The organism is Bradyrhizobium sp. CCBAU 51745 (assembly GCF_028128715.1).
Lineage (GTDB): Bacteria > Pseudomonadota > Alphaproteobacteria > Rhizobiales > Xanthobacteraceae > Bradyrhizobium > Bradyrhizobium manausense.
On record NZ_LBJP01000008.1, the window covers coordinates 220374 to 275655 of the forward strand.

A 55282-nucleotide genomic window follows, 5' to 3' on the forward strand; every position below is an offset into this window, starting at 1 on the left:
ATGCGGTCGAAATATTTGCGGTTGCCGAGGCCCGTCAGCGGATCGGTGAGGCTTTCGGCGCGGATTGCCTCCAGGCTCTGCTGGAGATTGCTGATCTCATTCTTCGAGAGCGTCAACCGGTCTTCCAGCGCCTTGTTGGTATCGCGCATCTCGCTGGTCGAGTGCAGCAGCTTTTCGACGATGGTCTTGATCTCCTCGCGGCTCTTGGCCGAGGATAGCTGCGCCGTCGCGTCCGACAGGCTGGCGTCATAGGAGCCAGTCATGCCGAGCGCATCGCCCAACACCTTTACCACGTCGTCGATCTCACCGATGACGCGCGCGCCGACCTTGTCGATACGATCGGTCGTTTTGATGTGGGAGAGGTAGGTGTCGTAGATCTGCTCGAGATCGGCTTCGGACAGCTTGCCGTTGCGGGCCAGCGTCTCGTTGATGATCTTGTTGAGCGGCGCGTTATAGCCGGTCGCGTAGACGTACCAGATCTCGTAATTGCGGGGAATTGCGGCTTGCTTCAGCGATCGGATCTGACCGAGCGCAACCTCGGCGAACGCCATCGTGCGTTCGTGTTCGTCGAGCATTTTGACCACGGAACATACCCCACAGCGGTCGGTGCGCCCATCGACCACGGCAATGCTTAAATTATGTTCGTAGGCTAACGGACGATGATGAACGGTCGGTAAACGTTCGACCGCTCAACTCACGCGTGTATCGCGGGGTCAGGCTCCGGCGGGAGAGCGGACCGGACGCAACAGAAACGCTGGGAGATGCGAGTGATCGCCTGGCTCGGTGTCGGCTTCCCGCTGCCGCCGCGGCTCGGGGCGGCCGATCGACGGTACGTGGGAATTGTTGGCCTGTTGGCGCGAACCATGGCGCCCCTCGGACGACGGCCTTGCTTCGCGCTGCGGTCGTGCCTCGCGTGCCGGCCGCTCGCCGGCGGGCCGTGCTTCCGCCTGATGTCTGGCCTCGCCGCGCGGCTCGTGGCTGCGCTCACGATCGCGACCGCCGCGCTGCGGCTTGCCGCGTCCGCCGCGGGAACGCTCGCGTCCACGCTCCTCGCGCGGGCGATCACTTTCGTCGCTGTTAGCGTGCACCTCGTAGTCGCCTTCGGCGCGCGGAATGCTCTGGCCGATCAGCTTCTCGATCGCGACCATCGACTTCTGGTCGAGCGGCGTGACGATCGAGATCGCGGTGCCAGTGCGGCCGGCGCGTCCGGTACGGCCGATGCGGTGAACGTAGTCGTCGGCGTGGTGGGGAACGTCGAAATTGAAGACGTGGCTGACCTCGGGAATGTCGAGGCCGCGGGCGGCGACGTCGGAGGCGACGAGGAGGGGAAGCTCGCCCTTGCGGAACTGGTCGAGCGCGGCCATGCGGGCCGGCTGGTCCATGTCGCCATGCAGGGCGCCGACGCTGAAGCCGTGCTTCTGAAGCGATTTGTGGACGATCGCGACCTCGCGCTTGCGATTGCAGAAGATGATCGCGTTCTTGAGATCCTTGGCCTCGCGCAAGAGGCGACGGAGCAGCTCGCGCTTCTCATGCGCCTCGCGCCCGGCCGGGACCTGGGACTGCGTGACGGTGACGGCGGTGGTCGCGGGCTTGGAGACTTCGACCTTCTGCGGATTGTGCAGGAAGGCCTCGGTGATGCGCCGGATTTCCGGCGGCATGGTCGCGGTGAAGAACAGGGTCTGCCGCGTGAAGGGGACCAGCTTGCAGATGCGCTCGATATCGGGAATGAAGCCCATGTCCAGCATGCGGTCGGCTTCGTCGATCACGAGCAGCTCGACGCCGGTGAGCAACAGGCCGCCGCGCTCGGTATGGTCGAGCAGCCGGCCCGGTGTGGCGATCAGGACGTCGACGCCGCGCGTCAGCTTGGCATCCTGGTCGCCGAACGAGACGCCGCCGATCAGCAGGGCGACGTTGAGTTTCTGGCCGGCACCGTAGCGGTCGAAGTTTTCCTTCACCTGCGCCGCGAGCTCGCGGGTCGGCTCCAGGATCAGCGTGCGCGGCATGCGGGCACGGGCTCTGCCCTTTTCGAGGATGGTGAGCATCGGCAGCACGAAAGCTGCGGTCTTGCCGGTGCCGGTCTGGGCGATTCCCAGCACGTCCTTGCGTGCGAGGACGTGGGGAATCGCCTGTTCCTGAATGGGGGTGGGGGTGGTGTAACCGGTGGCCGCCACTGCGGCGAGGACTTTTTCGGACAGTCCGAGATTGGAAAAGGACATTGAGCCTCTGGTCGAAACCGCCGTTCGGAATCGAGGGTAAAAAGGCTGTCGCGTTCCACCCCGAAACGGCGCGCTCTCAAAGAAGCTGGGGGTGCTGACTCACGCGAACAAAGCGCCAGGCTCAGGAATCGCTCTTCGATCTGAGCCGCGTCGCCTCGGAACATAGGGCGGAATCGACCAAAGTCAATGGAGCAGACGCGGGAAGGTCCTAAAAACCCTAAGGTTTTTGCCCAAATAGCGGGCGCGGCTCGGCTTTTCGGCTGCGGCAGCCGACGGGGTGGTTAACGGCCTCCTGTGGCGCGGGCGCGGAAATCACCGGGCGCCATGCCATAGGCGGCGTTGAAGACGCGGTAATAGGTTGCCAGGCTCTCGAAACCGCAGGCGGCGGCGATGTCGGCGATCAGCCGGTCCGGCGCTTCGCGCATCAGCTGGCGGCTTCTTTTCAGCCGTTCCTCCGTCACGGTCTGCCAGAAGCTGCGCTCTGCAACCTCGAACAGCATATGCAGATGGCGCACCGAGACGCCGAGCAGGTCGGCCACCCGTGAAGGCGCCAGATCCGGGTCCTGCAAATGGCGCGCGATCAGGCGCCGCGCCAGCGACAGGCGGGCGGTCCGGAGCGCCGCCTGTCCGCGCCGGCTGCCCGGCCTGACGATGCCGCGCTCGATCAGTGCCAGATGCCCGAGCGCCTGCACCAGCGGTGCGGCGTCGGCCGAGCCCTCAATCGCGGCCGCCTCGCCGAGATCAGCGAAACAGGCATCGAGCAGGAGCGCCAGCGTGGCATCGTTGAACGTCTTGGGCGCAAGCTCGCGCATGCGCCTGTCCTGTGTCGCAAGGCCGCTGACGGGGATCTTCAGGATGCGCAGATGAAAGCCTGAAACGCCCAGCGGCCGGGTGCGGTAGGGCAGGTCGGTGTGGCTGGTGGCAAAGCTGCCATTGGCAATGGCGAAATCGCTCGAGCGCATGCCGCCGAACCAGCCGCCGCCGCCAAGCTGCTGGTAGACGCAGATGCTGTCGCTCGGCGCGTTGTTGATGTCGGACGGGCTCCGTTCGACCGCATAGGACGAGGCCTTCAGCTCGACGAGGCCGCCGGGGCCGACCTGGCTCAGCGAGAATTCCCCGTAAAACCCCGTGCGCTGCTCGCGCTCGAGCTCAGCGGTGACTCCGAACAGACCTTTTGCGCGCACCTCGCGCCAATAGTCGAAGCGGTCCTGAGGTTCGACTTCGTCGGTACACCAGCGATACACGGCAGCCCTCACTCGCGCGCAATTGCCAAGAAGAAGCAGATTCCAGCAGAATCTGCCATAGGCCAGAGGATGGGACCGCGCCGATGGACTGGTTGAACCGCGGCCGTGGCTGGACCGACTATCAGAGCAAAGGCGCAAGGGGCCCGACCAGAGCCATGCTGCAAGGGGGAATGTTAACATGACGCGTCGGCTTCTGAGAATTCTGGTGGCCCTTGGTGTGGCGGCGAGCCTCACAGGGGTGGCAAGCGTTGCACATGCCGAAAAGCGCGTCGCGCTCGTGATCGGCAACAACGACTACAAGAACGTGCCGAAGCTCGTGAAGGCCGTCAACGACGCCCGCACCATGGGCGACACGCTGAAGCAGCTCGGCTTCCAGGTGATGGTCGCCGAGAACCAGAACCGTCAGCAATTCACCGAGACGCTGCTCGCCTTCGACCGGGCGATCGAGCCGGGCGACACCGCGTTCTTCTTCTATGCCGGCCACGGATTCGAGATCGCGGGCCAGAACTATCTGTTGCCGACCGACGTGCCGGCGGCGACCGAGGGCCAGGAAGAGCTGGTGCGCGACGCCTCCATTCTCGCCGACCGTGTCGTCGAGCGTCTCCAGAACAAGAAGGCGCGTACCTCGATCCTGGTGTTCGACGCCTGCCGCAACAATCCGTTCGAGCGCGCAGGCACGCGCGCGGTGGCCGGCGGCGGGGGGCTCGCGCCGATGACGCAGCTGCCTGAAGGCGTGTTCTCGGTGTTCTCGGCCGGCCCGCGCCAGACCGCGCTCGATCGTCTCTCCAACGACGATGCCAATCCCAACTCGGTGTTCACGCGCACCTTCGCCAAGGAGCTGCTCCAGCCCGGCGAGAACCTCGTGCAGGTCGCGCAGCACACGCGCCGTCTGGTCAGCGAGATGGCCGACACCGTCAGGCACAAGCAGGTGCCTGTCTATTTCGACCAGATGGTCGACGACGTCTTCCTCAGCGGCGCGGCGAAGGATGCGGCGGCCGCGGCGCGGCCCGCCGATCCGCCACCGCAAAAACTCGCCGCGCTGCCGCCGGTGTCGGTGCCGCGCGTGCCGAAGGAAGAAAGCACCAATGCGCCGATCGCGAGCTTCTCCCGGCACAATGGCGGCTGGAGCGTGACGTTCTCCTTCGCCGATCCCACCATTGGAATTTCATGGCGCATGGCCGGCAACGGGGATTTCCGCGAGACCGGCTTCATCGATACGCTCGACCCTCGTACCCGCAAGCGGATGCCGAACCCCTCGATCGAGCTGCCGACGGATGCGCAGGCCGGCACCATCGAGGTCCGCTACGTCGATGCTTCCGGCGAGATGCAGGGGCCGTTCCCGATCAAGTTCGATCCCGAGGCGGCGCTGATCCGCGACCAGCGCAAGATCCTCGACATGACCGCGACGAGCTGGCTGTCGTTCCGGCAGTTCAATGGGCTCCTGGTTTATTATTCCCACCTGGTGTCGTACCGCTGCGCGATCCGCGAGGCGCGCATCGGCATCGACACGGCGGTGCCGGACAGGGTGCTGAAGCTGCCGCCTTGCGATCTCCGCGATCCCTCGGCCATCACCGCCGGCATGCTGCTCTATGAGAAACTGCCGCCCGCGACGCAGTTCATGTCGGTCGAATTGACCTACCGTGACGGCAGCGTGTCGGAGGTCAAGAGTTTCCGCACGGCGAACCGCAGCAACAATTAAGCGGTTCGGTTTGATCGGTGAGGCGGCTTTGACTTCTGCCGATCCTCCGTCGCACGGTGCGTTGAAGTTTCGGGAGCGAGAGGAAATACGCGAAGCGTATCCAGGCGCTCGTAGGGCAGGAGCCGGAGGTCGGCGACGCCGTGGTCGGGCGTATCCACGATCAGGATTTCCTCCGCCAAACCTTGGTAGAAGGCGCGGAAATGGGTCTTGGAACGAAGCACGATGATGTCGAAGTCTTCAGGGCGCAACCCGAACACGCCGAATGCATCACCATCGACCGCGAACGCAAAGGCGCTAACGACGCTCACCGATACGCCATCGACGTCGAGCAAGGCCGTCATTCCGAGGTCGACGGGCATGCCATGCATGTAGCACCCCGACACGCGGTATGACTTGGGGCCAGCCCACAGCACGCGTGCGATCACGTCCAAGGTCGGTCCCGCCTTCTCCGAGCTGTGGCCGCCAAGCTGAAGCTTCACCATCGCGCCAACACCGGCATCGAACGCCCTCTGCGCCGCGGCCGCATCCCAGAGGAATGGCACGGCAGCCCTTGCGACGCGGCGCTTCAGCAGCTCCGCCAGCAGGTACGTGGAATCGTTCATTCGGTCCGCGTGCTCGACCAGCACGTATGGACGTCCCTTTGCCTCGCGCCGTGTGAGGCCTGCACACGCCCGGGAGACCGCTGACTCTGCGGTGTAGACGTCGAAGGGCCTGTAAAGCGCGTGCCGTTCGCGCCAGACCCGCTCCGAAAGATGGTCCGCGATCCTCTGAGCGCGCGCGGGGTCGCTGTCCGTGACGCACAGCGCAGAGAAGCCCGCATTGTGCGCGTCCGCGTAGGAAAAGCCCGCCATCAGCGAAATGTCGGTGTAATGCTGGCTGTCGTGTTCGATCCGTTGTCCTTCCTCGATAATGTCCGCCAGGGGGCGCAGCGCGGTCGCACTGAAGATCGACGGAACGAGCACGCCCGGCTTAGCGATTGCCCATGCCGGTGAAATCTCTCCCCGCAGCGTGCGCAGCATGCAGAGGGCGGCCCGGCGTCCCGTGTCACCCGTGTCCGTGTGCGGCGATTTCCGATAGGCGAACGCCGCGGTCGCGTTCTTCAACGTGTCCGCGTCGATGTTGCCATGGTAGTCCAGGGCGACGATCAAGGGTTTGTCTTTCCCCAAGACGCCACGCACCGTGTCGATGATGAATCGCTCAGGGTCTGGATAGGATGCCGTCCAGCACGCGCCGTGGAGGAAGAGCAGCACGCCATCCAAGTCCGGGAGTGCGCGGACACTGACTGCCATCTCGTCCGCATAGCGTCTGACCGCCTCGTCGGTCGCAGGCCCGACGGCGCCGAGAGCCGTGTGGACGAGGGGGACCAGCTCCACGCTGTCCTGTTCGCAGACGTCGATGAAGCCGCCCATCACCGTGTTCGTGCCTCGGAGCTCTTCGACGATGCGATCCCCGCGCAAGGCCACCTGCTCGAAATCGTCCCAGGTCGAGGCGACCGGCAGAAAACTCACGGACTCAATATGAAATCCGGCGACAGCGATCCGAAACGGCTTGCGCGGGCGAGGGTCGGGAAGACCGGGAATTGGAGCCTTGTAGAGCACTACGACACCTCCTAGGCCGAGACGACAGGCCGGGCCATCAGGCGCCGCGGAATCGCAAAGATCAGTCCGGCCGCGGCGAATAGCCCGATCGCCAGCAGCGACACGCCGGCCGTATTGCTGCCAGTCAGCTGACCGAGAAGGCCCAGGATCGTCGGACCGGCAAATCCGGCAATGGCCGCCCCGATATTCACCAGTCCGGCACCGCTGGCCGCAGCGGTCCCGGCAAGCACGCGCGATGGCAGGCTCCAGAACATGGCGAGCGTGCACTGGATGCCGGAGATGCCGACGGTCAGGCACAAGAGGGAGAGCGCCGGCACGTCTCGCATTGTCACACTTGCGACCAGGGCGACTCCGCCAGCGATCAGGGGCAGCGCGGTATGCCAGAGCCTCTCGCCGGTCTTGACCGAGTGGAACGAATTGACCAGCATGGCGCAGGCGGCGATGAAATAGGGTAGGGCGGTTACGACGCCGATCTGGAAGTTCGTCAGCCCGCCGATTGACTTGATCATGCTCGGCATCCAGAACACGAGGCCGTAATTGCCGAGGTTGTAGAGAAACGTTGTCGCGAACAGAATCCAGAGCGTCGGCTCACGCAATGCAGGTAACAAGCTCGTTTGTTTGTCCCGGGATTCCTGGGTGAGCTCCCGCAGCACCAAAGCCTTCTCGCCGGGTGTCAACCATTCGACACCGTCCGGTCGTTCGACAATCGCTTTGGTCGCGAACAGCCCGAGCAATATCGCCGGCAGCCCTTCGAGCAGGAACATCCATTGCCAACCCTTCAGGCCGTAGCCGCCGTGGGTCGCATCCATGATCCAACCCGACATCGGGCCGCCGACGATCACCCCGAGCGGCAGGGCGAGGAACAGCAGGGACATCACCTTGCTTAGCCTGTAGGAGGGAAACCAGAGGCTGAAGCAGGCGATCACGGCCGGGAAGAAGGCGGCCTCCGTGACACCGAGCAGGAATCGAAGCGCGTAGAAGCTGGCCTCGTCTCGGGTCAGCAGCGTCGCCACGGAGACGAGCCCCCATGCGATCATCGATCCCGCGATGCACTTCCTGGGGCCGTGGAGCTGAACCAGATAGCCCGCGGGCACCTGGAGCAGGAGATATCCGATGAAGAACAAGCCTGCACCGAGGCCATAGGCGGCCTCGCTCAGACTGAGGTCGTGGACCATGCCGAGCTTGGCAAATCCGACGTTCACCCGGTCCAGATAGCCAAAGAAATAACAGACCAGAATGAACGGAACGATACGAAGCACGATCTTCCGATATGTGGCATCGGCCTCGGTCACATCGGATGATGCGGCCGCCACAATCGGCATTGACGAGGCAAGTTGCTGCTGGGTGGGCATCGGTGCTACCTGTTCCCTTTGGTTCGGCTATCCCGGGGATCGTAGGAACCGTCATCATTGAGGTCCAATGCGGGTTCGCTTGCGACTGATGAGAGCGCCGCATGAAAGTCGAGAACGCTGAACTCGAGGCCTTCGTGATCGCGGCAGAGCTGCTGAATTTCCAGCGCGCCGCCGAGAAGCTTCATCTCACCCAGCCCGGTCTGTCGCGCCGGATCCAGAAGCTGGAGCAGACGCTGGGTGTCGAACTGTTCAGCCGCACCACGAGGTCGGTGGTCCTCACCGGGGCCGGACGCCACTTCCTTCCAATGGCTCGCCAGCAGATCAACAACCTGAACGGAATGCTGGATTCGATCCGCGAGGTCGCTGAGAAGCGCTTTGGCAAGATACGGGTGGCCAGCATCCCTACCGTGGTCTGCCAGGCCTTTCCGTCCTTGCTGAAGACGTTCAGCGGGCGTCATCCAAACGTCGGTGTGCAGGTCTTCGACGGCAATCAGGACTTTGTCGTTCGCCACGTATTGTCGGGCTTGGCCGAATTCGGGATCGGCGTTGACCCGGGAGAAGATCCGGATCTCACGTTCACGCCGTTGCTGGCTGATCGCTTCGTTCTGGCCATGCACAAGGATGACACGCTCGCCGCTCGCCAGGAGATCACGCTGCAAGAGCTTCAGGCTACGGCAAAGGTTCGGCTCGTCATCGGCGGGCGCGACAGCGGCAACCGGCTCCTGCTGGAGGTATTGCTCGGAAATGCCGCCCTGAAGCTGCGATGGTTTTACGAAGTCGAACACGTCTCCTGCATCCTCGGATTGCTGGAAGCGGGTGTCGGCTGCGCGATCCTGCCGGCGACGGCGCTGCCGACAAGCTCCGGCTCCCACATCCGGGCCATTCCGATCGCTGCGCCCGAGATCAAGCGGACCGTGGGCGTCGTTCGGCACCGGTCCTTGAGCATTTCACCGATGGCCAGCGAGTTCCTCGATCTGGTGACCCGTCATCTTGGTTCCGGCACGGTGAGCCAATGAACGCGGGTAGCGATGTAAATTGGTGCTGTTATCCTGTTTACGGATCCACTTGCCAGTGAGGTCAGGATCATGGCGGCAGCGACCTCGGATCAATCCGCATCACGTTCCATAAAAGTCCGTTGCTGCATCGTTGGCGGCGGACCTGCGGGCATGATGCTCGGCTATCTGCTGGGACGCGCCGGCATCGACGTCGTGGTGCTGGAGAAACATGCTGATTTCTTCCGCGACTTTCGCGGCGACACCGTGCATCCCTCGACACTTCAGGTGATGGATGAACTCGGCCTCATCGACGGCTTCCTCAAGCTGCCGCATCAGCGCCTGCAGAAGATGGACGGCCTGTTCGGTGGCACCAAGGTGCGGATCGCCGATCTCAGCCGGCTGAACACGAAATACCCTTTCATCGCCTTCATGCCGCAATGGGACTTTCTCAATTTCCTGCGCGAGGCCGGCAAGCGTTTCTCCTCGCTCGAAGTGCTGATGAGCACGGAGGCTGTCGACCTGATCCGGCGGGGCGAGACCATCGCCGGCGTCCGCGCAACGACGCCCGACGGTGACGTCGACATCGAGGCCGATCTCACCATCGCCTGCGACGGCCGGCACTCGACGGTGCGCGAGCGCGCAGGCCTTGCCGTCGAGGAGATCGGGGCGCCGATGGACGTGCTCTGGTTCCGCGCGGGCCGCAGGCCGGACGAAGCCGAGAACCTGTTTGCGCGCATCGAGCCCGGCAAGATGATGGTCACCTTCGACCGCGGCGATTATTGGCAATGCGCCTATGTCATCGCCAAGGGACAGTATGATGCGGTGAAGGCGAGGGGACTGGGGGCGCTGCTCGACGATGTCGTGCGCATGGCGCCGGTCCTCAGGCACGGCATCGCCGACGTCAAGAGCTTCGATGACGTGAAGCTGCTGACGGTCGCGATCAACCGTCTGAGCCACTGGACGCGACCCGGGCTGCTTTGCATCGGTGACGCCGCGCATGCGATGTCGCCAGTCGGCGGCGTCGGCGTCAATCTGGCCGTGCAGGATGCGGTCGCGACCGCAAACCTGCTCGCCGAGAAGCTGATGCGGGGCTGTCCGTCCGAGGCTGAGCTCGATGCCGTCAGGCGTCGCCGCGAATTCCCGGTGAAGATGACCCAGGCGATGCAGGTGGTCGTGCAGAACAACATCGTCAGCAGCGCGCTGCAAGGCACAGGTCGGTCGTTCAAGGTGCCGCTGATCCTGCGCCTGATCTCCGCCTGGCCGTGGCTCCAGGGCATTCCCGCGCGTTTCATCGCCATCGGTGTGCGGCTCGAGCACGTGCATTCGCCGGCATCCTGACGCAGCGATTTGATAGGGATAACGCCGCGTTAAATTGCGGCGTCCGCGTTGCGCGCCAGCAACAGCGGTCCGGGATTCAAAGACCGCCAAATGCCAATCCGGCACCTTAACTTTGTTGATTCAAATTTGAGTAAGAACTTGCGTGTGAGCGTGCGCCCATCAAAGGACACGGGATGTACCATGCGTAACAAATTGATTGCCGCCTTCGCCTGCACGACCGCTCTGGTTTCGACCGGCGCTGCTTCCGCCGCCGATCTCGCCGCGCGTCCTTACACCAAGGCGCCTGCTTACATCGAGCCGTTGTTCAACTGGACCGGCTTCTATGTCGGTGGCCACATCGGTGGCGCCTGGACCAACGAGCAGTTCATCAACAACGGGACCGGCGCGCCGTTCGGCGACCTCGTTCCGGGCCAGGGCTATCGCCAGCGCGGCGCCGGCATCATGGGCGGTGCCCAGATCGGCTACAACTGGCAGGCCAATAACTACGTGTTCGGCATGGAGGGCACGATCTCCGGCCTCGACAACAAGGGCACCGTCGTGAACACCGCGTTCGGTGCGGGCGATGACGTCTTCACCTGGCGTACGAACGTTCTCGCGACCGTCGTCGGCCGCGCCGGCTTCGCCGTTCAGAACAACCTGTTCTACGTCAAGGGCGGCTATGCCGGCGTGAACAACCGTCTCAACGTCAGCGACACCGTCGGCGTGGCTCAGGGCTCGGGCGGCCAGACTCACTGGGCCAACGGCTGGACTGTCGGCGCCGGCTGGGAATACGGCATCACCCGCAACTGGATCGTCGGCCTCGAGTACAATTACGCGGCCTTCGGCAGCCAGACCTATCAGCTCGGCGGCCTGTCCGGAAACTACACCTTCGACGCCAAGCCGCGCGACATCCAGTGGGCGGTCGTCCGCGCCAGCTACAAGTTCGACGCACCTGTGATCGCGCGCTACTGAAACCGAAAAAGAAAACGATCAGTGCCAGACTTCAAAGCCCCGGGCGTCGCCCGGGGCTTCTTTCTTTTGCGAACCAAAGCGCAAATCCCCGGGACCCGGGATCGGCTGACGCGTGCGATCTTTTTTCCCGAAGCGAAGAAGAGACGTCGCGCCCTACCTCGTGGGATTGACGCCAACAGGACTATGATCCTTTTGCGTGTATAGGTCGCTATGTCTGACCTTTGCGTGCGGAAAATGTCACTGTTTCGCGGATAAGTGCATGCAAGCGAGCGGGAACTGCAGATTGTGCCTCGCTGCCCGAGATGCGCTTTGTATAAATCGACTCAACGGAGCGTTCGCTCTTGCAGTTCTTCCAGGGGGGCATGGATGAAAAAGACATTTGCTTTGACAGCAGGAATGTCAATTCTGCTTGCGATTTCGGGCGCGGCGTCCGCCGCCGACATGGCGGTCAAAGCACCGCCGATGGTTCCGCCGCCGGTGTTCAACTGGACCGGTTTCTACATCGGGGGCTTCGTCGGCGGTGCGGTCGCAGACCGCGACGCATCCGCGAGCGAGCCGGCCAATGCCGCCGGTTTCTTCTACAACGGGACGGGGCTCAACACCCCCTATAGCCTCGGCGCGAGCTTCATCGGCGGCGGCACGATCGGCTACAACTGGCAGAGGCCCGGCACCAACTTCGTGCTCGGTATCGAAGGCGAGGCCGGCTATCTTCACCTGAATGGGTCAAGGCAGGACGTCAACGCCGCTGCGTTTGGCCTCGCGCTTCCCGATAGTGTGAATACCACCCGCATCGGCGATGCCTATGGGGTGATCGCAGGGCGCGCCGGGTGGGCCGTCAACCAGGCATTGCTCTATGTCAAAGGTGGCGTCGCTTTCGTCGCCAACTCCTACAGCTTCAATGATTCCTGTGTCGGCGCTGGCCCGCCCGGCTGCGGCGGTGGCGCGCTCATCACCCGCCACAGTGACACGCAGGTGACCTACGCGGTCGGAGCTGGTGTCGAGTATGCCTTCAACACCAATTGGTCCATCAAGGGCGAGTATCTCTATCTCGGTACGCAAAAGACATATACCCAGTCCGGCGTCCTCACCGCCGGAGGCGGCGTTGGGACCGTGTACACCAACAGCAACTCCGACCCAGGCGTTCACACGGGCAAGATCGGCGTCAATTATCGTTTCGGCGGCCCGGTGGTCGCAAGGTACTAGTCTCTCCGGAGTTGCGCTGCCTACGAAGCCCCGGCTGATGCCGGGGCTTTTGTCGTGAGAACGTTCGTTACGACATCACCGAGAAGCCGCCATCGACCGGGATCGCCGTGCCGGTGACGAAATTCGAGGCTGATGAGGCGAGGAACACGGCGATGCCCGCGAAGTCGTCGATGTCGCCCCAGCGTCCCGCGGGGGTGCGCGCGAGCACGCGCTCGTGCAGCCCTGAGACCTGCTGTCGCGCGCCGCGCGTGAGATCGGTGTCGATCCAGCCCGGCAGGATCGCGTTGACCTGGATGTTGTCGGGCGCCCAGGCGTTGGCGCAGGCGCGCGTGTACTGCACGATGCCGCCCTTGCTTGCCGCATAGGCGGTCGCGAAGCTCGCGCCGAAGATCGACATCATCGAGCCGATGTTGATGATCTTGCCGTTGCCCGATGCCTTCAGGGCCGGATAGGCCAGCTTCGAGCAGACGAAAGCGCTGGTGAGGTTGGTGTCGATCACCTTGTTCCACTCGTCGAGCTCGAGCTCGTGCGGCGGCTTGCGGATGCTCATGCCGGCATTGTTGATCAGGATGTCGATGCGGCCGAGATCTCTGACGACGCGGTCGATCATCGCCGCGACCGCGGCCTTGTCGGTCACGTCGGTGGTGACTGATATCGCCTTCACGCCGCGCGCCTTGAGATCGGCGACGGCCGCGGTCGATTTGGCTTCGTTGCGTCCGACCACGGCGATGTCGGCGCCGGCGTCGGCGAGCCCATGCGCAAGGCCGAGCCCGATGCCACCATTACCTCCTGTGACGATCGCGACCTTGCCGCGGAGATCGAACCGGTTGGATGTCATGCTTTTGCTTCCTGGTTTCTTTTATTGGTTGCTCTGCCAGATCAGGACCAGCCCGAAGCCGGCCATGGCCGCGCCGTAGCCAGCCCATTGCAGCTGGTTGATCATGAAGCTCGATCGCGGCCAGGCGAGGGTGCCCGTACCCTGTCCGATCCAGAGCAGCCCGACAGCGAGGGCAAACAGGCCTGCGACTAGCAGAATTCTGCGCATGGATTCCTCCCTGTCGGTCTGATTCTGTCGCGACCCCCGGCAGGAACGATCGCCGCCGGTCACGAAAACTTCCCGCAAGACTAGCCGTAGCTTCAGTTCGGATACAATGGCCGCGGACGCGAGACCGCGGGGAGGATGTCCGTGCGCAAGCTGATCTCGAGGCGCAGGGTGATTTCGGGCACGGCTGCTGCGGCCGTCCTTGTCGCTGCTTATGCCGGTATTCCGCGCCAAGCGGATCTGCGGGCTTTCGATCCGGCCGAAATGGCCCGGCTCGAGACCGCGATGTGGCGCGACTATTACGACAAGCGCTATGCCGCGCTGTTCTACCATCTCTACGCCTCGACGCGGACGCAGTTCGGCTTTTCTCTGCTTAGGAGCCTGCATATCGCGTTCAGTGCCGCCGAGGCGGCCAAGATGTTCCAGCCGACGCACTCACGACAGGAAGCCAATGCGGCGCTGCCGGCTCTCGTGGCCTACTATCGCGATTACGCGGCGGCCGCGCCCGTGGCGTTTGACGTGGGGCAGGCAGCCCGGCTCGAGCTCGATTGGTGGCAGGCGCGGCGGGAGGCGGTCGGTCCCCGTGACTACGGCCTGACCATCGCACGCGTGGCCGCGCTGACCTATGGCAAGAGCGTCGACGACGCAGGGATCAGGCACTTTGGGGTCACGCGGGCAGACGCCATGGCGTTCCGCGATGCAAAGGGCGAAGCTATCACCGAAGCCGATTGGGTCGCGATCGAAACCAAGCTCGTGGACGCCTACCAATCGTTGAAGGCGAGCGTTGCGCACTAGCAAGGCCCACAACGAAAAAGCCCCGGCGATGCCGGGGCTTTGACGCTCGATCGTGAGATCGGATCAGTACTTGGCGACGACCGGACCGGTCCAGTTGAAGCGGTAGACCAGCGAGGTCGAGATGGTCTGGTTCCAGCTGTTGGCGCGGATGCTGTTCACGCCGGTCGGCAGGTTGGTTGCGTCGACGATTTCGTCCCGGGTCTTCGCGTCGTAGAAGGCCGAGCGGTATTCGGTCTTCATGAACCAGCCGGGCGAGGAGATGCCGAAGATGTTCAGGCTGTTCTCGACGCCGCCGCCGACGAACCAGCCGTTGCGGTTGTAGCCGTTGAGGTGGAGGCCGGTCGGGCCGCCAGCCAGGTTGGTGAAGCTGGTGCTGCCGAAGTGGGCGCCCGAGTAACCGCCGTTGACGTAGGACAGAACGTTCGGCGCGACCAGCCAGCCGAGGCGAACGCCGGCGGCCCAGGAGTCTTCCAGCTTCTGGCGGCCGGTGAGGCCGAGGATCGGATCCTGCACCGTGCCGCGGATGCTGCCGAACTGACCGTCAGCGAACACGCCGGCGACCCAGGTGCTGTTGAACTGCCAGTCGTAGCCGAGACCGACGGTGCCGAACCAGCCCGAGCCACCCTGACGCTGGGTGATGGTGAGGGGGGTGCCGGTCGTCGTCGAGACGATGCTCTGGTCGGAGTTCGAGAGACCGCCGCCGGCGCCGCCGAAGACGTAGAAGCCGGTCCAGTTGGCAACCGGAGCAGCCATCGGGGCCTTCACGTAGGGACGGGCAGCCAGGTCGGCAGCGGAAGCCGAACCGGTCATCGCCGCAACCGCCGTCAGAGCGAGTGCAATCTTCTTCATGATTAAATCCCCAACCTTGGCAGGCGCGAGCGCACTGAAGTCCGTGTGATCTGATGCCCGGACTATAGACGGTTCTCGCCGAAATGCTGTTGCAGGGCAGGCACAGTCGCCGGAAAACGCCCGTCGACCAGGTTGCATGACGTCGTCATAGGAATCTAGAAAATATGAGCGATTTCATATGATTGCATGTGTTTTGAGATTCGTGGCCCGGGGTAGGTTTTCGTTAGGAGTTCGCCTTTGTCTGAAATGCAGGCAATCCTGCCTCAACCGTGGCGCTGCCTGGCCCCTATGAGTCGCTGGCTGAGTCGCACTCTCGGGAGACGGATCGCCGTGGTTGAATGACCGGGAAAGGCCGGTGCAGCGCCCCCAAAATGAAAAAGCCCCGGCCTGAGGCCGGGGCTTTTGAGAGGGAATCGTAGGGTCAGACGTCGAGCAGCTCGTCGCTGGCGAACTCGGCCTTGTCGGAGATGAAGGCAAAGCGCGCTTCGGCCTTGGTGCCCATGAGGCGCTCGACCGAATCCGCCGTGGTGTCGCGGTCATCAGGCAGCAGGACCACCTTGAGCAGCGTCCGCTTGCTCGGATCCATGGTGGTTTCCTTCAGCTGCGCCGGCATCATCTCGCCGAGGCCTTTGAAGCGGTTCACCTCGACCTTGGCGTTGGCGTTGAAGGCGGTCTTGATCAGCTCGTCCTTGTGCTTGTCGTCGCGCGCGTAAACCGACTTGTTGCCGTGGGTCAGCTTGTAGAGCGGCGGCACCGCGAGGAAGAGGTGGCCTTCGTCGATCAGCTTCGGCATCTGCCGGTAGAAGAAGGTGATCAGCAGCGAGGCGATATGCGCGCCGTCGACGTCGGCGTCGGTCATGATGATGATGCGCTGATAGCGCAGATCCTCTTCCCGATAGTGCAGAAGCTGTCCGCAGCCGATTGCCTGCACGAGATCGGAGAGCTGGGCGTTCGCGGTGAGCTTGTCCTTGCCGGCGGAGGCCACGTTGAGGATTTTTCCGCGCAAGGGCAGTACGGCTTGGGTCTTGCGGTCGCGCGCCTGCTTGGCGCTGCCACCGGCCGAGTCACCCTCGACGATGAAGAGCTCGGAGCCTTCGGTGCCGGCATCGGTGCAGTCGGCGAGCTTGCCGGGCAGGCGCAGCTTCTTGCCCGCCGTCTTGCGCGCCGTCTCCTTTTCCTGACGGCGACGCAGCCGCTCCTCGGCGCGGTCGATGACGAAGTCGAGCAGCCGGTTGGCCATGTTCGGATTGCCCGACAGCCAATGGTCGAACGGATCCTTCATCGCCTGTTCGACGATGCGCTGCGCTTCGGCAGTGGCGAGACGATCCTTGGTCTGGCCCTGGAATTCAGGCTCGCGCACGAACACCGAGAGCATCACAGCGGCGCCCACCATCACGTCTTCCGAGGTGATGGACGAGGCACGCTTGCCCTGGCCGACGCGCTCGGCGTGATCCTTCAGGCCACGCAGCAGCGCGCTGCGCAGGCCCGATTCATGCGTGCCGCCATCGGGCGTCGGCACGGTGTTGGTGTAGGACGACAGGAAGCCGTCGGCATCAGCGGTCCAGGCCACGGCCCATTCGCAGGCGCCGTGCGCGCCGTTGCGGCCTGACTTGCCGGAGAAGATATCGGGATGCACCAGCGTGTCGGCGTGGATCGCCGCGGCCAGATAATCCTTGAGGCCGCCGGGGAAATGGAAGGTTGCTTCCGCCGGCACGTCCTCGACGCCCTTGAGCAGCTCGGGCGCGCAATTCCAGCGGATCTCGACGCCGCCGAACAGATAGGCCTTCGAGCGCGTCATCTTGAACAGGCGCTGCGGCTTGAACGCGGCCTTAGGCCCGAAGATGTCCGTGTCCGGCTTGAAGCGAACGCGCGTGCCGCGGCGGTTGTTGATCTTGCCGAGATCCTCGAGCTTGCCCTTGGGGTGGCCGCGCTCGAAGCTCATGCGGTAGAGCTTCTGGCTGCGCGCGACCTCCACCTCGAGACGCGAGGAGAGGGCGTTCACCACGGAGATGCCGACGCCGTGCAGGCCGCCGGAGGTCTCGTAGACCTTGCTGTCGAACTTGCCGCCCGAATGCAGCGTGCACATGATGACTTCCAGTGCCGACTTCTTCGGGAACTTCGGGTGCGGATCGACCGGGATGCCGCGGCCGTTGTCGGTGACGGTGAGGAACCCGTCAGCGGAGAGTTCCACGCCAATGAAGGTTGCGTGCCCCGCCAGCGCCTCGTCCATGGAGTTGTCGATGACTTCGGCGAACAAATGATGCAGCGCCTTTTCGTCGGTGCCGCCGATATACATGCCAGGCCGGCGCCGCACCGGTTCCAGGCCCTCGAGCACCTCGATGTCAGCGGCCGTGTAATCGGCCTCGCCGCCACTGGCGCGCGGCGCGGCCTTCGCGGCGTTTGCGCGCCCCTTTGGCTCATTGCCCTCGAACAAATCGTCTTTGGTTTTCGTTTTCAACTGTTTGGACATATATCTTGATGTGTTTTGAGGGCCGCGGAGGCGGCGAATCGGTTGGCCTGACTATGCCACTTCTGGCTCCCAAAGGTCACCGTTGGGCAGGCCCGGCGCTGTGGGTGGGAGTTAATGCCGGCAATTTTACGCCGCAAGCTGGCCAAGTCCCGGCAATTTGACGCCTCGGTCGGTTCCAGCCTGGTCTTTGTGACTTGATGTCACACAAGTCCTTGGCTTACCAGTCTTTCCTATCTGGCAGGACCTCAAGGCGGGGCGGGAAGGCTATTTTTTGAATGGAGCAGTTTGCGCATGCACTGGCCGATTTCGTGCGCCTCCATCAGGCCTGGGCTGCTCCGATCGTGTTCCTGCTGGCGTTCGGGGAATCGCTGGCTTTCATCTCACTCCTGATCCCGGCCTGGGGGGCGCTGGTCGCCATCGGCGCGCTGATCGGGGTGAGTGGCATCAGCTTCTATCCGATCTGGATTGCCGGTGCGATCGGCGCCGCCCTCGGCGACTGGGTCTCCTACTGGTTCGGCTATCGCTACAAGGAGCACGTCGCGCAGATATGGCCGCTCTCGCGCTATCCGGAAATCCTGCCGAGGGGCGAGGCCTTCGTACGCAGCTGGGGCGTGCCCAGCATCTTCATCGGCCGCTTCTTCGGTCCCTTGCGCGCCTCCGTGCCGCTCGCGGCCGGCATTTTCGAAATGCCGTATTGGAGCTTCCAGGCGGCCAATTTCGTCTCGGCACTGGTCTGGGCCGCGGCGCTTCTGCTGTTCGGCGACGTGATCGCCAGGATCATGGAATGGATCTGGCGGCTGATTTAATTCCCGTCATTCCGGGGCGCTCGCAAAGCGAGCGAACCCGGAATCTCGAAATTGTGTCGCGAGATTCCGGGTTCGATGCTTTCGCATCGCCCCGGAATGACAACCATCACCTTGACGGGAACTGCATCTGGCCTTATAGCCGCGCGCCATGATCAACGCCGCGACCATCCTGTTCGCCCGTCGCCGCCGCCGCACTCTTGCGGTTTGGGCGGTCGATCGCGTTTGAGATCATCGTCTTTGCCGCTGGACCCGATCCGCGGCATTCTCTCTCCTGTCAGCGCGATCTGATCCGGCGGCCCCCGAGGAGGCCCAGCAGGAGACTACGATGTACACGCCACCCCATTTCAAGCCGGATCGCGCCGCGAGCCTGAAATTCGCAGGCGAACGCGGTTTCGGCATCATGTGTGCTTTCGACGGCAGGAAGCCGATCGCTTCCCCGCTGCCGTTCTATTTGACCTATGCCGTCGACGGCACGCCGCAGGTCGCCTTTCACGTCGCCCGTCACAATCCGATGGTAATGCTGGCAGACGGCACGGCGTCCTGGCTGCTCGCGGTGACCGGTCCTGATGCCTATGTCTCCGCGGACTGGTACGTGTCCCCGGATCAGGTGCCGACCTGGCTCTATCAGTCCGTGCATCTGAGCGGGCCGGTACGGGTGTTGTCCGACGACGAACTGTCGGTGCAGGTCGACACTCTCAGCGAGAAGTTCGAGAAGCGGCTCCTGCCGAAGAAGCCGTGGACGTCGGGTAAGATGACGGCGGGCCGGCTCGCGGCACTGAAGAAAGGGATCGTGGGTCTGGTCATGACGGTTGAGGATGTCGAAGGCAGCTTCAAGCTCAACCAGCACAAATCGGACGCCGATTACACGGCGATTGCCAATGCGCTCGGCGCGCAAGCCGATGCCGACGCGAGAGAGATCGCGCAACTGATGCAGGACGTAAGGCCTGAGGCCTTCGCGAACGAAACCAACACGCTCGAAAGGACGGCACCATGAGCCTCACCGAGACGACGAAAGCCCCGACCTCGGGCGCAGCGAGGAAGCCTGCCACCGTCTTCGTCGATGGCGGCTCCGGCACCACCGGGCTCGGCATCAACGAGCGGCTGAAGCTCCAGAACGATGTCGTGGTGAAGACGCTTCCCGACGACAAGCGCAAGGATCCTGCGGCCAAGAAGGCGCTGATCGCGGAGGTGGATCTCGTCATCCTCTGCCTGCCCGACGATGCCGCCAGGGAGACGGTGGCGCTGATCGATAGCATGGGTCCCTCGGGGCCGAAGGTGCTGGACGCCTCGACCGCCTACCGGGTCGCGCCCGATTGGGCCTACGGTTTTCCGGAGCTGGCGCCGGACCAGGCCGGCAAGATCAAGGCCGCGAAGAAAGTCTCCAATCCCGGCTGCTATCCGACCGGCGGCATCGCGCTGCTGCGGCCGATCGTCGATGCCGGCCTGTTGCCGGCCGACTATCCGATCTGCGTCAACGCGGTGAGCGGCTATTCCGGCGGCGGCAAGTCGATGATCGCGAGTTTCGAAGACGGCAGCGCGCCGTCCTTCGAGCTCTACGGCCTCGGCTTCGAACACAAGCATCTGCCGGAGCTGCAGCTCTATTCGAACCTGACGCGTCGGCCGATCTTCATCCCCTCGGTCGGCAATTACCGGCAGGGCATGCTGGTCTCGATCCCGCTGCAGCTCGACACGCTACCGGGCAAGCCCAGCGGCGCGGACCTTCAGTCCGCGCTGGCGAAGCGCTATGCCGGTTCGAAATACGTCAAGGCGATGCCGCTCCAGAACGAGGCGAGCAAGGGCGGCCGGCTCGAGCCCGAGGCTCTCAACGAGACCAACATGCTCGAGCTCTATGTCTTCGCCAGCGACAAGTATCACCAGGCGGTGCTGGTCGCGCGGCTGGACAATCTCGGCAAGGGCGCTTCGGGCGCAGCCGTGCAGAACATGCGGCTGATGCTGGGCCTGCCAGAGGAATAAGGCGACAGCCTATCCGTCGTCACTGCGAGCCACCGGGTCCGCGCGCAGCGCGGCCCGATGACAGGCTCCGCGAAGCAATCCAGGACCTCTCACCGCGAAGACGGTCTGGATTGCTTCGTCGCATCAGCGCAAAATTGCTTCGCGATTTTGTCGCGCGCTCCTCGCAATGACGGTGGAGAGAGCCTCAAAACACCTTGAAGATCGCCAGCGCCAGCACGGCCTGTGCCAGGAAGCCGACGGTGAAGGCGAGGGTGCGAAACACCGGAATGCCCAGCGCATAGACGATCAGATGCGCAACGCGCGCCCAGAAATAGACGACGCAGGCGAGCACCGTCCATTTCGTGGAATAGTCGATCGCATTGAGGATCAGCACCAGCGGCGCGAACAGCACGAGGTTCTCGACCGCATTGTCATGCGCGAACATCAAACGGTTCGCCCATTCGGCTTGCGGCTTGTCGCCGCGCGTGGGGTTGGCCATGGCGCCGCTGAGGCCGCGAACCTGGCAGCGGTTGATGGTGTAGGGGATCCAGAGGATCCCGGTCAGGATCACCGTACAGGTCAGCCAGAACAATTCGCGCGTCATAACCCGGTCCCCTCTCAACTCGATGTCGTGAGCTTATACGAAAACGCGCAGCCTTGCGCTATGCGCGCACCCTGACATAGCTGCCGGGCGCGTCCTCGATGGGCGGGAAGGCCTCGCTCCCGACGCTGCGCGCCGGCACTTCCTCCGGATCGAGCCCGCCCAGCCATTCGCGCCAGTCCGGCCACCACGAGCCCTTGTGCTCCACCGCGCCCTTCATCCACTCCGCGACGTTGGCGGCCTTGATGTTGTCGTTGGTCCAGTACTGGTACTTGCCCGAGGCCGGCGGATTGACGACGCCGGCGATGTGGCCGGAGCCTGACAGGACATACTTCACCGGCCCGCCGAAGAATTGCGAGCCGTACAGCACCGATTCCGCCGGCGCGATGTGGTCCTCGCGCGTGGCGAGGTTGTAGACCGGCACCCTGACCTTGGAGAGATCGAGCAGCGTGTTGTCGAGCACCATGGTGCCGGTCGACAAGCGGTTCTCCAGGTAGCAGTTGCGCAGATAGTAGGAATGGTTGGCCTGGGTCATCCGCGTCGCGTCGGAATTCCAGTGCAGCAGGTCGAACGCGCTCGGCTGCTGGCCCTTGAGGTAATTGCTAACGACGTAGGACCAGATCAGGTCGTTGGAGCGCAGCATGTTGAAGGCCATCGCCATCTTGGAGCCCTCGAGCACGCCAGAGGCCTTCATGTCCTGCTCGAGCGAGGCGATCTGGTCTTCGTCGACGAAGACGAGGAGATCGCCGGCATGGGTGAAGTCGACCTGCGCGGCAAAGAACGTCGCCGAGGTCACGCGCTGACGCCGCTTCTCGGCGAGCCAGGCCAGCGTGGTCGCGAGCATGGTGCCGCCGACGCAATAGCCGGCGGTGTGCACCTTCATCTCGCCGGTGATCTTCTCGATCACGTCCATCGCCGTGAGCGGGCCTAGCTTCATGTAGTCTTCCCAGCTCTTGGAACCGAGCTTCTTGTCGGGATTGACCCATGAGATCACGAACACGGTGATGCCCTGGTCGACGCACCACTTGATGTAGGATTTCTCCGGCTTGAGATCGAGGATGTAGAATTTGTTGATCCAGGGCGGCACGATCAGGAGCGGGGTGCGCAGCACCTTCTCCGTGGTCGGAGAATACTGGATCAGCTGCATCATCTCGTTCTGGTAGATCACCTTGCCAGGCGTCGTCGCCATGTTGACGCCGACGACGAGGTTGTCCGGGTTGGACTGGCGGATCTTCAACATGCCCTTGCCGGCGGCGATGTCCTCCGCCAGCATGGTCAGGCCGCGCGCCAGGTTCTCGCCGCTGCTGGCAACGGTCTCGCGCAGCACCTCCGGATTGGTCAGCACGAAGTTCGACGGCGAGATCGCGTTGGTGACCTGCTGGACGTAGAACTCGGCCTTGCGGCGCGTCGCCGGATCAAGCTCGGCGTCGCGGACCAGCTCCTGCGCCCATTTGCTGGAGAGCAGATAGAGCTGCATCACGAAATCGAAAAACTGGTTCGACTTCCATTCCGGATCGGCAAAGCGCTTGTCGCGCGGCGAGGGCGCGATCGCGGGCTGCGCCTCCTGGCCGGCCATTCGCCGTGCCGCTGAGCCCCAGAGATCGAGATAATCCTTGGCGAGCTTGGTCTGCAGGTCGGACGAGCGCGACTGGTCCGATAGCCAATATTCGGCGACCGTGGTGAAGGTCTTGACGACCTCGGTGAGCTCGGCCGGCGGGCGGTCCTGCACCTCGCCGCTTTCGCGCGGCTTCAGATACGCGGCGAGCGCCTTGCCGCCGCTCTCCATCGCCCGCGCGACATTCATCGCGAAGGCTTCCGCATCGAACTTCGTTTCGGACTTTGACCCTGACGTCGAGCCAGGCTTGGGCATGTCGGTCGTGACGGTACTCATGAGGACAACAGTAACGATTCATTCCGTATTCGTCACCGCGAAGCTCGCCGGTTTCGCGCGAAACAGGCGCGAAGATGTGCTGCACTGCGACAATGCTTCTTGCTTTTGTCACAATCGCGGTGCACGTCTCGTGCCGTGGGCCTTGGAAGATTTCTCGCTCGTGCCATTTGTGGGCAGCAATGGTTTGAGCTTGGGCGGGTTGTTGGCTAAGTTGCCGGCAGCCTTGCGTTGGGACGAGTAGGGGAATTCCCAAGTGTTGGCGTTGTGGGACCTGCAAAAGTCGCGGCTCGTGTGCTGTGCGCTGCTGACCGCAGCTTTCATGCTGGGCGGCTGTTCGAGCCAGCTCGCGGATATGTCTGCCGCCGACACGCCCGCTCACCCCAAGGAGCCTGCCGGCTATTTGCCGGTGCACGATTTGCCGCCTGACCGCGATCAGGCCATCATCCCGCCGGACCAACGCGCCAAGATCGAGGCCGAGCTTGCGGCCGCGCGCGACCGTCAGGCCGTCGCGGCCAAGGATGCCAAATAAGGCCGCGTAATCGCTGGCGCCACCGCCACTCCGTGCTAAAAAGACTTCAATTCAGCCGAGAGTCAGGGCGAAGGAGTTCAGTCCTTGCCACCGAAAATTACTCCAAGTATCTGATTTTGAGTGATTTTCGCGTGCCGGGCGATGTCTCCTGGAAGGAGTGTCATTGCTCCTCGATTCTGCCCTGACCGGTTGCCCGGAGCCCAGAGACCCATGGAAGAATTTTACCGCATCCGCCGCCTTCCGCCTTACGTGTTCGAGCAGGTCAACCGGGCCAAGGCGGCCGCGCGGAACGCTGGCGCCGACATCATCGATCTCGGCATGGGCAATCCGGACCTGCCGGCCCCGCCGCATGTGCTGGAGAAGCTCAAGGAGACGCTGGGCAAGCCGCGCACCGACCGCTATTCGGCCTCGCGTGGCATTCCCGGCCTGCGCCGCGCCCAGGCTGCCTATTACGACCGCCGCTTCGGCGTGAAGCTCAACCCCGACACCCAGGTGGTGGCGACGCTGGGCTCCAAGGAGGGCTTTGCCAACGTGGCGCAGGCCATCACCGCGCCGGGCGACGTGATCCTCTGTCCGAACCCGAGCTATCCGATTCATGCCTTCGGCTTTTTGATGGCGGGCGGCGTGATCCGTTCGGTGCCCTCGGAGCCGACGCCACAATTCTTCGAGGCGGTGGAGCGGGCGATCGTGCATTCGATTCCGAAGCCGCTCGCGCTCGTGGTCTGCTATCCCTCGAACCCGACCGCCTATGTCGCGAGCCTCGATTTCTACAAGGACCTCGTCGCCTTCGCGAAGAAGCACGAGATCCTGATCCTGTCGGATCTTGCCTATGCCGAGGTCTATTTCGACGAGAGCAATCCGCCGCCCTCGGTGCTTCAGGTACCCGGCGCGATCGACGTCACCGTCGAGTTCACCTCGATGTCGAAGACCTATTCGATGGCCGGTTGGCGCATGGGCTTTGCGGTCGGCAATGACCGCGTCATCGCAGCGCTCGCCCGCGTCAAATCCTACCTCGATTACGGCGCCTTCACGCCGGTGCAGGTCGCCGCGACCGCGGCGCTGAACGGCCCTGACGACTGCATCAAGGAGATGCGCGACACCTATCGCAAGCGCCGTGACGCACTGGTGGAATCTTTCGGTCGCGCGGGGTGGGAGATTCCGCCGCCTGAGGCTTCGATGTTCGCCTGGGTGCCGCTGCCGGAGGCGTTCCGCAGTGTCGGCAGCATGCAGTTCGCGACGTTGATGGTGGAGAAATCAGGCGTTGCGGTCTCGCCCGGCGTCGGCTTCGGCGAACATGGTGAAGGATATGTCCGCATCGCCATGGTGGAAAATGAGCAACGGATCAGGCAGGCCGCACGCGGCGTGCGCCGCTTCCTTGAAAGCGGCATCGAAACGTTGCACAACGTCGTTCCACTCGCCAACCGGCGCTAATTCTCTTCTGCAGGTTCACTCAAGCATCATGGTTGCACCCCTGAAAGTGGGCATAGCGGGGCTCGGCACCGTGGGCGCCGAAGTTGTCCGTTTGATCGAAACGCAGGCGCGCGTGCTTGCGGGCCGCAGCGGCCGCGGCATTCGCGTCGTCGCCGTCACCGCACGTTCGAAGGCCAAGAAGCGCGGCATCGACCTGCGCGGCGTCGAATGGGCCAAGGATCCGCTTGCCCTCGCCACGCATCCCGAGGTCGACTGCTTCGTCGAGCTGATGGGCGGCGCCGGCGATCCCGCGCTCTCGGCGGTCGAAGCCGCGCTGAGCACTGGCAAGTCGGTTGTCACAGCCAACAAGGCACTGCTGGCCAAGCACGGAATCAAGCTGGCAAAAGCCGCCGAAAAGCACGGCGGTGCGCTGAATTTCGAGGCAGCGGTCGGCGCTGCGATCCCCGTCATCAAGACGCTACGTGAAGGTCTTGCCGGAACCGGCATCAATCGCGTCTACGGCATCCTCAACGGCACCTGCAATTACATCCTGACGCGGATGGAGCAGGAGGGCCTGTCGTTCGCCGAGTGCCTCCAGGATGCGCAGCGGCTCGGCTATGCCGAGGCCGATCCGTCCTTCGATGTCGACGGCCACGACACCGCGCAAAAGCTCGCGATCCTCGCCAGCCTTGCTTTCGGCACGAAAGTTGCTCAAAGCGCGGTGTATGTCGAAGGCATCTCCTCCATCGCGCCGGAAGATCTTCGCGCGGCCGCCGATCTCGGTTACCGCGTCAAGCTGCTCGGCGTTGCCGTTCGCACCGCCAAGGGCATCGAGCAGCGCGTGCATCCGACCATGGTTCCCAAGACATCCTCGATCGCGCAGGTGATGGGTGTCACCAATGCGGTTACGATCGATGGCGAGGGCATTCCGCCGATCACGCTGGTCGGCCCGGGGGCGGGTGGAGCTGCGACCGCATCCGCCGTCGTTGCCGATATCGCCGACGTCGCGCGCGGCATTCGCGCCAATCCGTTCGGAAGGCCGATCGCGCAGCTGCACGACACCAAGAAGGCGCCGATGGAGCGCCACGAAGGCGGCTATTACATCCGCCTGCTCGCGCGCGATTTCCCGGGCACCGCGGCTGCAATCGCGACCCGGCTCGCCGAGCAGAAGATTTCGATCGAGTCGATCGTGCAGCGCCACCCCAATGGCGGCGCTGCACCTAGCGACGGCAAGGCGGTGCCCGTGCCCGTCATTCTGATCACCTATGCCACGCATGAGGACGCGGTGCGCCGCGCGCTCGCGGCCGTGCAAAAGGACAAGGTGATCAGCGGGCGGCCGCAAGTCATCAGGATTGAGAAGAACTAGAGCATGATCCGGAAAGGTGTGCAGCGGTTTTCCGGAAAGATCATGCTCAAACGATAAGACAGTTCGAACGAACTGTGGGTGTTACGAGTTGATGCGGACGGAGATTTCCGTCCCAAACGCTTCGAAGGAGTTAGCCGATGTCGACCCATATTTCAGTGCCGCCGCAAGCATTGCTCGAGCGCATTCTCACGCTGGAGATCGTGCGTGTGACGGAGCGGGCGGCGGTGTCGTCGGCGCGTCTGCGCGGGCACGGGCAGGAGAAGGCCGCCGACCAGGCCGCCGTCGACGCCATGCGCCGCGAGCTCAACAAGCTGCCGATCCAGGGCACCATCGTGATCGGCGAGGGTGAGCGCGACGAGGCGCCGATGCTCTTCATCGGCGAGAAGGTTGGCGTCAACGCCGGCCCCGAGGTCGATATCGCGGTCGACCCGCTCGAAGGCACCACGCTGTGCGCCAAGAACATGCCGGGCTCGATCGCCACCATGGCAATGGCCGATGGCGGCACGTTGCTGCACGCCCCCGACGTCTACATGCAGAAGCTCGCGATCGGTCCCGGCTACGACAAGGGCGTCGTCGAGCTCGATGCATCGCCGGCCGACAATGTCCGCCGCCTCGCCAAGGCCAAGGGCGTCAAGCCCGAGGGCATCACCGTTCTGGTGCTCGACCGTCCCCGCCATGCCAGCATCATCGAGAGCGTGCGCTCGACCGGCGCTGCCGTCCGCCTCATCACCGACGGCGACGTCGCCGGCGTGATCCACACCGCCGACCCCGACAACACCGGCGTCGACATGTATCTCGGCACCGGCGGCGCGCCGGAAGGCGTGCTCGCGGCCGTGGCGCTGCGCTGTATCGGCGGCCAGATGCAGTGCCGCCTGATCCTCGATTCCGGCGAGAAGATCGAGCGCGCGGCCAAGATGGGCGTCAACGATCCCAAGATGATCTACGGCATCGAGGACATGGCGCGCGGCGACTGCCTGTTCGCCGCGACCGGCGTTACCACCGGTTCACTGCTGTCGGGCGTCAAATTCCGCAAGGACGGCGTGATCGAGACCGAGACGGTGGTGATGCGCTCCGTCACCGGTACCGTGCGCTACATCAAGGCCGAGCATCGCGAGCTCGCGAAGTTCCATCTGGATTGACGCGAAGCGTCATTCCGGGGCTCGCGAAGCGAGAACCCGGAATCCGGAGATTGTAGCGCGAGATTCCGGGTTCGCGCTCCGCGCGCCCCGGAATGACGAAAATAACAACCAGGGAAGCGCCATGTCCGATCTCTCCGCCGTCAAAGCCCTGATCTTCGACGTGTTCGGCACCGTCGTGGACTGGCGCACCAGCTTGATCACCGACTTCATGTGGTGGGGCAAGGGCCGCGGCATCAGCGCCGACTGGACCGCGCTCGTCGACGGCTGGCGCGGCACCTATGTCGCCTCCATGCAGGACGTGCGCGAGCATCCCGAACGCGGCTATGTGATGCTCGACGATCTGCATCGCCGTTCCCTGGAAAAGCTGGTCGAGAAATTCGCCATCAAGGGGCTCACGGACGCCGACCTCGATCATCTCACCAAGGGCTGGCACCGCCTCAACCCCTGGCCCGACAGCGTCGCCGGCCTGACACGATTGAAGACGAAATTCGTGATCTCGCCGCTGTCGAACGGCAACGTCGCGCTGCTCACCAACATGGCGAAGTTCGCGGGCCTGCCCTGGGACCTCATCATGTCGGCCGAGCTGTTCGAGCACTACAAGCCCGATCCCGAAACCTATCTCGGTGCCGCAAAGCTGCTGTGCCTCAAGCCGGCAGAGGTGATGATGGTCGCCGCCCACAATGGGGATCTCGCCGCTGCGCAGAAGAACGGCCTGAAGACCGCGTTCGTCGCCCGGCCGACCGAGTACGGGCCGCACCAGAAGGTCGATTTCGAGGCGACCGGCAATTGGGACATCGTCGCCAAGGATTTCGGCGGCATCGCCGACAAGCTCGGCTGCTAGGCAAGCCGCCGCCTCACGCAATCTTCAGCGCAGGCTCGCTCGTTTCCGTCTCAGCAAATCCCGCCTGCAAGACCTCCTCACGCTTGTGGCGCAGATGCGCGCGCAGGACGTGGGAGAGGCCGACGCCGTCGCGGCGCTGGAGCGCGTTCAGGATCGCCTCGTGCTCCGTCACCGCAAGCGCCCAGCGCTGCGGCGTCATCGGCGTGACATAGCGGGCACGGCGAATCCGCGCGGTTACGGATGCGTAGAGCCCGGCGAGGACGGGGTTGCCGGCGGCGTTGACGATCCCCTCGTGGATGGCGCGGTTGCCGCGATAATAATGGATCAGATCGCCCTCGCGATAATGCTGCACCATGGCTGCATGGGCCGCGGCGATCTCGGCGATCTCGTGATCGGTGATGCGCTCGCAAGCGAGCTCGCCCGCCAGCGCTTCGAGGCCCTGACAGACCTCGAACAAGTCGCGCATGTCCTTGTCGGTGAGCTTGGCTGCGCGCGAGCCGCGATGCGGCAGCAGCTGCACGAGGCCCTCGGCGGCCAGCACCTTGAGCGCTTCACGCAGCGGCGTTCGCGAAATTTCCAGCCGCTCGCACAGCTCGCGCTCGGGAATCCGCGCGCCCGGCGGGATCTCGCCGTCGAGCAGAATCTCGCGGATGCGGCCGACGACCTCCTCATGCAGCATGGGGTACTCTCTATTTTGAATGCAAAAATGATCCAATAGACGAAAGTCAGGTAATTATATCTTGAAAAACCAAAATTTTGCATTCAAAAATGCAAAAAACAGTCGGAGATCGAGGAAATGGACCAGGCCGTGGCGGCGGACGACCTCGTTTTTGAATGCAGGGACGGGATCGGGCGGATCACCTTCAACCGCCCGCAGGCGCGCAACGCCTTCACTTTCACCATGTACGAGCGGCTCGCCACCATCTGCGAGCAGGCCAACGATGACAGGTCGATCAAGGTGCTGGTGTTGCGGGGCGCCGGCGACAAGGCCTTTGCCTCGGGCACCGACATCAACCAGTTCCGCGCATTCCGGACGCCGCAGGACTCCATCGACTACGAGAACCGGATCGACCGGGTGCTGACGACGCTGGAGCAATGCCGGGTACCGACCATCGCGGCGATCAACGGCTTTTGCACCGGCGGTGGTGCGGCCATTGCCGCGGCCTGCGATCTGCGCATCGGCACGCGCAGCACCAGGATCGGCTTTCCCATTGCCCGCACCCTCGGCAATTGCCTGTCGATGTCCAATGTCAGCCGTCTCACCGCGCTGATCGGGGCGGCACGGGTCAAGGACCTGATCTTCACCGCACGTCTCGTCGATGCCGCCGAAGCCGCCGGCATCGGGCTGCTCGGCGAGGTCGTCGACGATCTCACCGCGCTCGACAAGCGCACGGACGAAGTCGCGCGCCTCGTTGCCAGCCACGCGCCGCTGACGCTGAATGCGACCAAGCAGGCGGTCGCCCGGCTGCAACGGCGGCTGATGCCGGAGGAGGGCGAAGACCTCATCCTGATGTGCTACACGAGCCAGGATTTTCGTGAAGGGCTCGATGCTTTCCTCAGCAAGCGCGCCCCGCAGTGGCGCGGCCAATAGGACGCCCCGAATGCAAAGCGATCGATCGCAATCCTTTTCACGCCGTTCGGGACCGCTCGCCGGCCTCAAGGTCATCGACCTCACCCATGTCATGGCCGGGCCGACCTGCACCCTGATGCTCGCCGACATGGGCGCCGACGTCATCAAGATCGAGAAATGGCCCGGTGGTGACGACACCCGCCATTCGGTGCCGCCGAAGATCGGCGACGAAGCCGCCTCGTTCCTGATGATGAACCGCAACAAGCGCGGCATCGTGCTGGACCTGAAGAGCGACGGCGGCAAGGAGGTGCTGCGCCGATTGATCGCGGACGCCGACGTGCTGGTCGAAAACTTTGCGCCGGGCGCGATGGAGCGCCTGGGCTTTGGCTACGAGGAGCTGCACAAGCATTATCCGTCGCTGATCTATTGCTCGTTGTCGGGTTTTGGCCGCACCGGTCCCTACAAGCACCGCCGCGGTTTTGACCTCGTCGCGCAGGCCATGAGCGGCATCATGAGCTTCACCGGCGAGCGCCCCGATGGTCCGCCGGTGAAATGCGGCCCGCCGCTGTCTGACATCACCGCGGGCCTGCTCGCGAGCATGGGCATCCTGGCCGCCTACACGCACCGCCTCAAGACCGGTGAGGGGCAGTGGGTCGAGACCTCGCTCTTTGAGGCGGCACTGGTGCAGACCTATTGGCAGTCGACCATTGCGCTCGCCGCCGGCAGCGCGCCGCGCGCGATGGGCTCGGCCCATCCGCTCAACGCGCCGTACCAGGCGTTCGAGGCCTCGGACGGCTGGCTCGTCGTCGGCGGCGCCAACAAGAAGCACTGGCTCTTGATGCTGGAAGCGCTCGGGGCCAGCGAGCTCGCCGCCGATCCGCGCTTCGTCACCGGCGCCGACCGCATGGCCAATCTGAAGGAGCTGGAAGCCGTCCTGAGCGAGCGCTTCCGCACGAATACGCGCGCGCATTGGCTCGCCGCGCTGGACGAGAAGGGCGTGCCCTGCGGGCCCGTGCACGACATGCTGGAGGCGCTCAGCGATCCGCAGACGCTGGCGCGCGAGATGGTCGTCGAGGTCGAGCATTCCACGCTCGGCCGGGTCAAGACGATCGGGCTGCCGGTCAAATTCTCGGAGACGCCGGGCAAGGTCGCATCAGGCGCGCCCGTCTATGGCGAACATACCCGCGAGGTGCTGGCCGAGCACGGGTTCGACCAGAGGCAAATCGAAGCGCTGGAGCAAGAAGGCGCAATCGTCTCGGCATCCAGGCAGCGCCAAGAAAGCGTCGCCTGAACGGACGTCGAGACGGCTGATCTAAAAAACAGAAAAATCAGTTGGAGGAAATCATGCGTGGGATGTCTCTCTTTTTGCTGTCCGTCAGTGCGGCCGTGCTCGCAGGCCCGATGCCGGCATTCGCGGCCTGGCAGCCGCAAAAGCCAATCGAGTTTGTGGCGACCGCAGGTCCCGGCGGCGGCACCGACAATCTCGCCCGCGCAGTGCAGAACATCATCACCAAGTACAAGCTGACGGAGCAGCCGATCGTCGTCGTCAACAAGGGCGGCGGCAGCGGCGCGGAAGGCTATGTCTACGGCAAGGCCTCTGCCGGCGATCCCTACAAGGTGATCTTCGGCACCTCGAACGCCTGGCAGCAGCCGCTCGTCTCCAAGGTCGCCTTCAACTACACCGACCTCACTCCGATCGCGGCCATGGCGCAGGACGAATTCCTGCTCTGGGTCAAGCAGGACGCGCCGTACAAGACGGCCGGCGACTATCTGAAGGCGGCCGCCTCAGGCGAATTCAAGATGGGCGGCGCGCAGTCCAAGGACACCGACGAGGTCCTGACCCGCATGATCGAGAAGACGGGACACGTCAAGCTCACCTACATTCCCTTCAAGAGCGGCGCCGAGGCCGCCGTGCAGCTCGCCGGCGGGCACATCGATTCCCACGTCAACAATCCCAGCGAGAGTCTCGGCCAATGGCGCGGCGGCACGCAGCGCCCGCTCTGCGTCTTCAGCCCGAAGCGCCTGCCTGAAGCGCCGAAGATCACCGCCACCGAAGGCTGGAGCGACGTTCCGACCTGCACCGAGCAGGGCCTCGACATCAAGCAATATGAGCAGCCGCGCACGGTCTGGCTGCCCGGCAAGGTCACGCCGGAGCAGGCGGCCTACTATGTCGATCTCATGAAGAAGGTGCAGGCGACGCCCGAGTGGAAGGACTACATCGAGAAGACCTCCCAGGTGGACACGTTCCTGACCGGCGCCGAGTTCGACAAGTTCATCAAGGAGGACCTCGAGCACGTCAAGCAAGTCGCGAGCGAGCAGGGCTGGCTGGTCAAGTGAGGCGGAGATCGCCACACACTCTCTCGTCGTCCCGGCCTAGCGCGCAAGTTGCGCGCGGGGGGCCGGGACCCATACCGCGTGATCTCTCGATCGACGGCGGTCGTCGTACCGTTGTGGATTTGACGTCTAGTCTTCGTCAAACTTCTCCCTGGGGGTATGGGTCCCGGCCCCCCGCGCGCAACTTGCGCGCTAGGCCGGGACGACACCAGACATTGGGGAAAAGCGAGGGCCATAACCGCCGCTGTGTGTGGTCTGACCGGAGCCTTCCATGATCTCACGCCGCGCCCTCGAACTTGCGACCGCCATCCTTACCGGCAGTTTTGGCGTTGCGGTGGTGGTCCAGAGCCTGGACAACGGCATCGGCTGGTCGAGCGAAGGTGTCGACGCAGGCACGTTCCCGTTCCTCACCGGCATCATCATCGTCGTCGGCAGTCTCTACAATCTGGCGCGCGGCGTGGTGCCGACGGCTTCGCTGGCGAGCGTTCCCATCGCCATCACGTCGATTGAGCTGCGGCGGCTGGCGGGCCTGTTCGTGCCCGCAGCGATCTTCGTCGGCGCGATTCCGCTGCTCGGGATGTACATCGCCTCGGCGGCTTACGTCTTCGCGGTGCTCGCGATCCCCCGGCATCAACAGGTGCTGTGGTCGGCGATCACGGCAGCGGCAACGGCGCTCGCGCTTTACGTCGTATTCGAACGCATGTTCCAGGTCAGCTTGCCGCACGGCGCGCTCGCCGCCGCGCTCGGGCTCTGAGGGGGCGGGCGATGGATAATCTCTCGGAGCTCCTGCACGGTTTCACCATCGCGGTTACCGTGCCGCACCTGGCCTTGATGGCGACAGGCGTGCTGCTCGGCATTCTCGTCGGCGTGCTGCCGGGGCTCGGCGCGCCGAACGGGGTGTCGCTGCTGCTGCCGCTGACCTTCGGCATGCAGCCGGTCTCGGCGATCATCCTGCTCTCCAGCATGTATTGGGGTGCGCTGTTCGGCGGCTCCGTCACCTCGATCCTGTTCAACATCCCCGGCGAGCCATCCTCGGTCGCCACCACGTTCGACGGCTATCCGATGGCGCGCGACGGACGGCCGACCACGGCGCTCGCCACCGCGTTCGGCTCGGCGGCGTTCGGGGCGCTTGTTGGCGTCATCCTGATCACCTTCCTGGCATCCTGGGTGGCGCAGGTCGCGCTCGCCTTTGGGCCTCCGGAATATTTTGCCGTCTATTTCCTCGCCTTCGCGAGCTTCGTCGGCATGGGCGGCGCGGCGCCGATCAAGACGGTCGTGGCGCTTGCGATCGGCTTTGCCATCGCCGCCATCGGCATCGACACCGTCTCCGGCAGCGTCCGCCTCACCATGGGGATCGACGAACTCGTCAAGGGCGTGAATTTCGTCGTCGCGGTGATGGGCCTGTTCGGCATTGGCGAACTGCTGGTCGCGGTCGAGGAGGAATTTCATGCCCGTGCCGTCTCCTCGAAGATCGACTGGCGCGAGGTGTTTCGGGCGGTTGGCCGCCTGCCACGCCACAGTGTTGCGTTGCTGCGTAGCGCTGCGATCGGCTGCTGGATGGGGATCACGCCGGGCGGCCCGACCGCGGCATCATTCATGAGCTACGGCATCGCCCGCCGCTTCTCCCGCCGTGGCCGCTACTTCGGCACCGGGGAGGTCGAAGGCATCATCTCGCCGGAGACCGCCGATCATGCCGCCGGCACCAGCGCCCTGCTGCCAATGCTCTCGCTCGGTATTCCCGGCTCGGCGACCGCCGCCGTCATGATGGGCGGGCTGATGATCTGGGGTCTCAATCCGGGTCCGATGCTGTTCGTGGACCAGAAAGACTTCGTCTGGGGCCTGATTGCCTCGATGTATGTCGGCAACATCGTCGCGGTCGCGCTGGTGCTGCTGACCGTGCCTGTGTTCGCCGCCTTGATGCGGATTCCCTTCGTGGTCATTGCGCCGCTGATCGTGATCATCTGCGTCGTCGGCGCCTATTCGGTCTCGAATTCCTATCTCGACGTGGTCATGATGCTGGGCTTCGGCGTCGTCGGCTATCTCTTCAAGAAGCTGTTCTATCCGCTGGCGCCGCTGGTGCTCGCCATCGTCATCGGTGACAAGGCCGAGGATGCGTTCCGGCAGTCGATGCTGATGTCGAAGGGATCCCTCGGGATCTTCTTCGCCAACAAGCTGGTGACCTGTCTCGTCATATCAGGCGTCGCATTGCTGCTGTTGCCGCTGGTATTGCTGCTGTTCGCACGCATCTTCCGCAAGCCCGCCGGTTTGGAAACGACCAACCAGGAAAAGGTGATCATATGACCGGAAAGCCGCTGATTGCGCTGGCGATGGGAGATCCTGCCGGCATCAGCCCGGAGCTGACGGCAAAACTCGTGGCGCAGGATGATATCCGCGCGCGGTGCCGGCTCGTGGTCATCGGCGACGTCAGGGTGTTCGACGAGGGTGCGAAGATCGCAGGCGTCGCGCCTGAAATGACCGCGGTGGAGCAGGGCGCCGACTTCGATGAGTTGAAAGACGATGCGCTCTTCCTCGATCTCGGCCACCTCGATCCCGTCAGGGTCGAGCGGGGCGTGGCGAGCCTTGAGGGCGGGCAATTTGCGCTCGCCAACTACAAGCAGGCGCTCGAATTTGGCAGGGACGGCCGGGTCGATGCCGTCTGCTTCACCCCCTTCAACAAGGCGGCGATGCGACTGGCGCACTCGGACTATGACGACGAGATTGCCTTCTCGGCGGAGGTGGTCGGCCTGCGGACGCCGGCCAGCGAATTCAACGTGCTGGGCGAGCTCTGGAATGCACGCGTGACCTCGCACATTCCGCTGAGGGATGTTGCTGCAAAACTGTCGGGCGAGCGCATCCAGCGCGCCTTGAGGCTGACCGATACCTGCATGCGCAATGCCGGCTTCGCGCGCCCGCGCATTGCGGTCGCCGGCCTCAATCCGCACGCCGGCGACGGCGGCAATTTCGGCCGCGAGGAGATCGATGTCATTGCGCCCGTGGTGGAAGCCGGCCAGCGCGCCGGCATCGCCGTGGAGGGCCCGTTTCCCGCCGACACCGTGTTCCTGCGCGCCAAGGCCGGCGCCTTCGATGCGGTGCTGACCATGTATCACGACCAGGGCCAGATCGCGATGAAGCTGATGGGCTTCGATCGCGGCGTCACCTTGCTCGGCGGCTTCCCGTTTCCGATCTGCACGCCCGCGCACGGCACTGCTTACGACATTGCTGGGCAGGGCGTTGCATCGATAGGCGCCAGCCGCGCCGCTGTGCTCCTTGCGGCGGAGATGACGGCGCGGCGAGTTGACAGGGGCAGCGCCTGAGCGGCCCCCGGTCACTGGACTGAGACGCTACTGACAGACGTGCATCAGGCCGTCACTACCTTTGAAGGTCGTGCCGGGATCGCAGACGATGCCATAGCGCGCCTTGTAGTCGGCCCAGCCGTTGTAGCCATACCAGGGGCCGTTCCCGTAATAGGCGCGCTGGAGGTAGAAGGGGCTGGTCTCCACCGGCCCGGTATAATAGGCGTTGGCCGCCAGTGTACCGCCGCGCCCGTAATAGCCGTTGTTGTAAGGCCAGCCCGTCGCCGCAGCAGCGGCTGCCGTTCCGACCACGGCTGCGCCTGCGAGCCCGGCCCCAACGGCACCGGCGCCATAGCCGTAGTTGCCTCGCCGATACTGACGGCGTGCAACGCCGGCGACACTCACCGGAGTCAGCGGACGGCCGACACGCGCTTGAGCGCTGTCGATCGACAGCGCCGGGCCGCCGGACCCGGACCAGCTAAATGAAAGAAATGCCGCGCACACAAAGGTCGAGGCCCCGATTGCAACGTTTCTGATGTGCAGCTTGTTCATGGATTGGCTCCACGGTTTCCTGCCCATGGAAGCCGTGCTCTCGGTATCAACGCAGACGTTGCGCTAGATCAAGGTTCTTGCCGGGATTGCGCCTGCCCCGCGGAAAAATGCATCGGGACAGCGCAATCCAAAATCGGTAAGGAACTATTCCCCTATGTTTGGGAGCACGCTGGCCAGCAACGGCCGGCACGCGGCGCGATCGCGCACGGCACCGCCTGCGATGCGCGGGCGGGGTGTCGGCCGGCCGGCCTTCGCGGTTCAGGAAAAACTGGAAACTTCCGCCGTCGAGCCGAGTTGCCGATCCGATCATCGTGTCCACGTCGGAGCTGGAACATGCCAGCAATGAAGATGGCGCTCGCCGCCGCATGCTTCGCCCTGGCGGCCACACCGGCGCTCGCTGCGGGGATGGATGCGGCCGCCATCGCTTCCGCCGAGCCTTCGAAGAAGACCCTGTCGAACGACAAGCCCACCCCGGCGGGCGTGCGTCTGCAGGTCTTGCTGGACAGAGCCCATTTCTCGCCCGGCGAGATCGACGGCAAATTCGGCGAGAATGCCAGGAAGGCGCTTCGCGCCTATGCGGAAGCGCGGCAATTGCCTGCTTCGGATGCGGTGACGGAAGATCTCTGGAAGGCGCTCCAGGCGGACGCGCGATCGCCGATGACGACCTACACCATCACCGACAAGGACGTCGCAGGTCCGTTCCTGCACAAGCTTCCGTCCAGGATGGAAGACATGAAAGACATTCCGAAGCTCGGCTACACCAGTCCGCGCGAGGAGCTGGCCGAGAGGTTTCACATGAGCGAGCAGCTGCTTGCGGCGCTCAATCCAGGGCATCGCTTCGACCGCGCCGGCGAGACCATCGCCGTCGTCGACACCAGCGAGGGCACTGCGCCTGCCAGGGCCGACAGGGTCGAGATCGACAAGGTCAGGCAAACCGTGAAACTGTTCGACAAGTCGAATGCGCTGATCGGCTTCTATCCCGCGAGCGTCGGCAGCGAGGAAAAGCCGTCACCGTCAGGTACGCTGAAGGTCACCGAGATCGATCCAAATCCGACCTATCGCTACAATCCCGCCTATCACTTCAAGGGCGTTCGTTCCAATAAACCTTTCAAGATCATGCCGGGGCCGAACAATCCGGTCGGCACGATGTGGATCAATCTGTCCGCCGACGGCTACGGCATCCACGGCACGCCGTCGCCGCAAAATATCTCCAAGGGACAGTCGCATGGCTGCGTGCGTCTGACCAATTGGGATGCCGAGCGGGTCGCTGCCAGCGTCGCGAAAGGCACGCCGGTTGCCTTCGTGGAGAGCGGCGGATAACGCAGACGTCGTCCTGATGACGTGGCCCCGGGTCTCACTCGAGGATCGAGGGTCTCATCCACAAGGCTTCATCTGCATCGGTCCGGTGAAGACGTGGCGGCCGCTGCCGGCCTTCGAGACGTGAGCGGCGTCCGCACCACGCAGCGGAAGCCGATATGGCTGGTCGAGGTGTCGACCGGCTCGGCGTGGCGGGCAGCGGGACGGTAGCGGCGGCAATAATTGGGCGCGCAGAGATGCGAGCCGCCCTTCACGACCTTGCGCGGAATCCTGATGTCGGGGAGGTGAGGGTCGTAGCTTGAATCCTCGCGGCCGCCGCTGGGGTTTTGGGGAATGCAGCAGGGCTTTGCCGGGTCGGCCGCGTGCGCCGCCGACCACCAGTCCGACGTCCATTCCCAGACGTTGCCGATCATGTCGTGAAGACCGTAGCCGTTCGGCGGGAAGGCCAGGACCGGCGAGGTACGCTCGAACCCATCCTCGCCGAGATTCTGGACAGGGAAGTTGCCCTGCCAGAGGTTGGCCATGTGCTTGCCGCCGGGCATCAGCGCATCGCCCCAGGCAAACTCTTCCCCCTCGAGGCCGCCGCGCGCAGCAAATTCCCACTCGGCTTCGGTCGGCAGGTCCTTGCTGGCCCACCGGGCAAAGGCCGCTGCATCGCTATAGGAGACGTGTACGACCGGATGATCGTCGAGGTCTTTGATGTTGCTGCCGGGGCCATAGGGGTGGCGCCAATTGGCGCCGCGCACGAACGACCACCACTGGCTCCAGTCGGTGAGATCTGTGATGCGCGGCAGCGGCGAGAACACCAGCGACCCCGCGTAGAGCGTCTCTCTCAGTGCGCCGGGATAGTCCTTCGCATCGGGCACGATCTCCGCTTCGGTGACATGGCCTGTTGCATCGACGAATTGCTTGAACTGCCTGACGGTAACAGGCGTGCGGTCGATCCAGAAGCCGTCAACGCAGACGCGGTGGCTCGGCGCCTCCTCTGGATAATGATGATCGGACCCCATGCGAAAGGTTGCGCCGGGAATGAAGACCATCTCGCCGGTATTCGCATCATCCGGCAACCATTCGCAGTGATCCGGATCCGCCCGCAGCATGGTGGAAATTCCGATACGCTTAGTCCACCTGACGCTACGGCGCAGACGCTGGCAGGATTCGACGACGGCAAGTTGGACGCATTGTCTGGTTCCCTCTTTTTTGGCGTTCGGGAGAGCACGACGCCTCATTGCGTCAAGATCTCTTTCCCATCGCGCGGACGCTCTCGAGCACGCGGAAAATCTTTCGGCGGAGCGCTCAGCCATCCGCAGAGCGCTTTTGATCGATATCGCTAAGGTTGAAAAACGTATCCGAAGTTCGGCCGGCTGTGATGTGCAGTTTGTGCCACGACGCGACAGCGCTGGGTAAGACGTAACGCCCCACCCTCGAGAATCCGCGAAAGTACAGCCGAATGAGGCGGATTTGACGAGACGATCTCGAAAGCGTTGGTCTCAACACGAAGTCAGATTGTCGCACCCACTTCGCGTTGTGGTAGTATTCCCTTGTCGCCTGCCGCAGAATAGTCGCGCTTCAGTAACAGGGTACGGCATGGAGCCATTCCTTCTGGTTGATTCGAAGCGGCTGGACGGTTTCGAAGGTCTTCACCAGGCCGTCCATGGCTCGCATGTCGACGTGATGCAACTCGGTCGCGGGCGATTGCGCGGAAGCTTGTCCCATGTCGGCATCGGCGATTTCTCGCTGAGCATCGGCTCGTTCAACGTCGGCATGCGGACCCAGCGTGTCGCGAGTGATGACAAGTTGATCATCGGAATGCTGCTGTCGGCCGAGGAACGCGTCGCGCACTGGTCGTTCGACATGCAGCTCAACGACGTGCTTGTGATCCCGCCACAAGTGGAGCATGACGGGGTTTTTCACGGCGCATCCGCTTATGCCGCCATGCGCTTCGATCTCAATGAGGTCGTCCGGCTGTTCGGCGGGGAAGCGCGGTTGAGCGATCCCGACACCTGGCGCAGCCGCGGCCATTTCCGTGCGGATACCGAGATCGGCGCGATCGCATCGCGCCGCCTGGTTCGCATCATGTCGCATTTGCGCACGCATAGCGGGGCGTTGACGCCAGCCACCGCCAATTTCTGGCAACGATCGATCGTCGATTGCATGGCGGCGAATGTCATGTCGTCGCTGCCGCCCGACGATGAGGGTTGGCTGCGGTCGGCAAGGCGGCTGATCCGTCGGGTCGAGGAGCATCTCGACACGACCGGCAATCGCCCGGTGCATGTGTCGGAAATCTGCGCAGCGCTCGGCGTCTCGCGGCGCACTCTGCACCGCGCCTTTCAGGAGGTGTTCGGCCTCGGCCCGGTCAGCTTCCTCCGCCACAAGCGGCTCTGCGCGGTCCATTCGATCCTGCGCGATAGCGCGCCCGGCTCGGTCACCGTATCAGCCGTCGCGATGGAGCAGGGCTTTTATGAACTCGGCCGGTTCGCGCAATATTACCAGGCGATGTTCGGGGAGCGCCCGTCGCAGACGCTCGGCGGGGCGACTTTGCTGGCTGAAGGGGACGACGTCGCCAGAGCCCAGCTGGAAGGGTAGCTCGGCCGGCAGAATTACGCAGCCTGGCTGCTCAAGCCGACCGAAGCAAAGCAGCGCCCACGGACGTCGATCGGCGGCTTGCAAGCGTCCTCGATCCTGGGATTGACGACTGTCGGCGCCTGCGCGGGCGCTTTGTCGCGCGCGTGAGATCTGCTCAGCTTGACGAGCAGTCTGTCGCTCTTGGTTGCGCGAAGAACAATCTGGCGCGTGTCCGTCTGGTCTGCTCCGGGGCTCCAAAGGGCATTCTGGTAGACCGCGACCGAGCTGCTAATCCCCACCAGGTAGGTCAGGGAGTGCAAGGTGAGCGTCTTGATGAGCATGGCCATTCCTCCCATTGGCCTTGCAGAGATCCAGGCGGCTCTCGCCCGGCCCGGCCAAGGCGATGTCCGCTGCAACATCAGGCGTCGAGCTTCGAAAGCCGGTTTCGATCAAGCACCTCGACCCGTCGCTGGGTTGTTCCGTCAAATCGCAAGATCTGGTCGTCCCGCAAGATCGACAGGGCGCGCGAGACCGTCTCGAGCGTCAGTCCGAGATAGTCTGCGATGTCGCGACGCGTCATCGGCAGGTACATGACTCTCGGATGTGCCAGCCGGTCGTCCATTTCGAGCAGGAATGCAGCGACCCTCTCCAGGGATGTCTTCCGCCCCAGGAGCAGCATGTGGTTCTCGGCGTGCTGAAGATTTTGTGTGACGAATCCGATCAGGTGCTTCGGCCCGGCCGCTCGATCGGGCATCGCGCCCAGGAGATTGCTTTGCGTCATGATGCGCACGTCAGTCTCGACGATGGCTTCGGCGGTAAAGCGATGCGTTTCGTTGTTCTCGAAACCGAACATGTCGCCGGTCAGATGAAACGCATTGATTTGGCGCCGACCGTCCGGCAGCAGCTTGTAGGTGCGCACCGCTCCGGAGTTGATCTGATAGACGTATTCCGCTTCCTCGCCCTCGCCGAAAATCTCGCTGCCTCTGCGATAGCAGAACTCGCTGCAGAACGCGCGATCGCCGGCAACCGCAGCTAAATGCCCATCGATCGGCCGGCGGTGCGCCGCGTTGATCCTGACCAGCATAGGGTGTCTCCCCTGATTTTCGGGAAAACTAGGCAGGAACGATCGGAGGGGTTTTGATAAGGCGCAAACTCGCCGGAACCTACGTATTGGCCCGGAGGCAAATGGAGTTCCAGACCTTGCGATCATCGGAGGTCGGCGGTGTTTTGCCCGACGTGTCAAGCCGCGAGCGCAAGCGCCACGAAAACGGCACTCTCGCTACTGTGCATGGGGTTGTTTTCACGGTTTGGATCGAGGAGCCGGGGACACCGGCCCAACCTCACGCCCCGCAGACGATCACGCCGTACCAGCCGAGCCCCCGATAGGTTTCGTAGCCCGGCGTTGCGTGGAAGGCGATCATCGCGCCTGTCCGGTCATTGTAGAAGCCGGAGCGCTGGCCGTCGAGCGAGAGCGGGATGCGCTCGCTCAGGATGCCCTGACCGTCGGAGGCGGCGATGACGCGGAAATGCGAGTCGACCAGCAGCACGCGGGCCTTGTCGCTGTCGCCGACGCGCACGCCTTGCACGATCGCGCGCGCCTGCGGCTCCCAGTCGAAATGGATGGCGAGCACGCCAAGCGGCGCGCCGTGGGCCTCTCCGCCGGCGCGGATGCTGGCGCAATAGGTTGCGACCTGGGCGTTGCCGAGCAGCGGCTGGTTCTCGATGTCGCCGGCGACATAGTCGTCACCTGAGCGCAAGGCCTTCGCCTCGCGAAACCATTTGGTGTGGGCGACGTTCTGGCCGACGACGCGAAAGCGATCCGCGCGGCCATTGGCGATGACATTGCCGTCGAGGTCGCAGAGCCAGAGGTCGAGGTAAACGGTGTAGGCGCCGAGGATGACGCCGAGGCGCTGGGAGGCATGGGTGACCGCAGCAGGGGCGGGCGAGGCGGCGCAATCGACCATGGCGGAATCGGTCGCCCACCAGCGCACGTCGCAGGTCCGCTCATAGAGGTTGCGATCGATCAGCTCGATCGCGTTCAGCGACAGATCCATCATGCGCTCGCCGCGCGAGCGCTGGCTCATGCGCTCGATCGAGGCGACGAGATCGCCGGTGCGCCTGGTCAGCTGGGTCTCGAGCTCGCGCGCGATGGTCTCGACCTGCTGGCCGACGCCGCGCACCTCCTGCGCCACCACCGCAAAGCCCGCGCCTTGGGCGCCGGCCCGCGAGCTTTCGATCAGCGCGTTCAGCGCCAGCATCTTCATCTGGTTGGTGATCTGCTGGATCGACTTGGTCTTGTCGACCGCGATCTGGTTGACCTCCGCGGTCAGTCGGTTGATCAACGCGGAGATATCGGAATCGTCGTCGGCGGGTTCGGTGGCAACCGATTTGGTTTTCAGACCCAGCGCAGCAGACATCGGGGACTTCCCTTGGCAATGAGGTCTTGATCTGCAATGAACCCGGAACAATCAACTACAGATCGAATACAATTCTTTTTCGAGGATTCCGCCTAACGCCTGCTTAATTTGCTGTTCGGCGGAGTGCCTAAATGGTAGTCACGCCGGCCGGTTGGGCAGCCATCCACCGCTTTGTGCGGCTGGGCCGTTGCAAATCCGCAGGGATTGCCGGCCAATCCCTTGACGTACCCGGCCTCCGTGATCACCCGGGTCCCGAGTTCCCAACAGCCAGCTCTCGCCATGACGTCGCCCACCACCGCCTTGCCCGTCGAGATGCCCCAGGCCTTCCTGGGCGTGGCGCGTTCGCTCACCGACAAGCTCTGGCGCGACCGGCTGGACGCAAGAGGGGCAGCCAAGGCGCTTGCCATCGTGCAGCAGCACCAGCTGCCGGAACTGCTGGCGCGGGTGCTGGCCGGCCGCGGTGTCGACATCGATGCCGTTCCTGATTTCCTCGATCCGACCATCCGAAAGCTGCTGCCGGACCCGTTCACGGTGACGGAGATGGAGGCGGCCGCAAGGCGCATCGCCGATGCCGCCGCGAAGGGCGAGACCGTCGCGATCTTCGGCGATTACGACGTCGATGGCGCGACCTCTGCTGCGCTGCTGGCCTGGCACCTGCGCCATTGCGGGCTCGACCCGCTGATCCACATTCCCGACCGCATCTTTGAGGGCTATGGCCCCAACGTGGAAGCAGTTCGCGGGCTCGCGGCCAAGGGCGCCACGCTGCTCGTCACGGTCGATTGCGGCACCACCAGCATCGAGCCGCTCGCTGAAGCAAAACGGCTGGGCATGTCCGTGGTGGTGATCGATCATCATCAGGCCGGCACGGAGCTGCCGGAGGTCGACGCGCTGGTCAATCCGAACCGGCTCGACGATCTCTCGGGGCTTGGACATCTCGCTGCGGTCGGCCTCGTGCTGGTCACGCTGGTCGCGGTCAACAGGGAGCTGCGCCAACGCGGCTTCTGGAACGCGGGGATGCCCGAGCCCGATTTGCTCGGCATGCTGCATCACGTCGCGCTCGGCACCGTCGCGGATGTGGCGCCGTTGATCGGGCTGAACCGCGCTTTCGTCGCCAAGGGGCTGATCGCGATGCGGCGGCGGGACCATGTCGGGCACACGGCGCTGATGGATGTGGCGCGGCTCAACGGCCCGCCCGAAGCCTGGCATCTCGGTTTCATGCTGGGACCGCGCGTCAACGCCGGCGGCCGTATCGGCCGCGCCGATCTCGGTGTGCGGCTTCTGCTCGAGGGCGATAGCGTTGAGGCCGCGCGGATCGCCGCCGAGCTCGACCGCCTCAACAGCGAACGTCGGGTGATCGAACAGGCCGCCGAAGCGCAGGCCGAAGCCGAGGCGCTCGCCTCGATCGGGCTGGAGGACAAGCTCGCCGTCATCGTCACGGCGTCCGAGGGTTGGCATCCCGGCGTGGTCGGCCTCGTTGCCTCGCGGCTCAAGGAGAAGTTCTCGCGGCCCGCCTTTGCGATTGCGCTCGAGCCCGGCGGCATCGGCACCGGCTCGGGACGCTCGATTGCCGGCGTCGATCTTGGCAAGGTGGTGCGGCAGGCCGTAGCTGACGGCCTTCTGCTGAAGGGCGGCGGCCACGCGATGGCCGCTGGCGTGACCCTCCGAAAGGAGAAGCTCGCCGAATTCCGCGCCTATCTCGAAAACGCACTGGCGCAGGACGTCGCCGAAGCACGCCACGTCAACGAGCTCTATATCGATGGCGCGGTCTCGGCGCGAGCGGTGACAACGGAGCTTGCGAGCACGCTTAATCGTGCCGGACCGTTTGGGAGCGGCAATCCCGAGCCGGTGCTGGCGCTGCCGGCGCATCAGCTCGTCTTTGCCGAGGAGGTCGGGCAGGCGCACTTAAGGCTGCGCTTCAAGTCCGGCGACGGCGCGATCGTCAACGGCATCGCGTTCCGTTCGGTCGGGCAGAAGCTGGGCCATGCGCTTCTCGCCAATCGCGGTCAACAACTGCATGTCGCGGGGTCATTATCAGTCGATCGGTACCAGGGCGCCGAGCGCGTGCAATTCCGAGTCATCGACGTCGCGCTTCCGGACCAGGGGCCATCCGTGATTAGGTAGCGCATAGTCCGGAAAGTGCGAAGCCGTTTTCCGGCAAGATCATGCGCAGAAATAAATCGCCTCAAACAATAAACCTCGAACAACAAAAAAGGGAGTGAACATGGCAGGGCAGGTTGAGGGCAAGATAGCGCTGGTGACGGGGGGCGCCTCAGGCATTGGCGAGGCGATCGTCGAGCTGTTTGCACGCGAAGGCGCGACCGTCGTCATCACCGACATCGACGAATTGCGCGGCCCCGAACTCGCCACGCGCGTGACAAGGGCCGGCGGCAAAGCGATCTTCCTGGAGCATGATGTCACCAGCGAGGAGCGCTGGATCGAGATCGCAGCCGAGATCGCCAGGCGCTACGGCCGGCTCGATGTGCTCGTCTCCAATGCCGGCATCGGCATCCACGTATCCTCGATCACTGACATGACGCTCTCTGACTGGCGCAAGCAGAACGCAATCAATCTCGACGGCGTGTTTCTCTCGGTGAAGCATTGCCTGCCCTTGATGCGCAAGCATGGCGGCGGTTCGATCGTCATGATGTCCTCGCTGGCGGGGCTGCGCGGTGCGCCTGGATTGTCGGCCTATTCGGCGACCAAGGGCGGCGTCCGGCTGTTCGCTAAATCGATTGCGATGGAGTGCGCGGCCGCCGGCGACGGCATCCGCGTCAATTCGGTTCATCCCGGGATCATCGACACGCCGATCTGGGGCAAGATCCCGACCGGAGCGACCGGCGCCGGCCAGAATGCGCCTGTTGATCCGGAGGAGCGCGCCAAGGCGGCGACACCGCTCGGCCGCGCCGGGCAGGCCGCGGAGATCGCCTCCGGTGTGCTGTATCTGGCGTCAGATGCCTCGCGCTACGTCACTGGCAGCGAGCTCGTGATCGACGGCGGCATGAATGCCGGCGGGGTGCCGCGGCGGGCGTGAAAGGCGCAGGGCAGGGCGGCGGCCGCAGGGGCTGACGCGCAGGCGTCGGCGCTGTAAAACGCTGTCGTCTCCCGCTCGAAAGAGGTCTCCTTCGCCATGGCGCACAGCCTTCACGCCTCCTCACCTGCTGCCGTTCGCTCGAACCGGCCAGACCTTGCGACCGACGCGATCCGCACCGCGCGCGAGGATCTCGCCGCATGCTTCCGCATGGCTGCGCGTAACGGCTTTGAGGAAGGCATCTGCAATCACTTCTCGGCCGTGGTGCCCGGGCACGATGATCTTTTCCTCGTCAATCCTTACGGCTACGCCTTTCGGGAGCTGACGGCGTCAAAGCTTCTGATCTGCGACTTCCACGGCCACGTCCTTGACGGTGAAGGTGAGCCCGAGGCAACCGCATTCTACATTCATGCCGAGATGCACAAGCGCCTGCCGCGCGCCAAGGTCGCGTTCCACACCCACATGCCTTATGCGACCGCGCTGTCGATGACCGAGGGCGATCCCTTGATCTGGGCGGGTCAGACCGCGCTGAAATTCTACGGGCGCACGGCCGTCGACCGCGACTACAACGGCCTTGCGCTTGATAACCGCGAAGGCGCGCGCATCGCGTCGGCCGTGGGCGATGCCGACATCGTCTTTATGAAGCATCATGGCGTGATGGTGCTGGCGCCGACCATCGCGGAGGCGTGGGACGATCTCTACTACCTCGAGCGCGCCGCCGAAGTACAGGTGCTGGCGATGTCGACGGGACGCAAGGTGTTGCCGGTCGATCCCGCGATTGCGGCCGCGACCTACCAACAAATGCGCGAGGGCGATTCCGAATCCGCCCGGTTGCATCTCGCCGCGATCCGCCGCCAGCTCGACGCGGAAGAGCCGCAGTACAGGCATTGAAATCAAAGAGGTCATTCCGGGGCGAGGCGAAGCCTCGAACCCGGAATCCGGAGATTGTTGCGCGAGATTCCGGTTCGCGCTTCGCGCGCCCCGGAATGACGTGCCACTACGATCCCTGCCGCAGCTTCGCCAGCACCTTCAGCCCCCCGTAGCCGTCGGCGGGCGTGATCCCCGCGCGCAGCTGGAAATCCTTGATCGCCTTCATCGTGTCGTTGCCGACGCGACCATCGGTGCCGCCGGTGTCGAAACCGGCCTTGGTCAGCCGCGTCTGCATCTCCTGCACCTCGGCAAGCGTCAGCACGCGCTCGGAGCCGGGGAAGGGCTGGATGAAGGGTGGCGCGCCGAGGCAGCGGTCGCCGAGATGGCAGATCGCGAGCGCATAGTTCATCGAGGGATTGTAGCTCTTCACCGCATAGAAGTTCGGTCCCAGCAGGAAGGTCGGGCCGCCCGCGACCGGCGTCCACATTTGCGCGGTTGCATTTGGCTGCGGGAACGGCTGGCCATCGGCGCGGGTGACGCCGGCCGCCTGCCACGCCGCATAGGTGCGGCTGCCGCTCATCTCGCCCGACGCGCGCACCTCATAACCCCAATGCTCGCCACGGCGCCATTTGCCGCGATTGACGAGATATTTTGCCGTCGATCCCAGCGCGTCGTCGGGCTTGCCGAACGGCGAGACCTTGCCGTCGCCGTCATAGTCGATGCCGACATTGAGCCAGACCTCCGGCATCCATTGCGAATTTCCCATCGCGCCGGCCCAGGAGCCGCGCATCTCTTCGGGCGTGCTCCAGCCCTTGTCGACGATGCGCAGCGCATTGATGAGCTCGGCCTCCCAATAGGCCTTGCGCCGCGGCTCATTCCAGGCAAGCGCAGCAAGCGAGGGAAACACCGGCGTCATGTGGTTCTGCTGCACCAGCGGATCGCCGTAAGCGGACTCGACCCCCCACAGCGCCAACAGCGTGCCGCGCTCAACGCCGAAATCACGTTCGATGCGCGCGAACAGCGCCTCGTTGTTCTTCAGCGCGATCTTGCCGTTGATGATGCGCCAGTCGGAGACGCGGCGGTTGATATATTGCCAGACCTGCTCGTGAAACTCCGGCTGGTTGCGCATTTGCCTGAACACGCTCATGTCGGGTTCGATCCGCGCCATCGCGCGTTGCCACGTCGCGGCCGAGATGCCTTTTGCCATGGCGCGCGCACGAAAGCCTTCGCGCCATTCGTCAAAGCCGGGAGGCGATGCGAGGACACGCGTCGGAGCTGCGAATAGCGCGGTTGCGCCAAGCGTGGATTGGAGCAGGGCGCGCCTGGTGATGCGATTGGCGGAGGAATCAGCTTGTTTCATGGCGTCATTCTAGCGGGAAACATGGCTGCTGTGAGCCGGTTCCTGGAACGCGCGGAACCGGCCGTTCCTCCGGAACAAAGGGTCGCGCTCTTGCATTCCTTTCGAAGATGGTTGGTTCATCGGAATATTCGAGGTCGAATGCAGATACGCGCGCATGCGGAGAGCCATGTCGTCGAGCTCGACGACGGATCGTGCTGGCGGATTTTCCCTGGCGATCTCGCGACAACGCTGAGCTGGAAACCTGAAACGGATTTGCGCCTGGAGCAGAGCGGCGACCGGGTGAGTTCGCATGTGCTGGTCAATGGCACGGACCAAAGCCGCGTCCGCGTGATCGCCGCAGGCGAAGACTGGCCGGACGGTGAGGTCAAAAAAGAGTTGAAGGGCGGATAGGCCGCGCCTGCGCCGCGCTGGATATCCCCATTTTTAAGCGTGTCGATTTACGCTCGGTTCGCTTCTGTCTGCGCATGATGCGTCCATGCGCGAACTGTTCGACATCATCCGTGCCAATCCCTGGCCGTTTGGCGCCGGGTTGTTGGTCGTGGTCCTGATGATCATCGCCGAGAATTTTGGCCGCGGCATCCAAGGGGACGGCGCCGCGGGCGGTGATTTCGGTGGTTTCGATGGTGGCGGGGACGGAGGACGCTGTGACTAGCCTCGCCTAGTCCTCCTGCAGCTCCGTCGCGACATTGGCGAGCCAGCGGCGAATGCTTGCCTCCGCCTTGGCATCGAGGCTACCGGCCAGACGCTTCTCCAACCCGATCACGCGCTCTCTGCAAGCCTTCAGGAGTGTCGATCCGCGCGGTGTCAGCGTCCATTGCTGGATACGGCCATGGACGGGATGCGGCGTCATCACAATCGCGCCGTCGCGCGCGAGGTTTCGGATGATCACGCCGACGGTCTGCGGCGTCAGGAAGGTGAGGCGGGCGACGTCGGCGCCTGACAGGCCCGGATAGGCATTCAGCATGGTCAGCACGGCGAATTGCGGCGAGGTCACGCCGAGATCGGCCAGTGTCCGTTCCATCTTCAGCCGGACGGCAGCGTTGGCCTGGCGTAACAGGTAGCCAAGATAGCCCTGCTCGCCGCGCTTGCCCTCGCCGGGCGCGGGAACACGCACCGCGACCTCCTCGCCGGATCCCCTCCGCTCCGGTTTCGATTTCGTGATGCTGGCCAGCTTGCGCATAATATACGAACTCTTATAAGATATAAGTAGTCTTACAATATCACGAGGCGAACCGCAATGTCACACGCGCGCAGCGAATACGAGGATTTCAAGCGGGTCGCGCCCGATGCGTATGATCTGGTGCTGGCACTCGGTCAGGTCGCGGCGAAGGCCGGGCTCGACAAGCAACTGCTCGAGCTGGTCAAGTTACGTGCCTCGCAAATCAATGGTTGCGCTTTTTGTGTGCAGCATCATGTTCTTCTCTCGGAGCGGCTCGGGATACCTGCGGACAAGCTCCACCTGGTCGCCGTCTGGCGCGAGGCACCGATCTATTCCGCGCGCGAGCGTGCCGCGCTGGCTTGGGCCGAGGCTCTGACCCTGCTGCCCGATCGGTTCGGCGACGAGGTCTACGACGAGGTGCAGCGCGAATTCTCCGAGACCGAACTGATGTACCTGACGTCGGCCATTGCCTCGATCAATGTCTGGAACCGTTTTGGCGCGGCCTTTCGCTGGACGCCGCCGAAGCGGCAGGTCGCGGCCAATGCCGCAGCATCCTGAGTCAAGCGAGGGAAATGACCATGACGGCTTTGAGTTTGGCGGCCGCGCCACGTCAATCGCGATCGATGGTTTTGGCCATCGTCGGCGGGCTTGCTTGTGCATTCGCGATTGGCAAGGCGCTGCCGGTGACGATGGATACGGTCTCAGGCGCGCTATCGCCGCTCTGTGCGACCGCTGCAGAAAGCTCGCCGCTCGACAAGGTCGAGCCGATCGGCTCCTACGCGCTGCCCAATGTGCCGGGCAAACGCGTCACTATCGTGCGCGTGTTCTACGGTCCCGGCGGGTTTTCGCGGCCGCACCGGCATGCGGGTTCAGTGACCGCTTACATCACCAAGGGCGAGATCCGCTCCCAGCTCGGTGGCGGTCCGGTCGAGACGTTCGGCGTCGGGCAGTCCTTCTTCGAGCCGCCGGGCGCGACGCATCTGGTCTCCGCAAATGCCAGCATCACGGAGCCTGCCGCACTGATCGCCGTGTTCGTGGCGGATGAGGGCGCCGAACTGACGACGTATCTGGACTGACCGCCATAGTCCGGATGTCGTTACGCGCCATCCGGGCCGCGTAAATTATCCTCAGCCTCCGTAAGACGCGGGATCCGGATTGTCGGACGGATTTTCGAACGACTTCTTCAGCGAAGCCGGCATCGGGACGTGGAAGTTCAGGCCGCGCGGCGGCACGGGCTCCATGAACCATCTGTTGTAGATCTTTTCGATTTCTGGGCTCTTGTAGAGGTTTGCGGTCGCCCGATCGACCACCGTCTTGAACGGCACGTCATCCTTGCGCAGCATGATGCCATACGGCTCCGGATCGGAGAACGCGCCGTTGCTGATGGCGTAGAGCGACGGGTCTTTCGAAGAGGCGATCATGGCCGCAAGCTGGATATCGTCCATGACGAAAGCCGCGGCGCGGTCGGTCTCGACCATCAGGAACGCCTCGGGGACATCCTTGGCGCTCATGACGGTGATGCCGAGCGAGCGGGCCAGGTTGGCCTTGGTGAGCTGGTTGATGTTGGTCGTGCCGGCGACCGAGACGACGGCCTTGCCCTTGAGATCGTCGACCTGATCGAGCCTCAGCGCCTTCTTGGACACGTAGCGGCTTGCCGTGAGGAAATGCGTGTTGGTGAACCATACCTGCTTCTGGCGGTCGGCGTTGTTGGTCGTCGAGCCGCATTCGAGATCGACCGTGCCGTTCGCCATCAGCGGGATGCGAGTGGATGACGTGACGATGCTCTCGTTGACCTCGAGCTTGTCCAGCTTGAGCTCGGTCTTGATCTCGTCGACGATCTTCATGCAGATGTCGACGGCGTAGCCGACGATCTTCTGCTTGTCGTCGATGTAGCTGAAGGGCACGGCGCTGTCGCGTATCCCGAGCGTGATCGCGCCGGTGTCCTTGATCTTCTTCAGCGTGCCGGTCAGTTCCTGCGCGTGTATCGGCGCAGCGAGAGCAGTGGCCAGAATAGCCACCGTGGTGAGATAACGCATGTGCTTCCCCTCGTCCTGTTTGTCAGGGAGGGAGCAAAGCAATTCTGGGGCCAGTGGAAGGTCTGGCGGTGCGGGGCGGGTCCGAAATCCGATCCGGCCGCCCGGGCCGCTGGCATTGACGGGTCATCGAAGCGCGGCGGCGGGTGCCGGCCGTTCAGTTCTCTTCGCTGCTCGATCCCTCGCGCAGGTCGGGCTTGACGACGTCCTCGGGCAGCGCGTGCGCGACCGGTTGCGGGGTGCCGGCGATCTCCGTGCCGATCTCGCGCCCGCGGGCGCGGATCAGGCGCTCATAAGCCGAGACCAGCGTAACGTAGGGGCTGACCCAGATCCAGCCGTCACGAGTGAACACCTGCACGTCGAAATGCAGGTGCATTGACGTGCCTGCGGGATGATCGAGATAGTTCGAGATCACGCCGATCTTCTCGCCCTCGGCGACGATGCGGCCGTTGATCACCCCGTCGGCGTTCAACGCCTGCGGATTCATGTGCATGTAGCGAAAGCGGATGTGCTCGGTGCGGCTGTTGACTTCAAGCGTCGCAGCCTGATCCTTGGAGGTCCGGATCACCATGGCGTCGCGCACGGCAACGACGCCGCGTTGCTTGGGATCGCAGGGCTCGCGGGCATCGCCGGGCGAGGGGCAGTCGGCGGCGCGGATGTCCTCGCCCTGGTGACCGAAGCCGCCGCCGCATTGCCAGACCTCGAAGCTGCGGGACTCGCAGAAATTGTCACGCCAGGGATAGGCGGTCGGGCGGTCATCCTTGTTGCGCTTGGCGTAGGATTGCGAATGCACGAAGGCCGGCGCCTTCTCGAGCGGGAAGCGGATCTGCGCATAGGCCATCACATCAGGGTGGCCGCCCTGTTTGCGATAGCCGGTGTTCGGGATGATGTCGCCGCTGGGCCGGTAGCCGAAATCCGCCGAGCGCGCGGCGGGGCGATCGATCACGTAGGAGGCAACGTCCATCAGCGGCCGCATGCGCTGGCCGCCTGTGACGTGGAGCGCCTTCAGGAAGCGCTCGGCGACCGGATAGGCCTCCTTGCACGCCAGCCGCCGCGGTTTTGCGACGCTGTCGAGGCACTGAATGGACACCACATAGGCCACACCAAACCGCGTGAAGGCGTAGCGCACATAGCCCTCGCGGATGAACTTCCGCAGATCCGGATAGATGGATGCCAGCGGTTTGACCGGCTCGCCCTTGCCGCCGGCGGGATCGGCGATGTCGTAGACGAGGGCAGATCCCGTGATTTGAATCTCGACCGGCTTTGCGAACACGCGGGCCGGCATGCCGTCGCCGGCACCGGGCTCGAGTGAAAACGTTGCGCTGTAACCGGCAGGGCCGGCGTCGAACATGTCGACGGGATTGAAATCGGCCTGGTAGCGCGAAAGCACTGATGTGGCCGGGGCACCGTTGCGTTGCGCCTCGAGATAGGCGGCAGCATCGAACGGCAGCAGCACGGGAACCGAGCTGCGGGCGATGCCGGTGTAGAATTGCGAGGAGATCGCATTGAGCTGCACCAGCGCCGGCATCCCCCGCGGATCAAAACGCGGCACCGACCGACGCGGCACGAAGATGAAATCGCCCGCGATCTGCGGGCGGCTGTTGATCTCGGTGCGGAGTTGGTCCAGCGCTGCGCGCCAATCGACGCGCAGGGCTGTGAGGGACGGGCTGCGGATCTCGTCCGCAGCGACTGGCGTGGCGGTGAGGAGTGCGAGCGACGCCAGAAACAGCGAGACGAAGCGGAAACTCTTCCCAACCACTGTCTCGCCCCCCGGCGGCACTTGCCCTGATCCCCGATCCCTTGGCCAGCCCCTGGCTTAGTCCTTGGCGCGCTCGGAGTAGGAGCCGTCTTCGGTCATCACCACGATGCGGGTGCCGACCGTGATGTGCGGCGGTACGGTGGTGCGGACGCCGTTGGACAGCACCGCCGGCTTGTACGACGAGGAGGCGGTCTGGCCTTTGGTCACGGGCTCCGTGTCCACCACCTCCAGCGTCACGCGCTGCGGCAGCGCGATCGACACCGGGTTGGTGTCGTGCATGGACAGCTTGACGGTCATATCTGGCTGGAGATAGGCGGCGGCATCGCCGACGACGTCCTTGGAAACCTGGACCTGATCGAAGGTCTCGGGGTTCATGAAGTGGAAGCCGTCGCCATCTTCATACAGGAAGGTGTAGTTGCGCTCTTCGATCGTCGCCTTTTCGACCTGATCGGTGGTCTTGTAGCGCTCGGAGATCTTTACCCCGTCCGAGATTCGGCGCATTTCGATCTGGCTGACCGGCGTGCCCTTGCCGGGATGGATGTTCTCGGCGCTCACGACGACATAGAGCTTGCCGTCTTGCTCGATCACGTTGCCCTTGCGAATAGAACTGGCGATGACTCTCAAAGCTGTATTTCCTGCTTGCTTGGCCCGGCTCAGGCCAGGACGTGGTCAAATCGATGGGGGACTTGGGGCCTCAAATCAGACCTCGGCGCCCGTTTCGGGCCGCAACATACTGATTTTGCCGTTGGATGCCAGCACTTTGCTGGTCCAGGGGACGTTCGGTTGATGGCTGGGGACAAGCCGATATCGCCGTTCTGGACCCCCTCGCGGCACCTCGACCGGCGGCCGTTCCTCCAGGCCAGGGCGGCCGTTACCGGGTCTGTCAGGGGCTTTTTCGCCGAGCAGGGCTTTGTCGAGGTGGAAACCTCGGTTCTCCAGGTCTCCCCGGGCAATGAGACCCATCTGCACGCCCCCAGGACCGAGATCATCCGCGCCGACGGCAGCCGAGCCAGCCGATACTTGCGGACTTCGCCCGAATTCGCCTGCAAGAAGCTGCTGGCCGCCGGCGAGCAACGGATTTTCGAGTTCGCCCGGGTATTCCGGGACCGCGAGCGCGGCGACCTGCATCTGCCCGAATTCACCATGCTGGAATGGTATCGGGCGGGGGCCCCCTACGATGCTATCATGGCGGACACGGTGGTCGTGATCGCCAGTGCGGCCCAGGCGACCGGAGTCGGGACCTTCGCCTTCCGGGGCCACACCTGCGACCCATTCGCCGAGCCGGAGCTGTTGACAGTTGCCGGCGCGTTCGAGCGTTTCGCTGGAATCGACCTGCTATCGACAATCTCGGGTAACAGCGGTAACCGGTCCGCGCTCGCTCAAGCGGCCGACGGTAAGGTCCGAGTCGCCGAGGACGACACCTGGTCGGACATCTTCAGCAAGGTCCTGGTTGAACATGTCGAGCCGCATCTGGGGCGGGGGCGTTTGACCATTCTGTTCGAATACCCGTCTCCAGAGGCGGCGCTGGCGCGGGTGAAGACGGACGACCCACGGGTCGCAGAACGGTTCGAGGTCTATGCCTGCGGCGTCGAGCTCGCCAACGGCTTTGGCGAATTGACCGACGCTGAAGAGCAGCGCAAGCGCTTCACGGAGTCGATGGCCGAGAAGCAGCGACGCTACGGCGAGGCCTATCCGTTGGACGAGGATTTTTTGGCCGCTGTCGCCCAAATGCCTGACGCCAGCGGCGTCGCGCTCGGCTTCGACCGGCTGGTGATGCTGGCAAGCGGCGCAACACGGATTGATCAGGTGGTATGGACACCACCTGCGGATGAGAGATGACCAAGACCAATCTTGCAAAGACCTTGCGCGAGCCGGCCGAACTCGTGGCTGCGGGCCTCGCGCCTGTCACGGCGCTGCCCGCGCTGGAGCGCGTGGCCGCGCGTTATGCAGTTGCGATCACGCCGGCGCTGGTCGATCTGATCGACCCCGCCGATCCCGATGATCCGATCGCGCGTCAGTTCGTTCCGGCCGCCGCGGAGCTCCAGATGCAGCCGGGCGAGAATGCCGATCCGATCGGCGACCACCCGCATTCGCCCGTATCGGGCATCGTGCACCGTTATCCCGATCGCGTGCTGTTCAAGCTCGTCCATGTCTGCGCGGTCTACTGCCGCTTCTGCTTCCGCCGCGAGATGGTCGGTCCCGGCAAGGAGAACGCACTCTCGGACAGCGCCTATCGCGCGGCGATCGACTACATCCGTACGCATAGCGAGATCTGGGAGGTGATCCTGACCGGCGGCGACCCCCTGATGCTGTCGCCGCGTCGCATGAGCGAGATCATGGCTGATCTTGCTGCAATCGATCACGTCAAGATCATCCGTCTTCACACCCGCGTGCCCGTGGCCGACCCTGCGCGTATCAGCGAGGACATGGTCGCAGCACTCAAGGTCGAGGGCGCGACCACCTGGGTCGCGCTGCATGCCAACCATGCACGCGAGCTGACGGATACGGCTCGCGCCGCCTGCGCGCGCCTGGTCGATGCCGGGATTCCCGTGGTGAGTCAGTCCGTGCTTTTGCGCGGCGTCAATGACAACGTCGCCGCTTTGTCGGATTTGATGCGGGCCTTCGTCGAATGCCGGATCAAGCCCTACTATCTGCATCACGGCGATCTCGCGCCGGGCACGGCGCATCTTCGGACAACGCTGGCGCAAGGGCAGGACTTGATGCGGCAGCTGCGCGG

Annotated in this window: 54 protein-coding genes (2 of these 54 only partly in view); 32 read left to right on the plus strand and 22 right to left on the minus strand. The window is 64.0% G+C overall.

What is annotated here, in order from left to right; all coding sequences use genetic code 11:
• The 3 genes from XH98_RS11795 to XH98_RS11805 form a co-directional block, all read right to left on the minus strand.
• Positions 1 to 584: the 5' portion of a GGDEF domain-containing protein gene (locus tag XH98_RS11795; protein ID WP_271618683.1), read on the minus strand. 484 nt of this gene lie to the left of the window's left edge; the window shows 584 of its 1068 coding nt (coding positions 1-584); the start codon lies at positions 582 to 584; the stop codon falls past the left edge of the window.
• Between the two features lie 129 nt (positions 585 to 713).
• Entirely contained in the window at positions 714 to 2216 is a 1503-nt protein-coding gene (locus XH98_RS11800) for a DEAD/DEAH box helicase (protein WP_271618684.1), read from the minus strand.
• A 281-nt stretch (positions 2217 to 2497) separates the two neighbouring features.
• Positions 2498 to 3460 (minus strand): helix-turn-helix domain-containing protein, encoded by a 963-nt coding sequence (locus XH98_RS11805; RefSeq protein ID WP_271618685.1) that lies wholly within the window; start codon positions 3458 to 3460, stop codon positions 2498 to 2500.
• A 178-nt stretch (positions 3461 to 3638) separates the two neighbouring features.
• Between XH98_RS11805 and XH98_RS11810 the strand changes: the two genes are divergently transcribed.
• Positions 3639 to 5159, plus strand: a complete 1521-nt coding sequence (locus XH98_RS11810; RefSeq protein ID WP_271618686.1) for a caspase family protein — start codon at positions 3639 to 3641, stop codon at positions 5157 to 5159.
• On the opposite strand, the gene XH98_RS11815 is transcribed toward XH98_RS11810, so the two are convergent.
• Both XH98_RS11815 and XH98_RS11820 read right to left on the minus strand, forming a co-directional pair.
• Positions 5156 to 6757 (minus strand): M81 family metallopeptidase, encoded by a 1602-nt coding sequence (locus tag XH98_RS11815; RefSeq protein WP_271618687.1) that lies wholly within the window; start codon positions 6755 to 6757, stop codon positions 5156 to 5158. The two genes, XH98_RS11810 and XH98_RS11815, sit on opposite strands and share 4 nt — an antisense overlap.
• 11 nt (positions 6758 to 6768) lie before the next feature.
• Positions 6769 to 8109 carry an MFS transporter gene (locus XH98_RS11820; RefSeq protein ID WP_271618688.1) on the minus strand — a complete coding sequence of 447 codons (1341 nt, stop codon included), beginning with the start codon at positions 8107 to 8109 and terminating at the stop codon, positions 6769 to 6771.
• 101 nt (positions 8110 to 8210) lie between these two features.
• Between XH98_RS11820 and XH98_RS11825 the strand changes: the two genes are divergently transcribed.
• The 4 genes from XH98_RS11825 to XH98_RS11840 all read left to right on the plus strand — a co-directional run bounded on the left by XH98_RS11825 (position 8211) and on the right by XH98_RS11840 (position 12596).
• Entirely contained in the window at positions 8211 to 9125 is a 915-nt protein-coding gene (locus XH98_RS11825) for a LysR family transcriptional regulator (protein WP_271618689.1), read from the plus strand.
• 69 nt (positions 9126 to 9194) lie between these two features.
• On the plus strand, positions 9195 to 10442 hold the full coding sequence (locus XH98_RS11830; protein ID WP_271618690.1) for an FAD-dependent oxidoreductase: 1248 nt from the start codon (positions 9195 to 9197) through the stop codon (positions 10440 to 10442).
• Positions 10443 to 10622: 180 nt separating this feature from the next.
• Positions 10623 to 11393, plus strand: coding sequence for an outer membrane protein (locus XH98_RS11835; protein WP_271602853.1), 771 nt, complete (start codon positions 10623 to 10625; stop codon positions 11391 to 11393).
• Between the two features lie 396 nt (positions 11394 to 11789).
• Positions 11790 to 12596, plus strand: a complete 807-nt coding sequence (locus tag XH98_RS11840; RefSeq protein WP_271602852.1) for an outer membrane protein — start codon at positions 11790 to 11792, stop codon at positions 12594 to 12596.
• A 67-nt stretch (positions 12597 to 12663) separates the two neighbouring features.
• On the opposite strand, the gene XH98_RS11845 is transcribed toward XH98_RS11840, so the two are convergent.
• Positions 12664 to 13434 (minus strand): SDR family NAD(P)-dependent oxidoreductase, encoded by a 771-nt coding sequence (locus XH98_RS11845; protein ID WP_271618691.1) that lies wholly within the window; start codon positions 13432 to 13434, stop codon positions 12664 to 12666.
• Between the two features lie 21 nt (positions 13435 to 13455).
• Positions 13456 to 13641, minus strand: coding sequence for a hypothetical protein (locus tag XH98_RS11850; protein ID WP_057745043.1), 186 nt, complete (start codon positions 13639 to 13641; stop codon positions 13456 to 13458).
• A 141-nt stretch (positions 13642 to 13782) separates the two neighbouring features.
• Between XH98_RS11850 and XH98_RS11855 the strand changes: the two genes are divergently transcribed.
• A complete protein-coding gene (locus XH98_RS11855; RefSeq protein WP_271618692.1) occupies positions 13783 to 14433 on the plus strand; it encodes a hypothetical protein in 651 nt (216 codons plus the stop codon).
• Between the two features lie 63 nt (positions 14434 to 14496).
• Here the strand turns inward: XH98_RS11855 and XH98_RS11860 are convergent, their stop codons facing one another.
• Complete coding sequence (locus XH98_RS11860; RefSeq protein ID WP_271602849.1) at positions 14497 to 15282, minus strand: outer membrane protein; 786 nt, start codon at positions 15280 to 15282, stop codon at positions 14497 to 14499.
• A gap of 421 nt (positions 15283 to 15703) precedes the next feature.
• Positions 15704 to 17752, minus strand: a complete 2049-nt coding sequence (gene parE, locus XH98_RS11865; RefSeq protein WP_271618693.1) for a DNA topoisomerase IV subunit B — start codon at positions 17750 to 17752, stop codon at positions 15704 to 15706.
• Positions 17753 to 18027: 275 nt separating this feature from the next.
• On the opposite strand from parE, the gene XH98_RS11870 reads away from it, so the two are divergent.
• The 3 genes from XH98_RS11870 (at position 18028) to argC (ending at position 20532) form a co-directional block, all read left to right on the plus strand.
• Entirely contained in the window at positions 18028 to 18558 is a 531-nt protein-coding gene (locus XH98_RS11870) for a DedA family protein (RefSeq protein ID WP_057745026.1), read from the plus strand.
• Between the two features lie 325 nt (positions 18559 to 18883).
• Positions 18884 to 19552 carry an FMN-binding negative transcriptional regulator gene (locus tag XH98_RS11875; protein ID WP_271618694.1) on the plus strand — a complete coding sequence of 223 codons (669 nt, stop codon included), beginning with the start codon at positions 18884 to 18886 and terminating at the stop codon, positions 19550 to 19552.
• Entirely contained in the window at positions 19549 to 20532 is a 984-nt protein-coding gene (gene argC, locus XH98_RS11880; RefSeq protein WP_271618695.1) for an N-acetyl-gamma-glutamyl-phosphate reductase, read from the plus strand. Before XH98_RS11875 ends, argC begins: the two co-directional genes overlap by 4 nt.
• A gap of 184 nt (positions 20533 to 20716) precedes the next feature.
• Here argC and XH98_RS11885 read toward each other — a convergent pair whose 3' ends face one another.
• Together XH98_RS11885 and XH98_RS11890 are read right to left on the minus strand one after the other, a co-directional pair.
• Positions 20717 to 21115 carry an MAPEG family protein gene (locus XH98_RS11885; protein ID WP_057754556.1) on the minus strand — a complete coding sequence of 133 codons (399 nt, stop codon included), beginning with the start codon at positions 21113 to 21115 and terminating at the stop codon, positions 20717 to 20719.
• Positions 21116 to 21173: 58 nt separating this feature from the next.
• Entirely contained in the window at positions 21174 to 23003 is a 1830-nt protein-coding gene (locus XH98_RS11890; protein WP_271602845.1) for a PHA/PHB synthase family protein, read from the minus strand.
• Between XH98_RS11890 and XH98_RS11895 the strand changes: the two genes are divergently transcribed.
• The 6 genes from XH98_RS11895 to XH98_RS11920 all read left to right on the plus strand — a co-directional run bounded on the left by XH98_RS11895 (position 22981) and on the right by XH98_RS11920 (position 28288).
• Positions 22981 to 23244: a hypothetical protein gene (locus XH98_RS11895; protein ID WP_271602844.1), complete on the plus strand. Its 264-nt coding sequence runs from the start codon at positions 22981 to 22983 to the stop codon at positions 23242 to 23244. The two genes, XH98_RS11890 and XH98_RS11895, sit on opposite strands and share 23 nt — an antisense overlap.
• Before the next feature lie 12 nt (positions 23245 to 23256).
• The gene (locus tag XH98_RS11900; RefSeq protein WP_271602843.1) at positions 23257 to 23532 is read left to right on the plus strand and encodes a hypothetical protein; all 276 of its coding nucleotides are present in this window, start codon (positions 23257 to 23259) and stop codon (positions 23530 to 23532) included.
• Between the two features lie 210 nt (positions 23533 to 23742).
• The gene (locus tag XH98_RS11905; protein WP_057754565.1) at positions 23743 to 24963 is read left to right on the plus strand and encodes an LL-diaminopimelate aminotransferase; all 1221 of its coding nucleotides are present in this window, start codon (positions 23743 to 23745) and stop codon (positions 24961 to 24963) included.
• 28 nt (positions 24964 to 24991) lie between these two features.
• Positions 24992 to 26308, plus strand: coding sequence for a homoserine dehydrogenase (locus tag XH98_RS11910; protein WP_271618696.1), 1317 nt, complete (start codon positions 24992 to 24994; stop codon positions 26306 to 26308).
• Between the two features lie 137 nt (positions 26309 to 26445).
• Positions 26446 to 27447 carry a class II fructose-bisphosphatase gene (gene glpX / locus XH98_RS11915; RefSeq protein WP_057754573.1) on the plus strand — a complete coding sequence of 334 codons (1002 nt, stop codon included), beginning with the start codon at positions 26446 to 26448 and terminating at the stop codon, positions 27445 to 27447.
• A gap of 121 nt (positions 27448 to 27568) precedes the next feature.
• Complete coding sequence (locus tag XH98_RS11920) at positions 27569 to 28288, plus strand: haloacid dehalogenase type II (RefSeq protein ID WP_057754576.1); 720 nt, start codon at positions 27569 to 27571, stop codon at positions 28286 to 28288.
• A gap of 13 nt (positions 28289 to 28301) precedes the next feature.
• Here XH98_RS11920 and XH98_RS11925 read toward each other — a convergent pair whose 3' ends face one another.
• Positions 28302 to 28967, minus strand: a complete 666-nt coding sequence (locus tag XH98_RS11925; RefSeq protein ID WP_271618697.1) for a GntR family transcriptional regulator — start codon at positions 28965 to 28967, stop codon at positions 28302 to 28304.
• A gap of 117 nt (positions 28968 to 29084) precedes the next feature.
• On the opposite strand from XH98_RS11925, the gene XH98_RS11930 reads away from it, so the two are divergent.
• From XH98_RS11930 to XH98_RS11955, 6 genes are all read left to right on the plus strand, one after another.
• Positions 29085 to 29879 carry an enoyl-CoA hydratase/isomerase family protein gene (locus XH98_RS11930; RefSeq protein ID WP_271602839.1) on the plus strand — a complete coding sequence of 265 codons (795 nt, stop codon included), beginning with the start codon at positions 29085 to 29087 and terminating at the stop codon, positions 29877 to 29879.
• A gap of 10 nt (positions 29880 to 29889) precedes the next feature.
• Positions 29890 to 31149 (plus strand): CaiB/BaiF CoA transferase family protein, encoded by a 1260-nt coding sequence (locus XH98_RS11935; protein WP_271602838.1) that lies wholly within the window; start codon positions 29890 to 29892, stop codon positions 31147 to 31149.
• Between the two features lie 53 nt (positions 31150 to 31202).
• Positions 31203 to 32195: a Bug family tripartite tricarboxylate transporter substrate binding protein gene (locus XH98_RS11940; RefSeq protein WP_271602837.1), complete on the plus strand. Its 993-nt coding sequence runs from the start codon at positions 31203 to 31205 to the stop codon at positions 32193 to 32195.
• Positions 32196 to 32463: 268 nt separating this feature from the next.
• Entirely contained in the window at positions 32464 to 32946 is a 483-nt protein-coding gene (locus tag XH98_RS11945) for a tripartite tricarboxylate transporter TctB family protein (RefSeq protein ID WP_271618698.1), read from the plus strand.
• Between the two features lie 11 nt (positions 32947 to 32957).
• The gene (locus XH98_RS11950) at positions 32958 to 34493 is read left to right on the plus strand and encodes a tripartite tricarboxylate transporter permease (RefSeq protein ID WP_271602835.1); all 1536 of its coding nucleotides are present in this window, start codon (positions 32958 to 32960) and stop codon (positions 34491 to 34493) included.
• Positions 34490 to 35506 (plus strand): 4-hydroxythreonine-4-phosphate dehydrogenase PdxA, encoded by a 1017-nt coding sequence (locus XH98_RS11955; protein ID WP_271618699.1) that lies wholly within the window; start codon positions 34490 to 34492, stop codon positions 35504 to 35506. The genes XH98_RS11950 and XH98_RS11955 overlap by 4 nt, the downstream gene beginning before the upstream one ends.
• Before the next feature lie 27 nt (positions 35507 to 35533).
• Here XH98_RS11955 and XH98_RS11960 read toward each other — a convergent pair whose 3' ends face one another.
• Positions 35534 to 36037: a hypothetical protein gene (locus XH98_RS11960; protein WP_271602833.1), complete on the minus strand. Its 504-nt coding sequence runs from the start codon at positions 36035 to 36037 to the stop codon at positions 35534 to 35536.
• A gap of 333 nt (positions 36038 to 36370) precedes the next feature.
• Between XH98_RS11960 and XH98_RS11965 the strand changes: the two genes are divergently transcribed.
• Entirely contained in the window at positions 36371 to 37357 is a 987-nt protein-coding gene (locus XH98_RS11965; protein WP_271602832.1) for a L,D-transpeptidase family protein, read from the plus strand.
• A 68-nt stretch (positions 37358 to 37425) separates the two neighbouring features.
• Here the strand turns inward: XH98_RS11965 and XH98_RS11970 are convergent, their stop codons facing one another.
• Positions 37426 to 38454, minus strand: coding sequence for a formylglycine-generating enzyme family protein (locus XH98_RS11970; RefSeq protein WP_271618700.1), 1029 nt, complete (start codon positions 38452 to 38454; stop codon positions 37426 to 37428).
• Positions 38455 to 38941: 487 nt separating this feature from the next.
• Here XH98_RS11970 and XH98_RS11975 point away from each other — a divergent pair, with 487 nt between their 5' ends.
• Positions 38942 to 39940, plus strand: coding sequence for a helix-turn-helix domain-containing protein (locus tag XH98_RS11975; protein ID WP_271618701.1), 999 nt, complete (start codon positions 38942 to 38944; stop codon positions 39938 to 39940).
• 14 nt (positions 39941 to 39954) lie between these two features.
• Here the strand turns inward: XH98_RS11975 and XH98_RS11980 are convergent, their stop codons facing one another.
• The 3 genes from XH98_RS11980 to XH98_RS11990 form a co-directional block, all read right to left on the minus strand.
• The gene (locus tag XH98_RS11980) at positions 39955 to 40260 is read right to left on the minus strand and encodes a hypothetical protein (RefSeq protein WP_271618702.1); all 306 of its coding nucleotides are present in this window, start codon (positions 40258 to 40260) and stop codon (positions 39955 to 39957) included.
• 77 nt (positions 40261 to 40337) lie between these two features.
• Positions 40338 to 41003, minus strand: a complete 666-nt coding sequence (locus XH98_RS11985) for a helix-turn-helix domain-containing protein (RefSeq protein WP_271618703.1) — start codon at positions 41001 to 41003, stop codon at positions 40338 to 40340.
• 256 nt (positions 41004 to 41259) lie between these two features.
• Positions 41260 to 42336 carry a methyl-accepting chemotaxis protein gene (locus XH98_RS11990; protein WP_271602827.1) on the minus strand — a complete coding sequence of 359 codons (1077 nt, stop codon included), beginning with the start codon at positions 42334 to 42336 and terminating at the stop codon, positions 41260 to 41262.
• A 279-nt stretch (positions 42337 to 42615) separates the two neighbouring features.
• Between XH98_RS11990 and recJ the strand changes: the two genes are divergently transcribed.
• From recJ to XH98_RS12005, 3 genes are all read left to right on the plus strand, one after another.
• Entirely contained in the window at positions 42616 to 44457 is a 1842-nt protein-coding gene (recJ, locus tag XH98_RS11995) for a single-stranded-DNA-specific exonuclease RecJ (protein WP_271618704.1), read from the plus strand.
• 100 nt (positions 44458 to 44557) lie between these two features.
• Positions 44558 to 45367, plus strand: a complete 810-nt coding sequence (locus XH98_RS12000; protein WP_271618705.1) for an SDR family NAD(P)-dependent oxidoreductase — start codon at positions 44558 to 44560, stop codon at positions 45365 to 45367.
• Between the two features lie 96 nt (positions 45368 to 45463).
• Complete coding sequence (locus XH98_RS12005) at positions 45464 to 46255, plus strand: aldolase (protein ID WP_271618706.1); 792 nt, start codon at positions 45464 to 45466, stop codon at positions 46253 to 46255.
• A 106-nt stretch (positions 46256 to 46361) separates the two neighbouring features.
• Here XH98_RS12005 and XH98_RS12010 read toward each other — a convergent pair whose 3' ends face one another.
• Positions 46362 to 47594: a lytic murein transglycosylase gene (locus tag XH98_RS12010; RefSeq protein WP_271618707.1), complete on the minus strand. Its 1233-nt coding sequence runs from the start codon at positions 47592 to 47594 to the stop codon at positions 46362 to 46364.
• A 138-nt stretch (positions 47595 to 47732) separates the two neighbouring features.
• Between XH98_RS12010 and XH98_RS12015 the strand changes: the two genes are divergently transcribed.
• Complete coding sequence (locus XH98_RS12015) at positions 47733 to 47984, plus strand: hypothetical protein (RefSeq protein ID WP_271618708.1); 252 nt, start codon at positions 47733 to 47735, stop codon at positions 47982 to 47984.
• Positions 47985 to 48069: 85 nt separating this feature from the next.
• Positions 48070 to 48246, plus strand: a complete 177-nt coding sequence (locus XH98_RS12020; RefSeq protein ID WP_271618709.1) for a hypothetical protein — start codon at positions 48070 to 48072, stop codon at positions 48244 to 48246.
• 6 nt (positions 48247 to 48252) lie between these two features.
• Here the strand turns inward: XH98_RS12020 and XH98_RS12025 are convergent, their stop codons facing one another.
• Positions 48253 to 48774 (minus strand): MarR family winged helix-turn-helix transcriptional regulator, encoded by a 522-nt coding sequence (locus tag XH98_RS12025; RefSeq protein WP_442868568.1) that lies wholly within the window; start codon positions 48772 to 48774, stop codon positions 48253 to 48255.
• Between the two features lie 57 nt (positions 48775 to 48831).
• On the opposite strand from XH98_RS12025, the gene XH98_RS12030 reads away from it, so the two are divergent.
• The gene (locus XH98_RS12030) at positions 48832 to 49311 is read left to right on the plus strand and encodes a carboxymuconolactone decarboxylase family protein (RefSeq protein WP_271602820.1); all 480 of its coding nucleotides are present in this window, start codon (positions 48832 to 48834) and stop codon (positions 49309 to 49311) included.
• A 20-nt stretch (positions 49312 to 49331) separates the two neighbouring features.
• Positions 49332 to 49829, plus strand: a complete 498-nt coding sequence (locus XH98_RS12035) for a cupin domain-containing protein (RefSeq protein ID WP_271618710.1) — start codon at positions 49332 to 49334, stop codon at positions 49827 to 49829.
• Between the two features lie 51 nt (positions 49830 to 49880).
• Here XH98_RS12035 and XH98_RS12040 read toward each other — a convergent pair whose 3' ends face one another.
• From XH98_RS12040 to efp, 3 genes are all read right to left on the minus strand, one after another.
• Positions 49881 to 50789, minus strand: coding sequence for an amino acid ABC transporter substrate-binding protein (locus XH98_RS12040; protein ID WP_271618711.1), 909 nt, complete (start codon positions 50787 to 50789; stop codon positions 49881 to 49883).
• Between the two features lie 154 nt (positions 50790 to 50943).
• The gene (locus tag XH98_RS12045; protein ID WP_271602817.1) at positions 50944 to 52566 is read right to left on the minus strand and encodes a M23 family peptidase; all 1623 of its coding nucleotides are present in this window, start codon (positions 52564 to 52566) and stop codon (positions 50944 to 50946) included.
• A 36-nt stretch (positions 52567 to 52602) separates the two neighbouring features.
• Entirely contained in the window at positions 52603 to 53169 is a 567-nt protein-coding gene (gene efp / locus XH98_RS12050) for an elongation factor P (protein ID WP_057754657.1), read from the minus strand.
• Positions 53170 to 53331: 162 nt separating this feature from the next.
• Here efp and epmA point away from each other — a divergent pair, with 162 nt between their 5' ends.
• Positions 53332 to 54384 carry an EF-P lysine aminoacylase EpmA gene (gene epmA, locus XH98_RS12055; protein ID WP_271618712.1) on the plus strand — a complete coding sequence of 351 codons (1053 nt, stop codon included), beginning with the start codon at positions 53332 to 53334 and terminating at the stop codon, positions 54382 to 54384.
• Positions 54381 to 55282 carry the 5' portion of a lysine-2,3-aminomutase-like protein gene (locus tag XH98_RS12060; RefSeq protein ID WP_271618713.1) on the plus strand. The gene runs 193 nt beyond the window's last position, so only the first 902 of its 1095 coding nucleotides appear in the window; it begins with the start codon at positions 54381 to 54383; the stop codon falls past the right edge of the window. The genes epmA and XH98_RS12060 overlap by 4 nt, the downstream gene beginning before the upstream one ends.

Coding starts and splice junctions, on each gene's coding strand:
- XH98_RS11875 (WP_271618694.1), top strand. CDS start 18,884: ATGTACACGCCACCCCATTTCAAGCCGGATCGCGCCGCGAGCCTGAAA.
- XH98_RS11925 (WP_271618697.1), bottom strand. CDS start 28,967: ATGCTGCATGAGGAGGTCGTCGGCCGCATCCGCGAGATTCTGCTCGAC.
- XH98_RS12025 (WP_442868568.1), bottom strand. CDS start 48,774: ATGCGCAAGCTGGCCAGCATCACGAAATCGAAACCGGAGCGGAGGGGA.
- epmA (WP_271618712.1), top strand. CDS start 53,332: ATGGCTGGGGACAAGCCGATATCGCCGTTCTGGACCCCCTCGCGGCAC.
- XH98_RS11980 (WP_271618702.1), bottom strand. CDS start 40,260: ATGCTCATCAAGACGCTCACCTTGCACTCCCTGACCTACCTGGTGGGG.
- XH98_RS11885 (WP_057754556.1), bottom strand. CDS start 21,115: ATGACGCGCGAATTGTTCTGGCTGACCTGTACGGTGATCCTGACCGGG.
- XH98_RS12020 (WP_271618709.1), top strand. CDS start 48,070: ATGCGCGAACTGTTCGACATCATCCGTGCCAATCCCTGGCCGTTTGGC.
- XH98_RS11890 (WP_271602845.1), bottom strand. CDS start 23,003: ATGAGTACCGTCACGACCGACATGCCCAAGCCTGGCTCGACGTCAGGG.
- XH98_RS12030 (WP_271602820.1), top strand. CDS start 48,832: ATGTCACACGCGCGCAGCGAATACGAGGATTTCAAGCGGGTCGCGCCC.
- XH98_RS11810 (WP_271618686.1), top strand. CDS start 3,639: ATGACGCGTCGGCTTCTGAGAATTCTGGTGGCCCTTGGTGTGGCGGCG.
- XH98_RS11820 (WP_271618688.1), bottom strand. CDS start 8,109: ATGCCCACCCAGCAGCAACTTGCCTCGTCAATGCCGATTGTGGCGGCC.
- XH98_RS11905 (WP_057754565.1), top strand. CDS start 23,743: ATGGAAGAATTTTACCGCATCCGCCGCCTTCCGCCTTACGTGTTCGAG.
- XH98_RS11970 (WP_271618700.1), bottom strand. CDS start 38,454: ATGCTGCGGGCGGATCCGGATCACTGCGAATGGTTGCCGGATGATGCG.
- XH98_RS11990 (WP_271602827.1), bottom strand. CDS start 42,336: ATGTCTGCTGCGCTGGGTCTGAAAACCAAATCGGTTGCCACCGAACCC.
- XH98_RS11870 (WP_057745026.1), top strand. CDS start 18,028: ATGGAGCAGTTTGCGCATGCACTGGCCGATTTCGTGCGCCTCCATCAG.
- XH98_RS12000 (WP_271618705.1), top strand. CDS start 44,558: ATGGCAGGGCAGGTTGAGGGCAAGATAGCGCTGGTGACGGGGGGCGCC.
- XH98_RS12005 (WP_271618706.1), top strand. CDS start 45,464: ATGGCGCACAGCCTTCACGCCTCCTCACCTGCTGCCGTTCGCTCGAAC.
- XH98_RS11945 (WP_271618698.1), top strand. CDS start 32,464: ATGATCTCACGCCGCGCCCTCGAACTTGCGACCGCCATCCTTACCGGC.
- XH98_RS11860 (WP_271602849.1), bottom strand. CDS start 15,282: ATGAAGAAGATTGCACTCGCTCTGACGGCGGTTGCGGCGATGACCGGT.
- XH98_RS11955 (WP_271618699.1), top strand. CDS start 34,490: ATGACCGGAAAGCCGCTGATTGCGCTGGCGATGGGAGATCCTGCCGGC.
- XH98_RS11920 (WP_057754576.1), top strand. CDS start 27,569: ATGTCCGATCTCTCCGCCGTCAAAGCCCTGATCTTCGACGTGTTCGGC.
- XH98_RS11975 (WP_271618701.1), top strand. CDS start 38,942: ATGGAGCCATTCCTTCTGGTTGATTCGAAGCGGCTGGACGGTTTCGAA.
- recJ (WP_271618704.1), top strand. CDS start 42,616: ATGACGTCGCCCACCACCGCCTTGCCCGTCGAGATGCCCCAGGCCTTC.
- XH98_RS11800 (WP_271618684.1), bottom strand. CDS start 2,216: ATGTCCTTTTCCAATCTCGGACTGTCCGAAAAAGTCCTCGCCGCAGTG.
- XH98_RS11985 (WP_271618703.1), bottom strand. CDS start 41,003: ATGCTGGTCAGGATCAACGCGGCGCACCGCCGGCCGATCGATGGGCAT.
- argC (WP_271618695.1), top strand. CDS start 19,549: ATGAGCCTCACCGAGACGACGAAAGCCCCGACCTCGGGCGCAGCGAGG.
- XH98_RS11845 (WP_271618691.1), bottom strand. CDS start 13,434: ATGACATCCAACCGGTTCGATCTCCGCGGCAAGGTCGCGATCGTCACA.
- XH98_RS11960 (WP_271602833.1), bottom strand. CDS start 36,037: ATGAACAAGCTGCACATCAGAAACGTTGCAATCGGGGCCTCGACCTTT.
- XH98_RS11835 (WP_271602853.1), top strand. CDS start 10,623: ATGCGTAACAAATTGATTGCCGCCTTCGCCTGCACGACCGCTCTGGTT.
- XH98_RS11935 (WP_271602838.1), top strand. CDS start 29,890: ATGCAAAGCGATCGATCGCAATCCTTTTCACGCCGTTCGGGACCGCTC.
- XH98_RS11895 (WP_271602844.1), top strand. CDS start 22,981: ATGTCGGTCGTGACGGTACTCATGAGGACAACAGTAACGATTCATTCC.
- XH98_RS12010 (WP_271618707.1), bottom strand. CDS start 47,594: ATGAAACAAGCTGATTCCTCCGCCAATCGCATCACCAGGCGCGCCCTG.
- XH98_RS11825 (WP_271618689.1), top strand. CDS start 8,211: ATGAAAGTCGAGAACGCTGAACTCGAGGCCTTCGTGATCGCGGCAGAG.
- parE (WP_271618693.1), bottom strand. CDS start 17,752: ATGTCCAAACAGTTGAAAACGAAAACCAAAGACGATTTGTTCGAGGGC.
- XH98_RS11940 (WP_271602837.1), top strand. CDS start 31,203: ATGCGTGGGATGTCTCTCTTTTTGCTGTCCGTCAGTGCGGCCGTGCTC.
- glpX (WP_057754573.1), top strand. CDS start 26,446: ATGTCGACCCATATTTCAGTGCCGCCGCAAGCATTGCTCGAGCGCATT.
- XH98_RS11930 (WP_271602839.1), top strand. CDS start 29,085: ATGGACCAGGCCGTGGCGGCGGACGACCTCGTTTTTGAATGCAGGGAC.
- XH98_RS11950 (WP_271602835.1), top strand. CDS start 32,958: ATGGATAATCTCTCGGAGCTCCTGCACGGTTTCACCATCGCGGTTACC.
- XH98_RS11850 (WP_057745043.1), bottom strand. CDS start 13,641: ATGCGCAGAATTCTGCTAGTCGCAGGCCTGTTTGCCCTCGCTGTCGGG.
- XH98_RS12015 (WP_271618708.1), top strand. CDS start 47,733: ATGCAGATACGCGCGCATGCGGAGAGCCATGTCGTCGAGCTCGACGAC.
- XH98_RS12035 (WP_271618710.1), top strand. CDS start 49,332: ATGACGGCTTTGAGTTTGGCGGCCGCGCCACGTCAATCGCGATCGATG.
- XH98_RS11840 (WP_271602852.1), top strand. CDS start 11,790: ATGTCAATTCTGCTTGCGATTTCGGGCGCGGCGTCCGCCGCCGACATG.
- XH98_RS11910 (WP_271618696.1), top strand. CDS start 24,992: ATGGTTGCACCCCTGAAAGTGGGCATAGCGGGGCTCGGCACCGTGGGC.
- XH98_RS12040 (WP_271618711.1), bottom strand. CDS start 50,789: ATGCGTTATCTCACCACGGTGGCTATTCTGGCCACTGCTCTCGCTGCG.
- XH98_RS11965 (WP_271602832.1), top strand. CDS start 36,371: ATGCCAGCAATGAAGATGGCGCTCGCCGCCGCATGCTTCGCCCTGGCG.
- XH98_RS11830 (WP_271618690.1), top strand. CDS start 9,195: ATGGCGGCAGCGACCTCGGATCAATCCGCATCACGTTCCATAAAAGTC.